This is a genomic window from Aeromicrobium sp. Leaf350 (genome assembly GCF_916858655.1).
GTDB lineage: Bacteria > Actinomycetota > Actinomycetes > Propionibacteriales > Nocardioidaceae > Aeromicrobium.
Genome location: NZ_CAKASL010000002.1, coordinates 897,042 through 953,178, shown reverse-complemented (window position 1 = coordinate 953,178; position 56,137 = coordinate 897,042). Strand labels below are relative to the sequence as shown.

Here is a 56,137-nt window from a genome sequence, read left to right as displayed (position 1 = left end):
GGCTGGGCATCGTCGTGCTCGCGACGGTCACGTCCATCGGCGGCGGGACGATCCGCGACCTCCTGATCGGCGACGGCGTCGGCTGGGTCACCGAGCCCTGGCCGATCTGGGGCGCCCTGGCGACCGCGGTGCTCGTGATAGCCGTGGCGCACTGGAGCCCTCGCCACGAGCCGGACAGTCTCCGGCTGGTGCTCGTGGCCGACGCGGCGGGCCTCGCCGTGTTCACCGTGCTCGGCACCACGCTGGCGCTCTCGGCGGGCCTCGAGCGGGAGGTCGCCGTGATGCTCGGCGTCGTGTCCGGCGTCGGGGGAGGCGTGATCCGTGACGTACTCGCGGGCCAGCGTCCGCTCGTGCTGGTGGGTCAGGTCTACGCCCTCACGGCGATCGCGGGCGCGACCCTGTTCGTGGCGCTCGACGCGGGTGACCTCGACCGCGACGTGGCTCGGTGGTCGGCTGTCGCGGTCACGTTCGTGCTGCGCGTGCTGGCCATCCGGTACGACTGGACGCTGCCGCGGCCGGGGGACCGACGGCCGGCCTGACGGCGCGTCGGGACGCGGCCAAGGGGGTGCCGATCGACGGTCGAGCGCTGGTAGGCTGACGCCCGAAAGACGACATCCTTTAACGGCCGTCCCGTGAGGCGGAGAAGGAGGTCAGCATGGTCACGCCTGACGACGGACCCGATGCTGCCGCGCGCCCCGATCCTGAGCGATCCGACCCCGTGCCGCCGGCCCTCGCACGCACCGTCCTCGACAGCGGCGAGATCTCCCGCGCGTTGACCCGCATCACGCACGAGATCCTCGAGCGCAACCACGGCTCGGCCGAGGTCGTCCTGCTCGGCATCCCGAAGCGTGGGGTCCCGCTCGCCCGCCGCATCGCCCGCCGCATGGGCGAGGTCGAGGGCCGCGCCATCTCCGCCGGTGCCCTCGACGTCACGATGTACCGCGACGACCTGCGGCTCAAGCCGGCTCGTGCGCTCGAGCACACCGAGATGCCCGACGACGTCGACGACAAGATCGTCGTGCTCGTCGACGACGTGCTGATGAGCGGCCGCACGATCCGTGCCGCGCTCGACGCGCTTGGCGACCTCGGCCGGCCGCGGGCCGTGCAGCTCGCCGTGCTGATCGACCGCGGGCACCGCGAGCTGCCCATCCGGGCCGACTTCGTGGGCAAGAACCTGCCCACGGCGCTGACCGAGAAGGTGCGCGTCCGGCTCGCCGAGGTCGACGAGGTCGAGGACTCCGTCGGCATCGTCGGCTCGGCACCGAACGGGGGTGCGGCGTGAAGAAGCACCTGCTGAGCGCCGGCGACCTCACCCGCGAGGACGCCATCCGCGTGCTCGACACCGCGGCCGAGCTCCTGGGCGTGGCCCAGCGGCCGATCAAGAAGCTCCCCACCCTGCGTGGACGCACCGTGGTCAACCTGTTCTTCGAGGACTCGACCCGCACCCGCATCTCGTTCGAGGCCGCCGCCAAGCGCCTCAGCGCCGACGTCATCAACTTCTCGGCCAAGGGCTCGAGCGTCTCCAAGGGGGAGAGCCTCAAGGACACGGCCCTGACCCTGCAGGCGATGGGTGCCGACGCCGTCGTCATCCGGCACCACTTCTCCGGTGCGCCGCACCGGCTCGCGGCCGCCGGATGGACCAACGGCGCCGTCGTGAACGCCGGCGACGGCACGCACGAGCATCCCACCCAGGCGCTGCTCGACGCCTTCACGATGAGGTCCCACCTGATGCCGGGCGGCGGCGTGGGGGCCGATCTGGAGGGCAAGAACGTCACGATCGTCGGTGACGTCCTGCACAGCCGGGTTGCGCGCTCCAACGCGCTGCTGCTGCACACGCTCGGCGCGAACGTGACGCTCGTGGCGCCGCCCACGCTGCTGCCGGTCGGGGTCGACACCTGGCCGGTCGAGACGTCCTACGACCTGGACGAGTCGCTCGAGAAGGCCGACGCGATCATGATGCTGCGGGTCCAGCGCGAGCGCATGAACGCCTCCTACTTCCCGACCGAGCGCGAGTACAGCCGCCGGTACGGGCTCGACACCACCCGCATGAACCGCCTGCCCGACCACGCGATCGTCCTGCACCCCGGTCCGATGAACCGCGGCATGGAGATCACGGCCGACGTCGCCGACTCCGGCCGCTCGGTCATCGTCGAGCAGGTCACCAACGGAGTGGCGGTCCGCATGGCCGTGCTCTACCTGCTGGTCGGCGGGGCCACGAACGAGGAAGAAGGCTCATGAGCGAGCAGTACCTGATCCGGAACGCACGGATCCTCGGCGGAGAGCCGACCGACATCGCGATCGCGGACGGCGTGATCACCGCGATCGGCGCGGACCTCGACCTGAACGGGGCGATCGAGGTGGACGCGACGGGCCTCGTCGCGCTGCCCGGCCTGGTCGACCTCCACACGCACCTGCGCGAGCCGGGTCGTGAGGACGCCGAGACGGTGCTGACCGGCACCCAGGCGGCCGCGCGCGGCGGCTTCACGTGCGTGCACGCGATGGCCAACACCGATCCGGTCGCCGACACGGCGGGCGTCGTCGAGCAGGTCTGGCGCCTCGGCCGCGAGGCCGGGTTCTGTGACGTCCAGCCGATCGGCGCGGTCACGGTGGGTCTCGGGGGCACGCAGCTCGCCGAGCTCGGCGCGATGGCCGACTCCGCGGCCGACGTCCGCGTGTTCTCCGACGACGGCAAGTGCGTGTCCGACGCGGTGCTGATGCGCCGGGCCCTGGAGTACGTCAAGGCGTTCGACGGCGTCGTGGCCCAGCACGCGCAGGAGCCGCGGCTCACCGAGGGCGCTCAGATGAACGAGGGGCTCGTGTCCGGCGAGCTCGGCCTGACCGGTTGGCCGGCCGCCGCCGAGGAGGCCATCGTCGCCCGCGACTGCGTGCTCGCGGCGCACGTCGGCTCCCGCCTGCACGTCTGCCACCTCTCGACCCGAGGCTCGGTCGAGATCGTGCGCTGGGCCAAGAGCAAGGGGTGGGACGTCACGGCCGAGGTCACGCCGCACCACCTGCTGCTGACCGACGACCTCGTGCGGGGCTACGACCCGATCTACAAGGTCAACCCGCCCCTGCGCACCGCCGACGACGTCGAGGCGGTCCGCGAGGGCCTGGCCGACGGCACGATCGACATCGTGGCGACCGACCACGCACCGCACCCGATGGAGGACAAGGAGTGCGAGTGGTCGGCGGCCGCCTTCGGGATGATCGGCCTCGAGACCGCCCTCTCCGTCGTGCAGCACACCATGGTCGACACGGGTCTGCTGACGTGGGCGCAGGTCGCCGAGCGCATGTCGGCCGCCCCGGCGCACATCAGCCGTGTCGGTGGTGGCCACGGCCGACCGATCGCGGTGGGCGAGGCGGCCCACGTCGTGCTCTACGACGACCAAGCCACCCGTACGATCACTCCGGCCGACACCGCCTCGCTGTCGCGGAACACGCCCTATGCCGGTCGGGAGCTCCCCGGTCGCGTCGTCGCCACGTTCCTGCGTGGCGTCCCCACCGTCCTCGACGGTCAACTCCAGGAGGTCCGCTCATGAGCACCGGTAGTCCGACCGAGGCGATCCTCGTCCTCGAGGACGGTCGCACCTTCCGCGGCGAGTCCTACGGTGCGGTCGGCGAGACGATCGGCGAGATCGTCTTCAACACCGGCATGACGGGCTACCAGGAGACGCTGACCGATCCGTCGTACCAGCGGCAGATCGTCGTGCAGACGGCCCCGCACATCGGCAACACCGGCGTGAACTCGACCGACAACGAGTCGAGCCGCGTGTGGGTCGCCGGCTACGTCGTGCGCGACCCCGCACGGGTCCCGTCCAGCTGGCGCAGCGAGGCCACGCTCGACGAGTTCCTGGAGCACCAGCAGGTCGTCGGCATCCAGGGCATCGACACCCGCGCGCTGACGCGCCACCTGCGCGAACGTGGCGCGATGCGCGCGGGCATCAGCTCCATCACGACGCACCCCGACCTCCTGCTCGAGCGGGTGCGCCAGGCGCCGTCGATGGCGGGCGCCGACCTGGCCGGCGAGGTGTCCACGACCGAGACCTACGTCGTGCCCGCGGTGGGGGAGAAGCTCTTCACCGTCGCGGCCGTCGACCTCGGCATCAAGGGCATGACCCCCAAGCTCATGGCTGAGCGGGGGATCGAGGTCCACGTGCTGCCGTCCGCCGCGACGCTGGACGACGTCCTGGGCGTCACGCCCGGTGGCCCCGACGGCGTGTTCTTCTCCAACGGCCCGGGCGACCCCTCGGCCGCCGAGGGTCCGGTCGAGGTGCTGCGAGGCGTGCTCGACGCGGGAGTGCCGTACTTCGGCATCTGCTTCGGCAACCAGCTCTTCGGCCGCGCGCTCGGTCTCGGCACGTACAAGCTCAAGTACGGCCACCGCGGCATCAACCAGCCGGTCAAGGACCTCACGACCGGCAAGGTCGAGGTCACGAGCCACAACCACGGCTTCGCGGTGGAGGCCCCGCTCGAGGGCGAGTTCTCCACGCCGTACGGCCCGGGTCGGGTCACGCACGTGGGCCTCAACGACGACGTCGTCGAGGGCATCGCGCTGCTCGACGCCCCGGCCTTCAGCGTGCAGTACCACCCCGAGGCGGCCGCCGGCCCGCACGACGCCTCGTACCTGTTCGACCGATTCGTCGAGCTCATGAGCCGTCCGCGTGCCGGTGCCCAGGTCGTCGAGGAGACGCCCCCGTCGACGGACCCGGACGAGGAGCTGCAGACCGAGGACTCGGCCGACGACTCCCAGACCGACCACGAGCCGATCGACGCCCCTGAGCCCGTCGACGCGGGGTCGATCGACGACGCGGAGTCCGTCGACGCGGAGCCCGCGGCTCCGATCGACCTCGCCGCCCTCCTGGCCGGCACGGCGTCGTCGCAGCAGCCCGCCGCAGAGCCTGAGACCGAGGCCGCCGACGAGGCCGAGCCGCAGTCGCTGGGGTGGGCCCCCGCCCCCGAGACCCTCGGCTGGACCCCGCCGGCGGAGCCCGAGCCGGACGCCGAGACGGTCGCGGAGGTCGCCCCCGAGTCGCTGGGGTGGACCCCGGTCGAGGGCGACCCGTCCTCGGACGACCTCGACCTCTCGGAGACGCCTCCGGCGCCCGAGGGCGAGACCGTGATCGCGTGGGCGAGCGAGCCGCCACCGTTCGACGTGCCGGAGCCTGACGAGGGGGGCCGGCCGACCGCCGGGCCGCCCACCGGTCCGCCGATCCGCACCGACCGACCCACGACCCCCAGCAACGACACCGACGAGGAGGCCTGATGCCGAAGCGTGACGACATCTCGTCGGTCCTGGTGATCGGCTCCGGCCCGATCGTCATCGGACAGGCGTGCGAGTTCGACTACTCCGGCACCCAGGCGTGCCGCGTGCTGCGCGAGGAGGGCCTGCGGGTCATCCTCGTCAACTCCAACCCCGCCACGATCATGACCGACCCGGAGTTCGCCGACGCGACGTACGTCGAGCCGATCACGCCGGAGTTCGTCGAGAAGGTCATCGCCAAGGAGCGCCCCGACGCGGTCCTGGCCACCCTCGGTGGTCAGACCGCCCTCAACTGCGCGATGCAGCTCGACGAGCGCGGCGTGCTCGAGAAGTACGGCGTCGAGCTGATCGGTGCCTCGATCGAGGCGATCAACAAGGGCGAGAACCGCGAGATCTTCAAGAAGATCGTCGAGGACCTGCCCGCCCACTGGGGCGCGGAGGTCGCCCAGTCGGCGATCTGCCACACGATGGACGAGTGCCTGGCCGCGGTCGAGCAGCTCGGCTACCCGGTCGTCGTGCGCCCGTCGTTCACGATGGGCGGCAGCGGGTCGGGCCTGGCGTACGACGAGGCCGACCTGCACCGCATCGCCGGCTCGGGTCTCGCACTCAGCCCCACCACCGAGGTGCTCCTGGAGGAGTCGATCCTCGGCTGGAAGGAGTACGAGCTCGAGGTCATGCGCGACCGCGCCGACAACGTCGTGATCGTCTGCTCGATCGAGAACTTCGACCCGGTCGGCGTCCACACCGGCGACTCCATCACGGTCGCGCCGGCCATGACCCTGACCGACGTCGAGTACCAGCGTCTGCGCAACATCTCGATCGGCGTGATCCGCGAGGTCGGCGTCGACACCGGCGGCTGCAACATCCAGTTCGCGATCAACCCGGCCGACGGCCGCATCGTCGTGATCGAGATGAACCCGCGCGTCTCACGCTCGAGCGCGCTGGCGTCGAAGGCGACCGGCTTCCCGATCGCCAAGATCGCGGCCAAGGTCGCGATCGGCTACACGCTCGACGAGATCCCGAACGACATCACGTCGACGCCGGGCGGCTACGGCACCCCGGCAAGCTTCGAGCCGACGCTCGACTACGTCGTGGTGAAGGTCCCGCGGTTCGCGTTCGAGAAGTTCCCGGCCGCCGACGACACCCTGACGACCCACATGAAGTCGGTCGGCGAGGCGATGTCGATCGGTCGCAGCTTCAGCGAGGCCCTCGGTAAGGCGCTCCGCTCGCTCGAGCGCGCCGGCGCCCAGTTCACCTGGCCCTCGCAGCCGGGCGACCGGGCGGCGCTGCTGGCCGAGATCGCCCGTCCGCACGACGGTCGCCTGCAGAAGGTCATGCACGCGCTGCACGCGGGCGCGACGGCGCAGGAGGTCCAGGAGGCCACCGGCATCGACCCGTGGTTCGTCGACCAGCTCGTGCTGATCGACGAGGTCGCGACCGAGGTCCGCGACGCCGTCGAGCTGCGTCCCGAGATCCTGCGTCGCGCCAAGCGGCACGGGTTCTCCGACGCCCAGCTGGCCGAGATCCGCGGCGTCCGCGAGGACGTCATGCGCGGTGTGCGCCACGCGCTGGGCGTGCGGCCGATCTACAAGACCGTCGACACGTGCGCCGCCGAGTTCGCGGCCAAGACGCCGTACCACTACTCGTCGTACGACGAGGAGACCGAGGTCGCACCGCGCGAGAAGCCGGCCGTGATCATCCTCGGCAGCGGTCCGAACCGCATCGGTCAGGGCATCGAGTTCGACTACTCGTGCGTGCACGCGGCCCTCTCGCTGTCCGAGGCCGGCTACGAGACCGTCATGGTCAACTGCAACCCCGAGACGGTCTCGACCGACTACGACACCTCCGACCGCCTGTACTTCGAGCCGCTGACGCTCGAGGACGTGCTGGAGGTCTACCACGCGGAGCGCGTCGCCGGCCCGGTCGCGGGCGTCATCGTGCAGCTCGGCGGCCAGACGCCGCTGGGCCTTGCGAAGGGCCTGGAGGAGGCCGGCGTCCCGATCGTGGGCACCAGCCCGTCGGCGATCGACCTGGCCGAGGACCGGGGCCTGTTCGGCCGGGTGCTGGCCGAGGCCGGTCTGCCCGCGCCGAAGCACGGCCTCGCCACGACCTTCGAGGGCGCCAAGGAGATCGCCGACGAGATCGGCTATCCCGTGCTGGTCCGTCCGTCGTACGTGCTCGGCGGACGCGGCATGGAGATCGTGTACGACGAGGCGACGCTCGCCGACTACATCCAGCGCGCGACCGAGATCTCGCCGGAGCACCCGGTGCTGGTCGACCGGTTCCTCGACGACGCGATCGAGATCGACGTCGACGCGCTGTACGACGGCACCGAGCTGTTCCTCGGCGGGGTCATGGAGCACATCGAGGAGGCCGGGGTCCACTCGGGCGACTCGGCGTGCACGCTGCCGCCCATCACGCTGGGCGCCCTGGAGATCGACCGCATCCGCAGCTCGACGGAGGCCATCGCGGCCGGCGTCGGCGTGCGCGGCCTGATCAACATCCAGTTCGCCCTCGCGTCCGACACGCTGTTCGTGCTGGAGGCCAACCCGCGGGCGTCGCGGACCGTGCCGTTCGTCTCGAAGGCCACCAACACGCCGCTCGCCAAGGCGGCGTCGCGCCTCATGCTCGGCGAGTCGATCGCCGAGCTGCGGGCCGCCGGCGTCCTGCCGGCCACGGGCGACGGCGGCATCATCCACGAGGACTCGCCGATCGCGGTCAAGGAGGCGGTGATGCCGTTCAACCGGTTCCGCACCTACGACGGCACCTACGTCGACACGGTGCTCGGTCCGGAGATGCGGTCCACGGGTGAGGTCATGGGCTTCGACGCCGGCTTCGGTCCCGCGTTCGCCAAGAGCCAGGCGGGAGCGCAGAACGGTCTGCCGACGTCCGGCAAGGTGTTCGTGTCGGTCGCGAACCGCGACAAGCGCAACGTGATCTTCCCGGTCAAGCGTCTCGCCGACCTGGGCTTCGAGATCCTCGCGACGAAGGGCACCGCCCAGGTGCTGCGTCGTCACGGCGTGCAGACCTCGGAGGTGCGTAAGCTCGCCGAGGAGCCGCTCGCGGGCGAGACCCGCTCGACGATCGTCGAGAAGATCCACGCCCAGGACGTGCAGCTGATCATCAACACGCCGCACGGCGTCTCGTCGGGCGCCAACGCCCGCATCGACGGCAACGAGATCCGCACGGCGGCGATCGCCGAGGGCATCCCGTGCATCACGACGGTGCAGGGTCTGGCTGCCGCGGTGCAGGGCATCGAGGCGCTGATCGACGGCGGTCTCGAGGTCCGCTCGCTGCAGGACTGGGCGGCCGTGGGGGAGTCGAGGCAGGCGATCGACGCCGGAGCCCACGCATGAGCTTTGGTCGACGGCTGCAGGCGGCGCGGCAGGCCTACGGGCCACTGTGTGTCGGCATCGACCCCCACGCCTCGCTGCTCGAGGAGTGGGGCGTCGGTGACTCGGTCGAGGGGCTGGAGCGCTTCGCGGAGGTGTGCGTGGAGGCGTTCGCCGGACAGGTCGGCCTCGTCAAGCCGCAGTCGGCGTTCTTCGAGCGCTTCGGCTCGCGGGGCGTGGCGGTGCTGGAGTGGCTGCTGCAGGCGTTCCGGCACACCGGCACCCTCACGGTGCTGGACGTCAAGCGTGGCGACATCGGCAGCACCGCGGCCGCGTACGCCGCGGCCTACCTCGACGACGACGCGCCGATGGCCGCCGACGCGGTCACGGTGAGCCCGTTCCTCGGGTTCGGCTCGCTCGAGCCGTTCTTCGCCGAGGCCGAGCGCAACGACGCCGGCGTGTTCGTGCTGGCCCTGACCTCCAACCCGGAGGGACCGGAGTTCCAGCACGCGGCTGCGGCCGACGGCCGCACGGTCGCCGGCTCGGTGCTGGCGCAGCTGGCGGCCCTCAACGCCGACACCGCACCCCTGGGGTCCTTCGGCGCGGTCGTCGGCGCGACGATCGGCGAGACGACCGAGGACCTGGCCATCGACGGACCTCTGCTGGTGCCCGGCTTCGGCGCGCAGGGGGGCACGGTCGAGGACCTGCACCGACTCTTCGGAGCCGTGTGGGACCAGGTGCTGCCGTCCTCCTCGCGCGGCGTGCTGCGGGCCGGGCCCGATCCCGAGGCCCTCCGCGCGTCGGCCCGGAAGGTCAACGCTCAGCTCGTATCCTCGTGAGCGTGCGCGTCGCCTCCCGTCTGTCCTCCTGCGTGGCCGTCGTGGCCACGGCGACCCTGCTGACGTCCTGCGGCACCAGCGCCTACTGCACGACCGTGGAGGAGCAGCGGGGCGCCCTCGACGACGTCGCGATGACGACGGCGTCGCTCACGGCGCTGGGGGAGGCCCTGCGCGCGATCGAGAAGCAGGCTCCCACCCACGTGCAGGACGACTACGCCGCGGTCGCGGAGTCCGTCGAGGCCCTGCTGGCCGCCGAGTCGGTGGCCGGCGTGCCCGTCGAGGAGCTCACCCACGGCGACGTCGTCGACCTGTCCGAGGGCGACACCACGGAGCTGCGCAACGCCTACCAGGCGTTCAACGACACGGCCACCCAGCGGCGCGCGATCGCGGACGACGTGACCGACGACTGCGACATCACGTTGAAGACTCCCGGTGCGTAGAGCGCACCGGTCGGTGACAGTAGGATCGTCGCCACCGACGGACCTAGACGAGGTGACAGCGTGGCTCTTCCGAAGTTGACCGCCGAGCAGCGACAGGCTGCGCTGGAGAAGGCCGCCGCCGCGCGCCAGCTCCGGGCCGAGATCAAGCACCGACTCAAGACGTCGGGTGCCTCGATCGCCGACGTCATCGCGGAGGCGCGGGCCAACGAGGTCGTGGCGAAGCTGCGGGTCGTCGACCTGCTGCAGTCGATGCCGGGTGTCGGCAAGGTCAAGGCGCAGGAGATCATGCGGCGCATCGGCATCGCCGACAGCCGCCGCCTCCGTGGTCTGGGTGCGAACCAGATCCAGGCGCTGCTGCGCGAGTTCGGGCACCGTGACTGAAGCCGCACCTGCCGCTTCCTCCCGTCTCGTCGTGCTCGCCGGACCCACCGCGGTCGGCAAGGGCACCGTCACGACCTGTGTGCGTCGCGACCACCCCGACATCTGGGTCTCGGTCTCGGCCACGACCCGTGCCCCACGGCCCGGTGAGGTCGACGGGGAGCACTACCACTTCCTCGACGACGCCGAGTTCGACCGGCTCGTCGAGACCGGCGGCCTGCTGGAGTGGGCCGTGGTGCACAAGGCAGCCCGGTACGGCACTCCGCGGGCCGCCGTCGAGGCCCAGCTGCGCACCGGTTCCCCCGCCCTCCTCGAGATCGACCTCCAGGGTGCGCGCCAGGTGCGCGCGGCCATGCCCGACGCCCTGCTGGTCTTCCTGGCCCCTCCGTCGTTCGAGGAGCTGGAGCGCCGGCTCGTCGGCCGCGGCACCGAGTCGCCCGAGGAGCGCGCCCGTCGGCTCGAGACCGCGCGCGAGGAGCTGGCCGCCGAGGGGGAGTTCGACGTGACGATCGTGAACACCGATGTCGAGTCGGCGTGCGAAGAGTTGGTAGAGTTGCTCCGATCGGCCCCTGACGCGGGCTGACCCCGTTCTGCAGGTCGACCTGCGCCCGGCAGGTGCACCCAGCACCTGCACCCCGACTCCGACCACTGTGAGGTCCTTGTGTCCACCACGCGTTCCGTCGCCCACGGCATCACCAACCCGCCCATCGACGACCTGCTCGAGAAGACCGACTCGAAGTACAAGCTGGTGCTCTACAGCGCCAAGCGCGCCCGTCAGATCAACGCGTACTACGCGCAGCTCGGCGAGGGCCTGCTGGAGTACGTCGGCCCGCTGGTCGACACGCACGTGCAGGAGAAGCCGCTGTCGATCGCGATGCGCGAGATCAACGCGGACCTGCTGACGGTCGAGGACATCGACCCCGAGGCCGTCGACGCGGCCGCCAAGCCCAAGGCCTGATCCACTCCGCACGAAGGTGACGCGATGAGCGAGATCGTCCTCGGCGTGAGCGGGGGAGTCGCCGCGTACAAGGCGGCGCTCCTCGTACGGCTGTTCACCGAGCACGGTCACGGCGTCACCGTCGTGCCGACCGAGCCCGCCCTCGAGTTCGTGGGCCGGGCGACGTGGGAGGCCCTCTCGGGCCGCCCCGTCCAGACGGGCGTGTTCGAGAACGTCCACGAGGTGCCGCACGTGCGCCTCGGCCAGCACGCCGACCTGGTCGTCGTCGCGCCCGCCACGGCCAACACCGTGGCGAAGGCCGCGGCCGGCATGGCCGACGACCTCCTCACCAACACCCTCCTGACCGCACGGTGTCCCGTGCTGGTCGCGCCGGCGATGCACACCGAGATGTGGGAGCACGCCGCGACGCAGGCGAACGTCGCCACCTTGCGCAGCCGCGGCGTGGTCGTCCTGGACCCGGCCGTCGGGCGTCTGACGGGCGCCGACACGGGCGCCGGGCGTCTCCCCGAGCCTGAGCAGATCTACGCCGCCGCTGTCGCGCTGCTGGCCGGGCATCCACGTGACCTCACGGGGCGCCACGTGGTCGTCACGGCCGGAGGCACGCGCGAGTACCTCGACCCCGTCCGCTTCCTGGGCAACCGTTCGTCCGGCCTCCAGGGCGTCGCGCTCGCCGAGGCCGCGGTCGCCCGAGGGGCGTCGGTCACGCTCGTGGCCGCGAACCTGTCCGTGCCGCCGCCGGCCGGTGTCGAGCTCGTCGAGGTCGTCTCGACCGAGGACCTCCGCCAGGCCACGCTGAAGCACGCCGCGTCGGCCGACGCGGTCGTCATGGCGGCGGCGCCCGCCGACTTCCGGCCCACGTCGTTCGCCGACGCCAAGATCAAGAAGCGCCCCGACGGCCAGGCGCCCACGATCGAGCTGGTCGAGAACCCCGACGTCCTGGTCGAGGTGGTCCAGCAGCGTGCCGCGGCGAGCAGTCCCGTCGTGGTCGGCTTCGCCGCCGAGACCGGCGACGCCAACGGCAGCGTCATCGACCACGCCCGCGCCAAGCTGGCCCGCAAGGGCTGCGACCTGCTCGTCGTCAACGACGTCAGTGGGGGCAAGGTGTTCGGGCAAGCCGACAGCGAGGCGGTCATCCTGTCGGCCGACGGCAGCTCGCGCCCCGTGCCGTTCGGGCACAAGTCGGCACTTGCCCACGAGATCTGGCACGAGGTCGCGCAGCAGCTGTCCTCGTGACGCCCCGCCTGGGACGGCCGCACGGGCGTCTCACGTGAGGGACACCTCGTCCCAGGTGATGGGATAACGCACCGTCACATGAGACGTTGTCTAGACTGTGCGAGGCCTCGGCGTCGTACGCGAGCGCCTCGTGCCACGGGGTGCGCCCCCACACATGCCGTGCCTCAACCAGATCAGGAGCATTGTGAGCCGACTTTTCACGTCCGAGTCCGTGACCGAGGGTCACCCGGACAAGATCGCCGACCAGATCAGCGACAGCGTCCTCGACGCCCTGCTGGCGCAGGACCCGAAGAGCCGCGTCGCTGCCGAGACCTTCATCACCACGGGCCTGATCGTGGTGGGTGGCGAGGTCACGACCGAGGCCTACGCCGACATCGCGCGCATCGCGCGTGACCGCGTCCTCGAGATCGGCTACGACTCCTCCGTCAAGGGCTTCGACGGCGAGACCTGCGGTGTGCAGATCACGCTCGACGCGCAGTCGCCCGACATCGCGCAGGGCGTCGACACCGCCGAGGAGGGCCGCGTCGGCGGTGCCACCGACCCGCTCGACCTGCAGGGCGCCGGCGACCAGGGCCTGATGTTCGGCTTCGCGGTCGACGAGACCCCCGAGCTGATGCCGCTGCCGATCACGATCGCGCACCGTCTGGCCGAGCAGCTCACGGCGGTCCGCAAGGACGGCACGCTGCCGTACCTGCGTCCTGACGGCAAGACCCAGGTCACCATCGAGTACGACGACGACGACAAGCCGGTCCGCGTCGAGGCCGTCGTGGTCTCGACCCAGCACGAGGACGGCGTCGACCTGGAGAACCAGCTCCCGAACGACATCAAGAAGCACGTCATCGACACGGTCCTGGCGCAGTACGACATCGACTCCAGCGACTACAAGCTGCACATCAACCCCACCGGGCGCTTCGTCATCGGTGGCCCGATGGGCGACGTGGGCCTGACCGGCCGCAAGATCATCGTCGACACCTACGGCGGCTACGCCCGCCACGGCGGCGGCGCGTTCTCGGGCAAGGATCCGTCGAAGGTCGACCGCTCGGCCGCCTACGCCATGCGCTGGGTCGCCAAGAACGTCGTCGCGTCCGGCCTGGCCACCAAGGTCGAGGTGCAGGTCGCCTACGCGATCGGCGTGTCCAAGCCGGTCGGCTTCTACGTCGACACCTACGGCACCGAGACGGTCCCGGTGGAGACGATCCGCGCCGCCGTGCTCGAGGTCTTCGACCTGCGTCCCGGCGCGATCGTGCGCGACCTCGACCTCCTGCGTCCGATCTACGCGCAGACCGCCGCGTACGGCCACTTCGGCCGTCCGGGCCTGCCGTGGGAGAACACGGACCGCGCGGACGCGCTCCGCAAGGCCGCCGGCGCCTGACCTGCCGCACGCAACGGCCCCCGTCCCCTCGTGGGACGGGGGCCGTTCGCATCCGTACCCCTCGCGAGAGACTTTGTTACCCCTCGCGAGAGACCTTGTTGGTGCACACGAGGAACAGAAGTCTCTCCTGTGCACCAACAAAGTCTCTCGCGAGCGGTCAGGTCGGTGGGGGCTGGTAGAACAGCCGGGTGACTGACGACGGGCAGCTGGATCTGGGGGTGCTGCCGGACTCCGTGGCCGCTCCCGCGCCAAAGCCCGTCGCCGATGCGCGGAAGGCACCGCCGGAGCCCGCGCCCGAGCTCTCGGTCGCGCGGGTGCAGGTCGACACCGGCCTGGCCCACCTCGACCGCCCCTTCGACTACCTGGTGCCCGCCACGCTGCACGAGACCGCCGTGCCCGGATGCCGGGTCAAGGTCCGCTTCGCCGGTCGTCAGACCGACGGCTACCTGCTCGAGCGCGTCGCGGCGTCCGACCACGAGGGAGTGCTCGCACCGCTCGCCAAGGTCCTCTCGTCCGAGCCCGTCCTCGCCCCCGAGGTCCTCGGCCTCGCGCGATCGGTCGTCGACCGCTGGGCGGGCACCGTCGGCGACGTCCTGCGACTCGCGATCCCGCCCCGTCACGCCCGCGCGGAGGCCGCGAGCCGGCCGGTACCGCCGACCGACGACCTCCCGCAGGTCGACGCCGGCCGATGGGCCGTCGTGCCCGGTGCCGCGTCCTACCTCGGTGCACTCCGCGACGGCCGTCCGGCGCGCGCCGTGCGTAGCGTGCTGCCGACGGAGGATCCCGCGCACGTGGTCGCCCAGGCCGTCCTGGCCACGCTGCACGCGGGACGCGGATCGATCGTGTGCGTGCCCGACGCCGCCGACCTCGCCCGGTGGGACGCGACGTTCACCGAGGTCCTGGGGCCGGGCCGCCACGTCGTCCTCGCGGCCGGGCAGGGCCCTTCGCCGCGGTACCGCGCGTTCCTCGGCGCCCGGCGCGGTGACGTGCAGGTCGTGCTCGGCACCCGGGCCGCCGCCTGGGCTCCGGTGCACCACCTCGGCCTCGTCGCGACGTGGGACGACGGCGACGACCTCTTCGCCGAGCCTCGCGCACCGTACGCGCACACCCGCGAGGTCCTGCTCACCCGCGCGCACGAGCAGGACGCCGGCGTCCTGCTCGCCGCCCACGCCCGCAGCGCCGAGGCGCAGGCGCTGGTCGACTCCGGCTGGTGCGTCGAGCTCGAGATCGACGACGCGGTGCGGCGCTCCGCCTGGACCCGACCGGTCGTCACCGACGGCTCGACCCACGGGTCCGCCCCGGCGCGACTGCCGTCAGAGGTCTTCGGGGCGATCCGCGAGGCCGAGGGGCCGGTCCTGGTGCAGGTGCCCCGGCGTGGCTATCGGGCCTCGCTCTCGTGCCAGGGCTGTCGGGAGCCCGCGCGGTGCTCGGCGTGTGCAGGGCCGCTCGCCCAGCTCGCGTCGAAGGCCCAGCTCGTCTGCCGGTGGTGCGCCACGCCGGCGCCCGACTGGTCGTGCCCGCACTGTGGCTCTCGGCGTCTGCGGGCGCCCGTCGTCGGTCAGCTGCGCACGGCCGAGGAGTACACGCGGGCCTTTCCCGACCACGAGGTCGTCACGTCCGGTGGCGAGACCGTCCTGGCCGACGTCGAGCCCGGCCGCCGCATCGTCCTGGCGACGCCGGGCGCGGAGCCGCACGTGGCCGGCGGGTACGACGTCGTGGTGCTGATGGACACCTGGCTAGCCCTCGGTCGCGACGACGTGCGCGTGGTCGAGGAGGCCCACCGTCGGTGGTTCAACGCCCTCGCGCTCGCGGCACCCGGCGGGCGGGCGATCGCGGTCGGCGACCCGGGCGCCCTGCAGGCGCTCGTGCGCGCCGACCCGGTGGGTCTGGCCCGTCGCGAGCTCGAGCAGCGTCGTGAGACCCACCTGCCTCCGTTCGGACGTCTCGCGACCCTCGAGGCCTCGCCTGACGTGCTCGGTCCGCTCGCCGACCGCACCTGGACCCCGCACACCGAGGTGCTCGGTCCGGTGCCCGCCGATCCCCGCGACCCCTCGGTCGTCCGCCTGGTGCTGCGTGCCCCGCGGTCCGAGGGTCCGGCTCTCTCGGATGCGCTGCGCCAGGTCAGTGCCGAGCGCAGCGCCGCCAAGGCCACGCCGGTGCGGGTGCAGGTCGACCCGCTGGCCTTCTGAGCCCGTCAGTCGAGGCCGGGGAAGGCGGCGGGGGAGCCACCCCAGGCCAGGCGCGCCGCCTCGGCCACCACGAGCTGGTCGATCGCCTCGGTGCGGTCCGACCCGGTCGTGGAGCCGATGACGGCGCTCCAGGCGGCCGCGAGGCGGGCCTCCACGTCCTGGGCGCGCAGGCGCGCGGCAGCCTCGTCGGCGATCGTCGCCGGCGCGTAGGCGACCTGCGGCGGAAGCGCGTCCTCCACGACCGCCAGCAGACGGTCGCGCTCGGTGCGGTGCGCCGCGAACGAGGCCTCGGCCTGGTCGCGCAGCGGGGCGAACCCGCCACCGATGAGTCCGTACGTCCACACCGCCTCGTGCTCCAGGGCGAGCACCTGCTCGAGCTGGCCGGTCACGCGACGACTCCCGAACCCATGAGCGACAGCGCGGCGGCGATCGAGCCGAGTGTGCGGGCCAGGTCGGGCGACACCGCCGCCTCGGACTGGTCGCGGCGCACGCTCGCGGCCGCGGCGAGCGTGGCGCGCGCGCTGGCCAGGTCCGGCGCCGGAGCCACCGTGGAGGTCGCCGCGCCGCCGAGCGCGTCCAGGTGCTCCTCCAGCAGGGGCACGAGCGTGGCGGAGAGGGAGCCGACGACCGCGACGAGTCGAGCCTGGTCCTCGGCGGCCTCCGACAGCAGGGCGGTGTCACCCTCGGCGGGTTGGGGCACCGGGTCGAGACCCAGCTCGCGGGCCACGTCGTCCAGTCGTCCGGTCGCGGCGACGCCACCGACCGCGACGACACCGACCGCCGCGGCACCGCCCAGCAGCAGGGTTCGTCGGCGCGTCACGGTGGCAGGTTAGCCGACCGGGAAACGGTAGGGTGGTCGAGACACCTGCTCGCAGGTGCCGACAATCGAACCCCACAATCGGATCTCGGCACCGCGACCACCCCGTGACCCATCTGGGCGAGGAGAAGACGCGATGGACGACCGGATCACCGATGTCGTGCGCGACGTGGTCGGGGCTCACGGCCTCGATCTCGACGACGTGACGCTGGGCGGCGGCCAGCGCCGCATGCTGCGGATCGTGGTCGACGCCGAGGGTGGCGTGGACCTGGACGCGCTCGGCCCGCTGACCCGCGAGATCTCGCTCGCGCTCGACGAGGACCCCGCCGCCCAGAAGGCCGTCGGCTCCGGGGCGTACACGCTCGAGATCACCTCGCGCGGAACCGATCGACCGCTCACGCTGCCGCGTCACTGGCAGCGCAACCGTGGCCGCCTCGTCGCGATCACGCCCATCGACGGCGACCGGTTCACCGGACGCATCCGTGAGGCCGACGACGACGCCGCGACCGTGACGGTCGCCCAGGTGGACCGCCAGGTGCACTACTCCGAGATCCGCACCGCCGTGGTGCAGGTCGAGCTGAACCGAAAGGACGGCTGAGATGGACATCGACATGACAGCCCTGCGCGCCCTCGAGCGCGAGAAGGACATCTCCTTCGACGTCGTCGTGGACGCGATCGAGCAGGCCCTGCTCTCGGCCTACCACAAGGTGCCCGGTGCACTGCCGCAGTCGAGGGTCGTCCTCGACCGACGGACGGGCCACGTCGCCGTCATGGCGCGCGAGCGCCTCGAGACGCCCCCGGCCGAGCCGGCCGATCCCGACTCCGACTCCGCCGGCGAGCCCGCGGCCCCGCCCGCGCCGCGGTTCAGCGAGGAGTTCGACCACACGCCCGACGACTTCGGTCGCACAGCCGCGTCGATCGCGCGCCAGGTCATCATGCAGCGCCTGCGCGAGGCCGAGGACGACCGCACGTTCGGCGAGTTCTCGGGCAAGGTCGGCGACATCGTGTCGGGGATCATCCAGCAGGGACGTGTGCCCGGCGACGTCCTGATCGACCTCGGCCGGGTCGAGGCCCTGCTGCCCGCCACCGAGCGGGTCGCCGACGAGAAGTACGCCCACGGCGAGCGCATCAAGGCGTACGTCTACGACGTCGAGAAGGGCACCCGCGGCCCCAAGGTCAAGGTCTCGCGCACCCACCCGAACCTCGTGCGGCTGCTGTTCGCGCTCGAGGTGCCGGAGATCGCCGACGGATCGGTCGAGATCATGGCGATCGCCCGCGAGGCCGGCCACCGGACCAAGATCGCGGTGCGGGCGGCCATCCCCGGGGTCAACGCCAAGGGCGCCTGCATCGGCCCGATGGGCTCGCGCGTGCGCAACGTGATGCACGAGCTGCACGGCGAGAAGATCGACATCGTCGACCACTCCGAGGACCCGGCGGAGTTCATCGGCTACGCCCTGTCCCCGTCGCGCGTCACGAGCGTCACCGTCGTCGACGAGTCGGCCCGCGCCGCCCGGGTGGTCGTGCCCGACTTCCAGCTCTCGCTCGCGATCGGCAAGGAGGGCCAGAACGCCCGCCTGGCCGCCAAGCTGACGGGCTGGCGCATCGACATCCGTTCGGACACGGCACCAGTGGAGTGAGCCCGACCGCGGACGAGGTAGACTCGAGAGCGGTCTGGCGCACGTGCATCGGTTGTCGAGAGCGGGCGCCCCAGACCGCACTGGTCCGCATCGTCGCGGTCCGGGCCGACGCCACCACGGTGGTCACGCCTGATCCGCGGCGGTCGATGCCGGGACGCGGGGCGCATCTGCACCCTGATCCCAGGTGTCTGGACCTGGCACGGCGTCGCAAGGCGTTCGGGCGGGCCCTCCGCGTGAAGGGGCAGCTCGACCTCCGCCTGATCGACGACCTGGCAGGCCCAGAAACCGGCACCGGGACCACCAGAACCTGACCAAGAGGGGCCCAGCCCCCCGACCGGAAGCGGAGCACTCTGCTCATGAGCACTCGATGAGTTCGTTCCGATGAATTTGCACGTCAACCTGGTCTGATCTGCCCTTCGGGGGCCGGTCAGGCCCCATGAAGGAGAACAGTGGCTGTCAGAGTCCACGAGCTCGCACGTGAGCTCGGAGTCGAGAGCAAGATCATCCTGTCCACGTTGAAGGACATGGGTGAGTACGTGAAGTCGGCGTCCTCGAGCGTCGAGGCCCCCGTCGTGCGCCGCCTGAAGGAGGAGCACGGCGACTCGCTGCGCGCCCAGGGCAGCAAGAAGAAGGCCTCCGCGCCGAAGACCGAGCCCGCCGCGGCCCCCACCGAGACGGTGGAGTCCGGAGCAGGCCAGGCGACCGTGCCCACCGAGCCCGTCGCGACCACGCCGGCCCCGGCTGCCGAGGCACCCGCGACGCCGCGTCCGTCCGGACCCCGTCCGGGTCCGGCGCGCACGCCCGAGCCGACCCCCGAGCCGGAGGCGGCCCAGCCGGCCCCCGAGCCCGTGGCCGAGCCGGCCGCCGAGGCTCCTGCCGCTGCGGCCGACACGTCGGCGTCGCCCACCCCCGGCCCGCGTCCCGGACCCCGGCCCCCGGCCGCTCCGGCAGGCGGCCCCGCGGGAGCGACCCCGCGTCCCGGTGGCCCCCGTCCGACGGCGCGACCGGGCAACAACCCGTTCTCGTCCAAGCAGGGCATGGCGCAGGACCGCCCGCCGCGGCCCCCGGCCGCGCGTGAGGGTGGCGCCGCGCCTCGTCCCGGCATGCCTCGCCCTAACCCGGCGATGATGCCCAAGCAGTCCGGTCTGACCCCGGCACGCCCCGGACCCGGCGGCGGTCGCCCCGGTCCCGGTGGACGTACCGGCGGCCCCGGTGGTCGTCCCGGCGGTGCCGGTGGCGGCGCAGGCCGTCCCGGTGGCGGTGGCGGCGGCGGCTTCGCCGGTCGTCCCGGCGGTGGCGGCGGAGCCCCCGGTGGCTTCGGCGGTCGTCCCGGTGGCGGTCCCGGAGGTCCGGGTCGCGCCGGCCGTGGTGGCACCCAGGGTGCCTTCGGTCGCGCCGGTGGTCCGGTCCGTCGTGGTCGCAAGAGCAAGCGCGCGAAGCGTCAGGAATTCGACCAGATGCAGGCGCCGGCGATCGGTGGCGTGCGTGTCCGCAAGGGCGGCGGCGAGATCGTCCGCCTGGCGCGTGGCGCCTCGCTGACCGACTTCGCCGACAAGGTCGGCGTCGACGCGGCATCGCTCGTCCAGGTCCTGTTCCACATGGGCGAGATGGTCACCGCGACGCAGTCGGTCAACGACGAGACGCTGCAGCTCCTCGGCACCGAGCTGGACTACGACGTCCAGATCGTCTCGCCCGAGGACGAGGACCGCGAGCTGCTCGAGTCCTTCTCGCTGGAGTTCGGCGAGGACGAGGGCGACGACAGCAACCTGGAGGCCCGTCCTCCGGTCGTCACCGTCATGGGTCACGTCGACCACGGCAAGACGAAGCTCCTCGACGCGCTGCGCAACTCCAACGTGGTCGCGAAGGAGGCCGGTGGCATCACGCAGTCCATCGGCGCCTACCAGGTCACCACGGAGCTCGACGGCGTCGAGCGCGCCATCACCCTGATCGACACCCCGGGTCACGAGGCGTTCACCGCCATGCGAGCCCGTGGTGCGCAGGCGACCGACATCGCGATCCTCGTGGTCGCGGCCGACGACGGCGTCATGCCGCAGACGGTCGAGGCGCTCAACCACGCCAAGGCCGCCGGTGTGCCGATCGTCGTGGCGGTGAACAAGATCGACAAGCCCGACGCGGATCCGTCGAAGGCGCGTGGCCAGCTCACCGAGTACGGTCTCGTGCCCGAGGAGTACGGCGGCGACACGATGTTCGTCGACGTCTCGGCCAAGGCGGGCACCGGTCTGGAGGACCTCACGGCGGCGGTCGTGCTGACCGCCGACGCGTCGCTGGACCTGCGGGCCAACCCCGACCAGAACGCCGAGGGCCTCGCGATCGAGGCGCACCTCGACCGTGGTCGTGGCCCGGTGGCCACGGTGCTCGTCCAGCGCGGCACGCTGCGCGTCGGCGACACCCTGGTGGCCGGCTCGGCCTTCGGTCGTGTCCGCGCGATGCTCGACGAGTTCGGCGACCCGATCGACGAGGCCACGCCCTCGCGTCCGGCCCTCGTGCTCGGTCTGACGTCGGTGCCCGGCGCCGGTGACAACTTCATGGTCGTCACCGACGACCGGATCGCGCGGCAGATCGCCGAGAAGCGTGAGGCGCGCGAGCGCAACGCGCTGCTCGCGAAGCGCACCGGTCGCCGGACCCTCGAGGACTTCATGTCCTCGATGGAGAAGGGCGAGACCGACGAGCTGCTGCTGATCCTCAAGGGTGACGGCTCGGGCTCGGTCGAGGCGCTGGAGGACTCGCTGGCGAACATCGACATCGGCGAGGAGGTGGCGCTGCGCGTCATCGACCGCGGTGTCGGTGCCATCACCGAGACCGACGTCAACCTCGCTGCCGCGTCGAACGCCGTGATCATCGGCTTCAACGTCCGTCCGCAGGGCAAGGCCACCGAGCTCGCCGATCGGGAGGGTGTCGAGATCAAGTACTACTCGGTCATCTACCAGGCGATCGAGGAGATCGAGTCCGCGCTCAAGGGCATGCTCAAGCCGGAGTTCGAGGAGTTCCAGCTCGGCACGGCCGAGATCCGCGAGATCTTCCGCTCCTCCAAGATCGGCAACATCGCCGGTTGCATGGTCACGAGCGGCACGATCAAGCGCAACGCCAAGGTCCGACTGCTGCGTGACGGCACCGTCGTCGCCGACAACCTGGACCTGTCGAGCCTCAAGCGCGAGAAGGACGACGCCAGCGAGGTCCGCGAGGGCTTCGAGTGCGGCCTCGTCATCAAGGGCTACGGCGACATCAAGACCGGTGACGTCGTGGAGGCGTTCGAGCTCCGCGAGAAGCCGCGCGCCTGATCCGCGCCCACGTCGGCGACGGTGTGAGGCCGTTCGCGGCCGAGCCTCGAAGCCTGTCCATCCGGGCAGGCTTCGAGGCTCCTCCTTCGTCGTCGCACCTCAGCCAGCGTGGCTGACGAACCAGAAAGAGGCACATCATGGCCGGAGCACGCCAGCACCAGATCGCCGACCGCATCAAGGTCATCGTGGCCGAGCTGCTCGAGCGTCGGGTCAAGGACCCGCGCCTGGGGTTCGTGACGATCACGGACGTCCGGGTCACGGGCGACCACCAGCACGCCTCGGTCTTCTACACCGTGCTCGGTGACGCCGAGGCCATCGAGGGCAGCGGCGCCGCCCTGCGCAGCGCCACCGGCATGCTGCGCTCCGAGGTCGCGAAGCGGCTCGGTCTGCGTCTGGCCCCCAGCCTGGAGTTCTTCCTCGACGCGGTGCCGGACTCGGCCCGCCACATCGACGAGCTCCTCGCGAAGGCACGCAGCTCCGATGCCGAGGTCGCGTCGCGGGCCGAGGGTGCCCAGTACGCCGGCGACGCCGACCCGTACAAGCGCCCGGCCGACGAGGCCGACGACGCGTCCGACGACGACGCCCAGCAGTGAGCAACCCCTCGACGTCCGAGGAGGCCGTGCCGGGGCTCGTCGTGGTCGACAAGCCCTCCGGCTGGACCTCCCACGACGTCGTCGGTCGTGGCCGCAAGCTCGCCGGCACCCGCAAGGTGGGGCACGCGGGCACGCTCGACCCGATGGCGACGGGCGTGCTCCTGCTCGGCATCGGTCGTGCGACGCGCCTGCTCGGTCAGCTGCAGCTGACCGACAAGGAGTACGTCGCGACCATCCGTCTGGGTCGCTCGACCGTCACCGACGACGCCGAGGGCGAGGTGCTCGAGGACGTCGCGGCGGGCCACGTCACGCGTGAGCAGGTCGAGGCGGCGATGGTGCCGTTGCGGGGCACGATCCAGCAGGTCCCGTCGGCGGTCTCGGCGATCAAGGTCGACGGCCAGCGGTCCTACGCCCGCGTGCGGGCGGGGGAGCAGGTCGCGCTGGAGTCCCGTGAGGTCACGGTCGACGACCTCTCGATCACCGACCTGCGCGTCGAGGGCGAGGTCGTCGACGTCGACGTGCACGTCGCCTGCACCAGCGGCACCTACGTGCGGGCGCTCGCGCGCGACCTCGGCGCCGCTCTCGGCGTCGGTGGACACCTGACGATGCTCCGTCGCACCCGGGTCGGCCCGTTCACCCTCGACCATGCGGCGACGATCGACGAGCTGGCCGAGCAGTGGCGCGTCATCAGTCTCGACGACGCCACCCGCATCGCGTTCGACTCCTACGACCTCTCCGAGGCCGAGGCCGCCGACGTGATGTTCGGTCGCACGCTCACGGGCATCGACCTCGGGGCTCCGGGCACGGTCGCGGTCTTCGACCCGACCGGCCGCTTCCTCGCGCTCTACGAGCAGCGCGGCGGCACCGCGAGGCCGGTCGCGGTCTTCGTCTGACGCCTGCGGGCACGCACTAGGGTGACGGACATGTGGTCGAGGATGCCGTCTCCCCGTCGGGTCGCCTGGGAGGTCGCCAGGACGTGGTTCCTCTCGGTGGTCGCCGTCGTCGCCGGCATCATGAGCACGACCAAGGTCCGCAAGGTGCTGCGTGGCAAGCGCGCGCACGGGTTCCCGATCACGCCCCCGGCGACCATCCGCACGCCTCGGGGTGACGCCACCGTCTACACGTACGGCGACCACCTGTTCGAGGACATGGTCGCGGCGATCGAGGCGGCCGAGCACCGGGTCTTCTTCGAGTCGTTCATCGTCAAGGGCGACGCGGAGGGCCAGCGTTTCAAGTCCGTCCTGCAGGCGGCTGCCGCTCGCGGCGTCGAGGTGTTCGTCGTGTTCGACTCGTTCGCGAACCTCGTCGTCCCTCGCCGCTTCTTCGACTTCGGTCCGGCGATCCAGGTGGTGCGCTACCCGGTCTACACGGCGGGCCTGAAGCCGCTCAGCCCGCGCCGCTGGGGTCGTGACCACCGCAAGATCCTCGTGGTCGACGAGACCGTGGGCTTCGTCGGTGGGTACAACATCGGCTCCCTCTACGCGACGGAGTGGCGCGACACGCACCTGCGGGTGACGGGCTCGGCGGTGTGGGACCTCGCGAACGCGTTCATCGACTTCTGGAACATGCTGCGCCCGGAGGCGCCGATCATGGGGACCGGCTCCGACGACTGGGACCCGCGGGTGCGCATCCACCGCAACGTGCCCCGCCAGCTGGTCTTCCCGATCCGGAACATGTACCTCGAGGCGATCGACCGGGCCACGCGGCACATCCACATCACGGCGGCCTACTTCATCCCCGACCACGACATCCTCGAGGCGCTCCTGCAGGCGCGGGACCGCGGGGTCGCGGTCGACATCATCGTTCCCGAGATCTCCAACCACGTCGTGACGGACTGGTTGTCCCGCGGCTTCTACGGCCGGCTGCTCGGCGCCGGGGTGCGCATCCACCGGTACCGCGACCACATGGTGCACGCCAAGACCTGCACGATCGACGGCAGCTGGAGCACGATCGGCACGGCCAACATCGACCGACTGAGCCTGAGCGGCAACTACGAGATCAACGTCGAGGTCGTGGACCCGGCGCTCGCGGCGCACCTCGAGGACATCTTCGCGCGCGACCTCACCAACTGCACCGAGCTGACCCGCGGCGAGTGGGAGCGGCGCTGGATCGTCTCGCGGGCCTGTGAGCTGCTCCTGCGGCCGCTGCGGCCGCTCCTGTAGGCCGGCCGTGGACGGTCCACTGCCCGACGTGCCAGTGCTCCAGGGCACGGTGGTGGGGCTGCGTCCGTTCCGCACGTCGGACGTCGATGCGGTGCTCGAGGCCTCGAGCGACCCGTACATCCCGCTCGTGACGTCAGTGCCGAGCCAGCCGGACCCGGCGCTCGCGGCCGCCTTCGTGCAGCGGCAGCGAGATCGGGCGCGCGCGGGCGAGGGGTGGTCCTGGGCGATCGAGGTCGCGGACGGTCGGTGTGTCGGCCAGATCGGGTTGTGGCCGCGCGAACGCGCGCAGGGCCGCGCGAGCCTCGGGTACTGGGTGCGGCCCTCGGCACGGCGACAGGGGTGCGCGAGCGATGCGCTGGCGACCGCGGTCGCCTGGGCCTGGACCCTTCGCGACCTGCACCGACTGGAGCTCCACGTCGAGCCCGCGAACCTCGGCTCGGCCCGCGCGGCCGAGCGCGTCGGGTTCGAGCGCGAGGGTCTCCTGAGGTCGTGGTTGCCCGTGGGCGACGAGCGGCGTGACGTGGTGGTGATGGCGCTCCTGCGTTCGTGAGAGGCCTCTCATGTCGGCCTCACGCAGGCCTCACCCCTGATCGCGATGGTGGAACCACCGACCACCACCGATCAAGGAGATCACCATGGACACCATCCTCAAGGCCGGCCTCGGCACCCTCGCCGCGGTCGCCGTCCTCGGCGCCGGCGGCATCGCGATGGCTTCGGCCGACACCGAGCCGCCCACGATCTCGCCCGTCGTGCAGACACCGAGCACCGACGACGACGCCGACGACGGCGGCACGCAGGTCCCGAACCCGGTGCCCGCCCCGGCCCCGGTCCCGGCACCCGCTCCGGCCCCCGCTCCGGCGCCCGCCCCCGCCAGCGGCTGGGACGACGACGATGACGACGACCGCTACGACGACGACCAGGACGACGACCGCTACGACGACGACCAGGACGACGACCACTACGACGACGACCAGGACGACGACGGGGACGACGACGGCGACGACGACTGACGTCCGCCGAGCAGGGCTGAGGGCCGGGACCGCGAGGTCCCGGCCCTCAGCCGCGTCCCCCGAGCAAGCGTCAGTCGATGCGGTAGCCGATGCCGCGCACCGTGCGCACGAGGTCGGCGCCCAGCTTCTTGCGGAGGTAGCCGACATAGACGTCGACGACGTTGGAGCCCGGGTCGAAGTCGTAGCCCCAGACGTGCGACAGCAGCTGCTCGCGGGAGAGCACCTGCCCCCGGTTGCGCAGGAGCACCTCGGCGAGCGAGAGCTCGCGAGCCGAGAGCTCGACCTCGCGTCCGCCCACGGTCGCGACCCGACGACGCAGGTCCAGGCTGACGTCGCCGACCTCGATGACGTCGCTCTCGACGCCCCCGGTCCTCCGCAGCCGGAGGCGGACCCGGGCGAGAAGCTCGTCGAACCGGAACGGCTTGGCCATGTAGTCGGCCGCGCCGCCCTCGAGCGCTGCCACGGTGTCCTGCACGGAGTCACGCGCCGTCAGCACGATGACGGGCAGGTCGGGCCGGTCGGCGGTGAGGCGCTCGAGCACCGTGAAGCCGTCCAGCCCGGGGAGACCGATGTCGAGCACCACGAGGTCGAACTCGCCGCTCACGGCGTAGTCGAGGCCGGTGACGCCGTCACGGACGACGGTCGGGGTGAACCCGTGGGCCTTCAGCCCCTTGGCCACGAACGAGGAGATCCGATCCTCGTCCTCGACGATCAGGATGCGCACGAGCCCTACCTTGTCAGACGCCTGTGAAGGCCACGCCGGGCTGGAGCGGCAGCACGAGCGTCAGTCGGGCCCCGACCTGCACCGGGTCGACGCGGACCGTTCCGCCGTGGGCGAGGACGATCGCCTGGACGATGGAGAGCCCGAGGCCGAAACCCTCGTCGTCGCTGCCGGCGCGGGCGAACCGGTCGAACAGGACGTCGGCGACGGCCGGGTCGATCCCGGTGCCGGTGTCGCGGACCCACAGCTCGAGGTGCTCGCCGACGACCGCGGAGCCGATCGCGACGACGTCGCCGACCGAGGTGTGGCGGTGGGCGTTGTCGGCGAGCTGGAGGAGGGCCTGCGTGAGCCGCTGGCCGTCGAGGTCGGCGTGGACGGCAGCCGTTCCGTCGAGCCTCCAGTCGCGATCGCCCAGGCCGCGCGCCCGCTCGAGCACCCCGACCGTGAGGGCCGCAGCGTCCGTGGGCGTCCGACGCACGAAGTCGGGACGGACCGACCGCGCCAGCATCAGCAGGTCCCCGACGAGTCGACCCATGCGGTCGACCTCGTCGGTGACCAGGGCTCGCGTCGCCGCGACGTCCTCCAGGTCGTCGGGGTCGAGCACGTCGAGGTGCCCCCGGATGACGGTGAGCGGGGTCCGCAGCTCGTGCGCGGCGTCGTCGAGCAGGCGACGCTGCGCGGCGAACGCCTCCTCGACCCGGTCGAGCATCGCGTTGAAGGTGCGCTGCAGCTCGGCGACGTCGTCGTGGCCGACGACCTCGAGCCGGGTCCGCAGGTCCTGGGCCGAGACCGAGGACCCGGTGATGGCCTGTGCGGTCTCGCGCAGGTCGGTCAGGGGTCGCAGCAGGCGCCCTGCCAGGGCCGCGGCGACGGCGGTGACCGCGGCGAGCACGACCAGCGCGACGACGGCGTAGGTCGTGAGGAGGGAGCGCAGCTCGCTGCGGGCTGCTGACACGTCCTGCACCACGACGAACGCCGCGGTCGAGGATCCGTCGGTGACCGGTTGCACCACGAGGCGGTACTCCGTGCCGTCGACGTCGATCGTGCTGGCCCCGCCGGACGCGCGCAGCTGCTCCACCGTGCCGGCGAAGCGGTCCGACCCCTGCAGCTCGACGTCGACGTCGCCCGTGAACTGGGGGGTCCCGGCACTGGGGAACGCCCAGAGGGACTCCCGGGCGTCAGGTGCGTTGCGCTCGAGGAACGCCAGGACGACGGCGTCCGGTCCCGTGATCCCGGCGGACGGGGCGCGCTCGGCGAAGCCGGAGAACTCCTCCAGCTCCTGCAGCAGCGCCCGCTCGACCGTGCGGTCGATCCGGCGTGACTCCACGGCGTACAGGGCGAGACTCACCAGCACGAGACCGACGATCGTGAGGGCGGCCACCCCGGCGGTGATGCGGGTCCGGACGGTGGCTCGCCGCCACGGCGCGCGCAGGACTCGCGGCGACTCAGTCGTCATCGTCGTCCCCGTCGTCATCGCCGCCACCGTCGTCGTCATCGTCGTCGTCACCGGCCGGCTGGGGGACCGGCGCGACCGGCTGCGGGGCGGGGGCGGGCTCGGGTGCCACGTCGGGCGGAGGAGGGGTGGTGGCCGCCGGCGGCACCTGCACCGGCTCGATGTCCAGGTCGCCCGGCGTCGCCGTGACGAGGCGGAAGGCCACGACCGCCACGATCACCGCAGCCACCACCAGCAGGGCGGCGGGCAGGCGGGACCGGGACGACACGGACCCACTCTGCCGCACACGGTGCCTGCCTTCGTGAGGGGCGCATGAGAGTCCTCTCATGCGCGACGCGAGGGACGCCCGGGCACTCTCACGGCACCTTCATCGGGGCTTCATGGAAGGTCGCGACGATGGGACCACCAGAGCACGAGGCGACGAGTTCGTGTCAGCCTCGCCGGCTGACCTCTGACCACGGCCGGACCTCCCACCGGCCGGCCCCTGCTCCCGGGGGCGCCCGAGGGCCCGAGAACCTACCCCCAGGTCTCGGGCCCTCGGTGTGTGTCTCGCCGCCCAGCGCCCGGCACCCCTGCCGACGGGACTGCTCAGGCGCGGTAGCCGATGCCGCGGACGGTCGTGACGACGTCCGCCCCGAGCTTGCGCCGCAACGAGGCGACGTGGACGTCGACGACGTTCGACCCTCCGGACTCGTCCTCGCCCCACGCCTGACGCCGCAGCTGGTCGCGGGAGAGCGCTCGGCCGGCGTGCCGGGCGAAGGCCACGGCGAGGTCGAACTCCCGAGGCGACAGCTCCACGACCGTCCCGGCGCGCCGGCAGATGCGCGCGGCGAGGTCGAGGTGCACGTCGCCCAGGGTCAGCTCGGAGTCGTCGACGTCGTCCTGGGGCCGCGCCCCCAGGCGCAGACGGATGCGCGCGACCAGCTCGTCGAACCGGAACGGCTTGGTGACGTAGTCGACGGCGCCGCCCTCCAGGGCGGCGATCGTGTCGCGCGCGCTCGTGCGCGCCGTGAGCACCACGACGGGGACGCCCGGGTGGTGCTGGCGGAGGTGGGCCAGGAGGTCGTGCCCGTCGACGTCGGGCAGGCCCAGGTCCAGCAGCACGAGGTCCGGTGACGACGCGACCAGGTCGGCCACTGCGTCGCCGCCCGTGCCCACGACGGTCGGCACGAAGCCCGCGGCCCTGAGGCCGCGGGTCAGGAAGGACGCGATCCGGGGCTCGTCCTCGATCACGAGGATGCTCGTCACGACGCCCCCACCGGAAGGGTGATGCGGAACGCCGCGCCGGGACGCCCCGGCTCGGCGTCGAGGAGCACCAGGTCGCCACCGTGGGACTCGACGATCGCGGTCACGATCGCGAGGCCCAGGCCGTGCCCGGGAGCGCCCGAACGGTCGGCCCGCCCGCGTCCGAAGCGCCGGAAGATCAGCTCCCGGTCGCTGGGGTCCACGCCCGTGCCCCCGTCCCGCACCGTGATCGTCACGCTCTCGTGATCGGCGGCTCCGGTGATGGCGACGGGATCACCGGGCTCCGTGTGGCTGACCGCGTTCTCCACGAGCTGGAGCACGGCCTGGGTGATGCGCTCGGCGTCGATCTCGACGACCCGGCTGGAGGTCACCTCGTGCGACCACGACCGGTCGCCGAGGACGGCGCTCTTCTGGGCGATCCGCTCGACCAGGTCGGCCAGGTCCGTGTGGCGACGCCGCACGAAGTCGGGGCGACGCGCATCGGCGAGCACTCCCAGGTCCCCGACGAGCCGGGTCGTGCGCTCGATCTCCTCCACCACGATCTCGTGGATCTCGGCGACCGTCCGGGCGTCCGCACCCTCGGCCGTCTCGAGGTGGCCGCGCATGACGGTCAGCGGGGTGCGCAGCTCGTGGCTGACGTCGTCGAGCAGGTCGCGCTGGGTCGCGAAGGCGACCTCGAGCCGGTCGAGCATCGAGTTCACGGTCTCCTGGAGGCGGCTCATGTCGTCGCGGCCCGTCACCGTGACGCGTCGGTCCAGGTCGCCCGCCGTGATCGACGCGGCCGTGCGGTGGAGACGACGGAGCGGGCTGAGGATCCGACCCGCGGTCCACCAGGCCGACAACGCCGTGACGATCAGGACGAGCAGGCAGATCAGCGCGTACGTCACCATCAGGTCGTCGAGGCTGTCCATCGCCTTGTCGACGTCGTTGAGCACCACGAGGTGCGCCGCCCCGGCCTCGCCTCGCACCTCGAGCACCGACACGCTGAGCGACTGCCCGCCCTCGCGCAGCATCGTCGAGCCGCCGTCGGGGAGCGAGGCGGCTGAGCTCTCGGCCAGCACCAGCCGGTCCGCCGGTGTGCCGGCGCCGCTCGTGGCCTCGCCGTCGACCACCGCGACGGCCGACACGTCCGGACCGAGAACGGCGTCACGCGCGAACGTCTCGACCAGGTCGGTGGCCGCCGTCTCCGGCTGCTCCTCGAGCACGTCGCGGAAGGCCGTGATGGTGCGCTGGGTGGTGTCGGTCGCGTCGGACAGGACGCGGTGGTCGGCGACCCGGTCGAGCGCCAGCCCGGTGACGGTCAGGGCGATCGTCGTCCACGCCGTCACCGCGAGGGTGAGGCGAGCACGGACCGAGAGGCGGTCGAGCAGGCGGGGAGCCACGCGTCAGCGGTGGCCGCCGTCGTGACGGGAGCCGCCGTCCCGGTCACGGTCGCCCGAGCAGCGGTCGCCGTCGCGCGAGTCGTCGTGGTCGCGGTCGCCGTCCGGCTGCCATCCCTGGCGGGAGTACTGCCCATCGGAGGTGTCGTCGGGGGTGTCCTCCGGGATCGCGGACGCCGGCGGACCCGACGACGCGCCGGAGGACGGGGCGGTGGTCTGACCGCCGCTGCTCGCGGGCGTCGAGCTCGCGGTCGGAGCCGTGGTCGCGCTGCTGGGCGCGGCGGGAGCGGCGACCGGTGCCGCGGAGACGGCCAGCACGGTGCCGGCGTCAGGGTCCGGCTCGGGCGCGGGCGCGGGCGACGGCGACGCCGGGGGAGGCGCCGGGGTCTGCGGCACCGGGGTCTGGGGCCCTGGGGTCTGGGGCACTGGGGTCTGAGGCACTGGGGGAGCGACGTCGTCCGGTGCGGTGGTGCGGTGGTCGGAGCCGGACGTGTCGGGGCTGCCGACCGGCGGGAGGACGAGACGCGACGCGATGACGAGGGACAGGACGACCACGGCCGCCAGTCCCACGAGCGTGACCCATCTCGTCGACCGCATGTCCCCATTGTGTGCCGGGACGCCAACGGGGGCTAGGGGGCCCGGACCATGTCCTTCGGTGTGGCACAGTTCTGCCGTGGCGATCTGGCGTGAGGTGAAGGGTGCGGGCACGGCCCCGTCGACCTCGGCGACCGTCGTCACGATCGGCACGTTCGACGGCGTGCACCTCGGGCACCAGACGTTGCTCGCGCAGGCCCGCGCCGTCGCGGACGCCTCCGGCGAGAAGGTCGTCGCCGTCACCTTCGACCCGCACCCCGTCTCGGTGTTCGCCCCGGACCGCGCCCCTCGCCTGCTCACGGGCATCGAGCGCCGGGTCGAGCTGCTCCTCGCGGGCGGTGCCGACGAGGTGCGCGTGCTGGCCTTCGACCGCGCGATGGCCGCCTGGTCGCCGGACGAGTTCGCCCAGCGGGTGCTCGTCGACGACCTCCGGGCCTCGCACGTCGTGGTGGGCGAGAACTTCACCTACGGCAGCAAGGCGGCCGGCGACGTCGCGTGTCTGGCCGACTTCGGCACGGGGCACGGCTTCGCGGTCGAGGCCGTCGAGCTGGCCGGTGGTTCGGAGGAGTACTCCTCGAGCCTCGTCCGGCGCCTGGTCGACGAGGGCGACGTGGCGGGCGCCGCGGCCGTGCTCGGACGTCCGGCCGAGGTGACCGGCGTGGTGGTCCGCGGCGACCAGCGCGGCCGCGAGCTCGGCTACCCGACCGCCAACGTCCCCGTGCCCTCGGACGTCGCCGTCCCGAGCGACGGCGTGTACGCCGCATGGGTCACCGACCTCGAGCCGGGCGGCGGCGAGCGCTGGGCCGCCGCGATCTCCGTCGGCGACAACCCGACCTTCCAGGGGACCGAGCGGCGCGTCGAGTCCTACGTCATCGATCGCACGGGTCTGGACCTCTACGGACACCGCATCCGAGTCGAGCTCGTGGGTCGACTGCGCGGCATGGACACCTTCGACTCGCTCGAGGCCTTGGTCGAGCAGATGGCCGACGACGTCGAGCGAGCGCGCCAGATCCTGCGCTGACGGGCGGATTCGACCCATCGGGGCCTGCGCTGATAGTCTGAGAGACGCCGTGTACCGGCCGCGGATTCCAGTGCCCCGATGAACATGCCCGGGTGCGCCGCGCTACGAACCCCAGGAGAAGAATGTCGAAGAAGACTGCTGCGCCCACCGTGGCCGAGCTGTCCCGTCCCGAGATCATCGAGCAGTACGCGACGCACGAGGGCGACACCGGCTCTCCTGAGGTCCAGATCGCGCTGCTGACGCAGCGCATCTCGCACCTGACCGGCCACCTGCAGGAGCACAAGCACGACCACCACAGCCGTCGTGGCCTGCTGCTGCTCGTCGGTCAGCGTCGCCGCCTGCTCAACTACGTGCAGAACACCGACATCGAGCGCTACCGCGGCCTCATCGAGCGCCTCGGCCTGCGCCGCTGACACGCCACGGGCGGTCGTCCCACCGGGACGGCCGCCCGCGGTCCATCATGTGAACGACCACAACTGAATTCCACAACTGCATCCAGCACATCCACGGACGAGGAACAGGCCAGCCGTTCGGTCCTCGGTAGTGGTTCTCGGAACGTCGGTCTCACGACCGGTTCCGCGGGCCTCGATCGAAGACCGGAAATTCCCCCACGAAGGGGGAGGGCCATCCCGGCCGCACCGCACGCGAGCATCGCGTCGGCGGCGCCCGCCTGTGCCTCGTCCTCACCAGTGGGCTCTGCCCACGGAAGGGACATCCATGACGGATTCCATCCACACCGTCGAAGCCGTGATCGACAACGGTCGCTTCGGCACCCGCACGGTCCGCTTCGAGACCGGCCAGCTCGCCCAGCAGGCCGCTGGCGCCGTGTCGGCGTTCCTCGACGACGACACGATGCTCCTGTCGGCCACCACGGCCGGCAAGCACCCCAAGGACCACTTCGACTTCTTCCCCCTGACGATCGACGTCGAGGAGCGGATGTACGCCGCGGGTCGCATCCCGGGCTCGTTCTTCCGCCGCGAGGGTCGCCCCTCCGAGGACGCGATCCTCACGTGCCGCCTGATCGACCGCCCGCTGCGCCCGACCTTCAAGAAGGGTCTGCGCAACGAGGTCCAGGTCGTCATCACGGTCCTGGCCCTCAACCCCGACACGCCGTACGACGTGCTCGCGATCAACGCCGCCTCGGCGTCCACGCAGATCTCCGGCCTGCCGTTCACCGGCCCGGTCGGCGCCACCCGCGTCGCGCTCGTCGACGGCCAGTGGGTCGCCTTCCCGACGCACAGCCAGCTCGAGGAGGCCGTGTTCGACATGGTCGTCGCGGGCCGCATCGCCGGTGACGACGTCGCGATCATGATGGTCGAGGCCGAGTCCACCGAGGTCACCTGGGAGCTCGTCCAGTCGGGCGTCCAGGCCCCCACCGAGGAGATCGTGGCCGAGGGCCTCGACGCCGCCAAGGCCGTCATCAAGCAGCTGTGCGAGGCGCAGGCGCAGCTCGCGTCGACCGCCGCCAAGCCGGTCCGCGACTTCCCGGTCTTCCTCGACTACGAGGACGACGCCTACGAGGCCGTCGAGGCCATCGCCAAGGCCCCGCTGGCCGAGGCCGCCCAGATCGCCTTCAAGGCCGACCGCGAGGAGCGCGAGGCCGAGATCAAGGCCGACGTCCTCGAGCAGCTCGGCGAGCGCTTCGAGGGTCGCGAGAAGGAGCTCGGCGCCGCCGTCCGCTCCGTCCTCAAGTCGGTCATCCGCGAGCGCGTGCTGCGCGACAAGGTCCGCATCGACGGTCGTGGCCTCGCCGACATCCGTGAGCTGTCGGCCGAGGTCGGCGTCATCCCGCGCGTCCACGGCTCGGCGCTGTTCCAGCGCGGCGAGACCCAGATCCTGGGTGTCACCACGCTGAACATGCTCGACCTCGAGCAGAAGCTCGACACGCTGAGCCCCGAGACCAAGCGTCGCTACATGCACAACTACAACTTCCCGCCGTTCTCGACCGGTGAGACCGGTCGCGTGGGCTCGCCCAAGCGCCGCGAGATCGGTCACGGCGCCCTCGCCGGCCGTGCGCTGCTGCCGGTGCTGCCGTCGCGCGAGGAGTTCCCGTACGCGATCCGTCAGGTCTCCGAGGCGTTGAGCTCCAACGGCTCCACGTCGATGGGTTCGGTCTGCGCCTCGACGCTGGGCCTGCTCAACGCCGGTGTGCCGCTGCGCGCGCCGGTCGCCGGCATCGCGATGGGCCTCATCTCCGGTGAGGTCGACGGCAAGACCGAGTACGTCACGCTGACCGACATCCTGGGAGCCGAGGACGCCTTCGGCGACATGGACTTCAAGGTCGCCGGCACGCGCCAGTTCGTCACGGCGCTGCAGCTCGACACCAAGCTCGACGGCATCCCGGCCGAGGTCCTGGCCGGCGCGCTGACGCAGGCACGCGACGCGCGCTTCGCGATCCTGGACGTCATGGCCGAGGCCATCGACGAGCCGGACGAGATGAGCCCGTACGCGCCGCGCATCATCACGATCAAGATCCCCGTCGACAAGATCGGTGAGGTCATCGGCCCCAAGGGCAAGATGATCAACCAGATCCAGGACGACACCGGCGCGAAGATCTCGATCGACGACGACGGCACGGTCTTCGTGGGTGCCGACAACGGCGACGCCGCCGAGGCCGCGCGGTCGGCGATCAACTCGATCGCCAACCCGACGATGCCCGAGGTCGGCGAGCGCTACCTCGGTACCGTCGTCAAGACGGTCGACTTCGGCGCGTTCATCTCGCTGCTCCCGGGCAAGGACGGACTGCTGCACATCAGCAAGCTCCGCGACCTCAACGGCGGCCAGCGCGTGAACAACGTCGAGGACGTCGTCAGCGTCGGACAGAAGATCCAGGTCGAGATCGCCGAGATCGGCGACCGCGGCAAGCTGTCGCTGATCCCGGTCGTCGACAAGTCCGAGTCCAACGACGAGCCGTGGGCCGACGCCGCCCCGGCCGCCGAGGAGTCGGCTGACGCCTGATCGGTCGATCTGCACACCGGACCCCGGTTCCCCTCGTGGGAGCCGGGGTCCGGTGCGTCCGGTGTGGGACGATCGGCCGATCATGAGCCCCCTCGATCCCGACCTCCGCGAGCGTGCTGCCGCGCTCGACGCCGCCGATCCGCTGGCACGGTGGCGCGAGGAGTTCGTGCTCGACCCCGACGTCGTGGCCTACCTCGACGGCAACTCCCTGGGGCGACTGCCGCGTCGGACGCAGGAGCGCCTCGCGTCGTTCGTGCGCGAGGAGTGGGGCGGACGCCTGATCCGCGGATGGTCCGAGGGATGGGTCGACCTCCCCGTGGTGGTCGGCGACGCGGTGGGCACGCTCGTGGGCGCGGCTCCGGGTCAGACGATCGTGGCCGACTCGACGTCGGTGTGCCTGGCGAAGGCCCTGCACGCCGCCGTCGGCCTGGTGCCGGAGCGCAGCACCCTCGTGGTCAACGCGGCCGACTTCCCGACCGACCGGTACCTCGCCCGCCGCGTGGCAGCCGACCGGAGGCTCGAGGTCGTCGAGGTGCATCCGTCCGACCCCTCCGGCCTCAGTGCGGACGACGTCGGGGCCGTGCTCGACGACCGGACCGCCGTGGTGCTCCTCAGCCTCGTGGACTACCGCATCGGCTCGCTGCTGGACCTCGCTGACGTCACGGCGCGCGTGCACGCCGCCGGTGCCGTGGTCGTCTGGGACCTGTGCCACTCGGTCGGCGTCGTGCCCACCGACCTGGACGCCGCAGGCGCCGACCTCGCCGTGGGATGCACCTACAAGTACCTCAACGGGGGTCCTGGCGCCCCGGCCTTCCTCTACGCCGCCTCCCGGCACCACCCGCACCTGGACCAGCCGCTGCCGGGGTGGTGGAGCGCCGACGACCTCTTCGCGATGGCCGACGAGCACCGGCCCGCCGCCGGCATCCGGCGCATGCTGACCGGCACACCGCCGGTCCCGGGGATCGTCGCGGTCCAGGAAGGTGTCGCGCTGGCGACGGAGGTGGGTGTCGCCGCGGCGAGGGCGAAGTCGGAGCTGCTCACGGCGTTCGCGATCGAGGCGCTGGACGGCATGGGCCTGGAAGTCGTCACACCGCGCGACCCGGCACGGCGGGGGAGCCACGTCACGGTGCGGCTTCCCGACGCCCGCCGCGCCACCGTGCAGCTGACGGCGCGGGGCGTCGTCCCCGACTTCCGGGAACCCGACCTCCTCCGTCTCGGTCTGGCTCCGCTCACGACCAGCTTCCGTGAGCTGCTGGCGGGTCTCGAGGTCCTCGCGGACGTGGCGGGTTCGTGATGGACCAGGTGGGGAGCAGGCATTCTCTGAAGAGGCGGATGCGGAGATTCGAGCGATGTTTGATGCAGACGTCCAGCTGGAGCCCGACGCGCCGACGGCGTGAACTCGCTCCACGGCGGGACGCGTTGGCCGAGGAGCGGTTCGAGAACTCGAATCACTAGGCTGACGTCCATGACGCGAGTGGCCGTGATCGGCGCGAACGGACGAATGGGATCGACCTCGGCGCAGGCGATCGAGGCCAGTGCCGACCTGGAGGTCGTGGCTCGAGTCGACGTCGGCGACGACCTCGCGGCGATCACCGAGGCCGGCGCGCACGCTGCGCTCGTGTTCTCGACGCCAGACGTCGCCCTCGACCACGTGCGCTGGTGCGTCGAGCACGGCGTGCACGCCGTCGTCGGCACGTCCGGCTTCGACGACTCACGGGTCGCGGCGGTGCGCGAGATCGCCACGGAGCATCCCGGCATCGGCGTGCTCGTGGTGCCCAACTTCTCGATCGGCGCCGTGCTGATGATGAAGTTCGCCGCCGTGGCCGCACCGTTCTTCGAGTCGGTCGAGGTCATCGAGATGCACCACCCGGACAAGGTCGACGCCCCCTCCGGCACCGCGACCCGCACGGCCGAGCTCATCGCGGCCGCTCGCGAGGCCGCCGGCTCCGCCCCGCTCCCGGACGCCACGACCGACGACCCCGACGGCGCCCGCGGCGCGAAGGTCGCCGGCGTCCCCGTGCACGCCGTGCGGGCGCGCGGCTTCATCGCCTCGCAGGAGGTCGTCCTGGGAGACACGGGCGAGATCCTGAGCCTGCGCCACGACTCCTCCACCCGCGAGTCCTTCATGCCGGGCGTGCTCACCGCCCTCCGCTGGGTGCCGGAGCACCCCGGCGTGACCGTCGGCCTCGACGTCGCCCTCGACCTCTAGGTCACCAGGCGGGTGAGGGCGGTCGCGGCGGCGGCGAGGACCAGCATCGGCAGGAACGGGATCCTCGCGAGCAGGCAGGCCACCGCGACGCCGACGCCGACCAGCCGGGCGTCGAGCACGACCTCACGGTCGCCCGCTGCGGTCTGCACGGCCACCAGGGCGGCCAGCAGGCCCACCGGGATCAGCGCCGTCGCCCGCACCGTCAGCCGGTGCTCGAGGATCACGGGCGGCACGGACAACCCGGCCAGCTTGAGCGCGTAGCAGCCGACGCAGACGGTGAGCACGCCCCACCAGAGGTCACCCACGAGCGCGCCCTCCCCACACCAGGCCGAGGACCACGGCCGACAGGCCGCCGAGGATGATCGGCACCCCTGGCGCGGTGATCGGCACGAGGAGCAGGGCCAGCACGACGCCCACCACCGCGACGGCCCGGGTGAGTGCCGAGTCCAGCCGTGGCCACAGCAGCCCCAGGAACGCGGCGGCCACCGCCCCGTCGAGCCCGATCGCCTCAGGATCGCCGATGGCCTCGCCCGCGATCGCGCCGATCGCGGTCGTCAGGTTCCAGAACAGGAAGATCGTGATCCCGGTCCAGTAGAAGCCCAGACGCGCCTGGCGGGACGTGGGTCGGGTCACGCCCATCGCGGTCGACTCGTCGATCACGAGATGCGCCGCCGCCCATCGCCGCCAGCCCCGCACCTGCAGGTGCGGGGCCATGCTGATGCCGTAGAAGACGTTGCGCCCACCGAGCAGGACCGAGGTGAGCGCGCCGGCCAGGGGCGAGCCGCCGGACGCCACGACGCCCACGAAGGCGAACTGCGACGCACCCGTGAAGGCGAGCAGCGACAGGGCGCAGGTCTGCCACACGCTCAGACCCGCAGCCGGACCGAGAGCCCCGAAGGTCACGCCGTAGAGGCCGACGCCGACGCCCACCCCGAGGGAGTCCCGGATGACCGACCGGTCGCCGGCGGGGTCGTGCGCTGGATCGTGCCCAGGGTCGTCCGCAGGGTCGTGCCCTGGGTCGTGATCAGGGCTCATGCGACGGCGGTGTGCAGGCGCACCTGCTTGATCCGACGCCCGTCGGGTGCCTCGAGCTCGCGGAACGCGCCGTCGGACGCCCAGCCGCCGGAGGTCAGGAGGAGGCGGGCGCCGTCGTCGCTCCCCGCCACCCACGTGCGCAGGATCGAGAAGCGATCTGCCGCAGCCGTGTCGGCGGCGGCCTGAACCAGCCGGGTGCCGTGACCGTCGCGGCGGGCACCCGGCACGACGGCCAGGTCGCCCAGCTCGGCGTCGCGCACCGGGTCCGCGTCCGGATCGGATCCGGGGTGCAGCACGCCGTAGCCGACGACCACGTCGTCGTGGGTCGCCACGAGGACGCGGAACCGAGCCTCGGGGGAGTGCGTGAGGGTGCTGCGCCAGCGTTCGGCGTGCTCATCGAGGTCGCCGAAGGCCTCCGTCAGGCCGGCCTCGTCGACCACCCCGAACAGCCCGTCTGACAACCACACCTGCCGCTGCACGGTCGCGAGCGTGGAGGCGTCGTCGGGCCACGCGAGCCGGACGGTGTCGCCCGATCCGGAGGCGGAGGCCCCGGTCACACGAAGGAGTCGATGAGGTCCGACTGCGCGCCGCCGGCGTTGAGCATCGTCTCGGTCATCGACACGTTGCGCAGCGACGGCCAGATCTCGAACGACATGACGATCAGGCCCGGCAGGCCGGCGATCGCGATGGGCCAGCCGCCGGTGTCGGTCACGAAGGCCACGATCACCGCGAGGATCATGGGTGCCTCGCACAGCAGGAGCTTGCGGACCGTCTGGGCGGCGAAGACGCCGACCGCGATGGTGCGGTTCTCCTCCTCGTCGAGGGCCGGGTCGAGCGGCTCGGCCGACAGCCAGACGCGGTCGGCCAGGAAGCCTCCGACCGCGACCGCGGCGAGGAGCCCGACCCACACGGCCCAGTGCGGCCGGTCGGCGTCGGTGCCACCCAGCATCCAGAAGAGGACGGCGAGGAATCCTGCCGTCAGCACGATCTGCAGGAGGGCGAAGTTGCGCAGCTCCCGCGGAGTGGCGTCGTACTCGTTCTGGGCCATGTCGAGATCTTCCCACAGTGGTCCCGTGTCGCCCACCGATCCGGTAGTAACCTCGCACCATGCAGGCGTACCTGGACCTCGTGCAGCGCATCCTCGACGACGGCGTCGAGAAGGGGGACCGCACCGGAACCGGCACGCGCAGCGTCTTCGGGCACCAGATGAGGTTCGACCTCCGTGAGGGCTTCCCGCTCGTCACGACCAAGAAGATCCACCTCAAGTCGGTCGTCGGCGAGCTGCTGTGGTTCGTCTCCGGCGAGACCAACGTGAAGTGGCTGCAGGAGAACGGCATCTCGATCTGGGACGAGTGGGCCGACGAGCACGGCGAGCTCGGCCCGGTCTACGGCCACCAGTGGCGGTCGTGGCCGACGCCGGACGGCCAGACGATCGACCAGCTGCGTGGCGTCATCGCGGCGCTGAAGTCCGACCCGAACTCGCGTCGGCACATCGTCAGCGCCTGGAACGTGGCCGACCTCGACGCGATGGCGCTCATGCCTTGCCACGCGTTCTTCCAGTTCTACGTGACCCCGCAGGACGACGGACCCGGACGCCTGAGCTGCCAGATGTACCAGCGCTCGGCCGACGTCTTCCTCGGCGTGCCGTTCAACATCGCGTCGTACGCGCTGCTCACCCACATGGTGGCGCAGGTCGCGGGCCTCGAGGTCGGCGACTTCGTGCACACCCTCGGCGACGCCCACCTGTACCTCAACCACCTCGACCAGGCGCGTGAGCAGCTCACCCGTGAGCCGCGTGCGCTGCCGCAGCTGCGGCTCGATCCCGCTGTCACCGACATCGACGGCTTCGGCTTCGACTCGATCGAGGTCGTGGGCTACGACCCGCACCCGCTCATCAAGGCGCCCATCGCCGTATGACGGTCACGCTGGTGGTGGCCATGGGCGCGAACCGCGTCATCGGGGTCGACGGGGGGCTGCCGTGGCGACTGCCCGAGGACCTCGCGCACTTCAAGCGCATCACGCTCGGTCACCCGATGGTCATGGGGCGCGCGACGTACGACTCGATCGGCCGCCCCTTGCCGGGTCGCACGACGATCGTCGTGACGCGCCAGGCCGACTGGTCCGCCGACGGCGTCGAGGTCGCCCACTCGCTCGACGACGCCCTGGTGCGGGCCCGCGAGCTCGACGAGGAGGTGTTCCTCGTCGGTGGCGCGCAGGTCTACGCGGAGGCGCTCGAGCGCGACCTCGTCGACGTCCTCGTGGTCACCCGGGTCGCGCAGTCACCCGAGGGCGACGCGGTCTTCCCCGCGATCGACTGGGAGCGCTGGAGCGAGGCGGGCACGGTGCCGCACGACGGCTTCGAGATCGTCACCTACGAGCGCGCCTGACCCGCGCGGCCTCAGCTCAGCAGCGCGAGCTGGCGACTCGTCGCGACGAGCCGACCCTCGGTGTCCCACAGGCGCACGTCCTCGTCGTGGAAGCCGTCGACGATGCGACGCGTCACGACCTCCATCAGCACCCACTCGGAGGTGAAGCGGCGCCAGAAGTGCACCGTGAGCTGGATCGTGGCCGATCCGATCTCGCCGACCTCGGTCGTGACCGGGGGATAGGCGTCGACGATGGCACCGGCGGCGAAGGCGTCGATCGGCCGCTGGTCGGCGGGGCGGATCCAGAACGCCGCCTCCGGGTCACCCGAGGGCGTGCCGGTCATCCACGGGGGCACCGCGGCGTGCCGGGCCGTGTAGCGGTCGGCGATCGGGATCGTGCCGGGCGGCCACTCGGCCATCGGGTCGATGCCGTCCGCGGGCAGCGGGATGCTCGGTGCGACGTCGCCGTCGTGCTGCTGGTCGCCCGCGAGCTCGGCGTCGTGCAGGCTCACGACGGCGTGGGTGATCAGGCTGCCGGCCTGGCTGAGCGTCACGGTGTACGTCGAGACGCGCCTCCCGAGGCGCACGGGGGAGACCGTGAGATCGGCCGGACCAGGCTTCGTGGGCTTGAGGTACGTGACGGCGACCGACAGCGGGTCGGGCTTGTCGGACTCCTCCAGAGCCGCTCGAAGGAGGATGGCGAGGAGGTAGCCGCCGTTGGCGGTTCCCGCCGGGGTGTTCCAGTCGGACGTCAGCTCGACGGAGCGCGTGCCGGGGCCGGTCGGGACGGAGTTCGTCGCCGCATCGAGCTCGTAGGTCATGGTCACATCCTGCCCGGCGCGGCTGGCGACCGTCGCGGGGGCGCCTCGCGATAACCTCGAGTCATGACGTCTCCGCTCGCCTCGACCGGTGCGCCCTTCGGGCGTGTGCTCACCGCGATGGTCACGCCGTTCACGAAGGACGGCGCCCTCGACCTCGACGGCGCGCAGAAGCTCGCCAGCCACCTGGTCGACGCGGGCAACGACGGTCTCGTCGTCTCCGGCACCACAGGCGAGTCGCCCACCACGACCGGCGCCGAGGACGGCCGGCTCCTGGCCGCCGTGCTCGAGGCCGTCGGCGACCGCGCCACGATCGTGGCCGGTGTCGGCACCAACGACACGCGTCACTCCGTCGAGCTCGCCGAGGCGGCGGCGTCGATCGGCGCGCACGGGCTCCTGCTCGTCACGCCGTACTACTCCAAGCCGCCGCAGGCGGGCATCATCGGCCACGTCGACGCCGTGGTGGCGGCCGGCGGTGACGTGCCGGTCATGCTGTACGACATCCCGGGCCGCACCGGCACCGAGCTGGCGCGCGAGACCTACCTCGCGATGAACGACCGCCCGACGGTCGTCGCGGTGAAGGACGCCGTGGGCGACCTGCACCGCGGCGCCTGGATCATGGAGAACACCGACCTCGCCCTCTACTCCGGCGACGACGTGCTCAACCTGGGCTGGCTGGCCGTCGGAGCCGCCGGTGTCGTCAGCGTGGTGGGTCACGTCGCCGGATCGCACTACAAGGCCATGGTCGAGGCGGTCGACGCCGGTGACCTGGCCACCGCCCGTCGCATCGACCGCGACCTCATCGGCCTCGTCGCCGCGCTCATGGGTCAGACCCAGGGCGCCATCGCGGCCAAGGTCGCGGTCCACGAGCTGGGCCTCATCGATTCACCCCGGGTGCGTCTGCCGTTGTCGCAGGCCACCGACGAGCAGGTCGCGAACATCCGCGCCGCTATCCAGAAAGCCACTACGTGAGCCACTTGCACCTCGACCTGACCACCCCACCGCCGCTGCCGGAAGGCGCTCTGCGCGTCTTCGCGCTCGGCGGGCTCGGGGAGGTCGGTCGCAACATGACCGTGTTCGAGTACGGCGGCAAGCTGCTGATCGTCGACTGCGGCGTGCTGTTCCCCGACGAGCACCACCCTGGCGTCGACCTGATCCTGCCCGACTTCGAGCCGATCCGTCACCGCCTGCAGGACATCGTCGCGATCGTCCTGACCCACGGCCACGAGGACCACATCGGCGCCGTGCCGTACCTGCTGCGCGAGCGGGGTGACATCCCCGTCGTCGGGTCGCAGCTCACCCTGGCCCTGGTGGGTCCGAAGCTCAAGGAGCACCGCCTCAAGGAGGTGCCGCGGCACATCGTCAAGGAGGGCGACACCCTGCAGTTCGGTCCCTTCGGCACCGAGTTCGTGGCGGTCAACCACTCGATCCCCGACGCCCTGGCCGTCGCGATCACCACTCCGGCCGGCGTCGCGCTGCACACGGGCGACTTCAAGATGGACCAGCTGCCGCTGGACGGCCGCATCACCGACCTCCGGGCGTTCGCGCGTCTCGGCGAGGCCGGGGTCGACCTGTTCCTGACCGACTCGACCAACGCCGAGGTGCCGGGCTTCACGACCTCGGAGCGCAACATCACCCCCGCGATCGACGCGGTCTTCGCGAGCAGCCAGAAGCGCATCATCGTCGCCTCGTTCGCCTCGCACGTGCACCGCGTGCAGCAGGTGCTCGACGCCGCCGCCAAGCACGGTCGCAAGGTCGCCTACGTGGGTCGCTCGATGGTCCGCAACATGCAGATCGCCCGCGACCTCGGCTACCTGCACGTGCCCGACGGCGTGGTCGTCGACAAGATCGACGCCGCCCCGCCGGAGAAGATGGTGCTGATGTCGACCGGCTCGCAGGGCGAGCCGATGGCGGCCCTGTCGCGCATGGCCAACAAGAGCCACCAGCAGGTCGAGCTGGAGCCGGGCGACACCGTCCTGATGGCGTCGTCGGTCATCCCCGGCAACGAGAACTCGATCTCCCGCGTCATCGACGGCCTCACGAAGCTCGGCGCGAACGTCGTCCACAAGGGCAACGCCCTGGTGCACGTGTCGGGTCACGCCTCTGCCGGCGAGCTGCTCTACTGCTACAACATCGTCCAGCCCACCAACGTGATGCCGGTGCACGGCGAGATCCGGCACCTTCACGCCAACGGTGCGCTGGCGCGCAAGACCGGTGTGCCCAACGTCCTGCTGGCCGAGGACGGCTACGTCATCGACCTGGTCGACGGGCACGCGTCCATCACGGGCGCGTTCGACTGCGGCTACGTGTACGTCGACGGCTCCTCGATCGGCGACATCTCCGACTCCGACCTCAAGGACCGCCGCGTCCTCGGCGAGGAGGGCTTCATCTCGGTCGTCGTCGTGGTCGACTCCACGACGGGCAAGATCGTGACGGGTCCGGAGATCCACGCGCGCGGCATCGCCGAGGACGACAGCGTCTTCGACGGCGTCACGCCCAAGATCGTCCGCGCGCTCGAGGACGCGCTGTCCGAGGGCACGCGCGACTCCCGCCAGCTGCAGCAGGTCATCCGCCGCACGCTCGGCTCGTACGCCGGTCGCACGCTGCGGCGTCGTCCGATGATCGTGCCGATCGTCATCGAGACCTGAGTCGTCCGCCACCTCGGTTCACGCCCGGGGTGGCGATTGTCACGACCTCGACCTCGTCGGGAAACGGGAGCGAAACACGCCGCCCGCACGCTGAACCGGTGGACGCGGGCAGCAGGGTGCGACGACTCGGGGGAGCCGCATCGCCCGCGCGGACGGGGGAGCGGACGTGGTGAGTCGCGTGCTGATCGTCGGCTCGGCCGGGACTCACAGCGCCGAGGGGCGCGCGAACGTGTCCCGGCTGATCAACGCGGTGCGGCGTGAGGCGCACGGACTCGACGTGGCCGACGGCTACGTCGACCAGCAGTCGCCCGCGCTGGCCGAGGTCGTCCGCACCACGGCCGGACCGCGGGCGATCGTGCCGCTCCTGCTGACGCGCGACCCGCTGCCGCTGCGCGCGATGGTGGCGGCGGCCCGGCTCGACCCGTCGGTGTCGGTCACCGCGCCGATCGGACCGGACTGGGTCCTGGCCGAGATCGGTGTGCAGCGCCTCATGGAGGCGGGCGCCCGGCCCGAGGACACGATCGTCCTGGCCGCGGACGCCGTGACCGACGAGGCCGCGCTCGAGGACGTCAGCAAGGCGGCCCGTCTGCTCAGCGCCGTGTGGGGCGGCCGGGTGCACGTCGGCACCCTCGGCGGGCTCGACGCCGACCTCGGTGACGCGATCGACGTGGCCCGTGCGTACGGCAAGCGGGTCGTCGTCAGCTCCTACGTGCTGACCTCCGGATCCGCCCACGACCAGATGCAGCTCAGCGGCGCCGACGTCGTCACGTCGCCCCTCGTGCCCCCGGGGGCGCCCGACCAGCGCCTCGTCGGCCTCGTGCTGGCGCGCGCCCGGTCGCGCTCCGGGTGGATCACCGCCGACGACGGCGAGCACCGCGCCGCCCACGGCTGACCCGGATGTGCTGGCGGACGCCACGCGGGGGTTCGGGGGCTCAATCCTGAGAAAGTCTCGAGTTCTCCTTTAGGCTAGGAACATGGCGACCCGCACGTCTTCCCCGCCGCGCAAGCGGCCGTCCGGATCCCAGGCCCGCAGCCGTGCGAACGGCGGTCGGAGCCCGGCCCGCAAACCTGCCAACCGACGACCCGCCCCGAAGAAGTCGGGCGGGTCTTCCGGTGGTGCCTCCGGAGGCGGCCTCGCCGCGCTCGTGAGCGGGATCGGTCGGATGCTCCGGGCGATCTGGCTCGGCATCGCCACGGCCGTCGGCGCGATCGCGCGCTCGATCGGCAGCAGCGCGCGCGACCTCGACCCCGCGCTGCGGCGCGACGGCGTCGGCCTCGCCGTGCTGGGCGTCGCGATCGTCGCGGCTGCCTCCACCTGGTGGCAGATCCCTGGCCCCGTGGGCCGTGGCGTCCGCCAGATCTGCGAGGGCAGCGTCGGCGTGCTCGCCGGCGCGGTCCCGATCCTGTTCGGCGTGATCGCCTGGCGCACGCTGCGCCACCCGGAGGCCCAGGGCCCCGCCGGCCGCCAGCTCATCGCCTGGACCGCGGTCGTCGGTGGCGTGCTCGGACTCGTGCACCTCGCGAACGGCGTCCCGCGGCCGAACGACATGGCTGCCGTGCGCGACGCCGGCGGCGCGATCGGCTACCTCTTCTCGGCCGTGCCGGTCGACCTGCTGAAGACGCCCTTCGTCGTCGCACCCCTCCTGGTGCTCGTCGTCGCGTTCGGGATCCTGATCCTCAGCAACACCCCCGTCCACGCCGTCCCTGCCCGCTTCCAAGCGGCACGCGACCGCGTGCTGGGCCGCAAGACCGACCCGGAGGCCGAGACCGAGGCCACGGAGCCGCGGCGTCACCCGCGCACGATCGTGCCCGAGGACGAGCCGTACGAGGACCCGATCGTCCCGGACCCCGAGCTCACGGACGAGCCGGCCGCGCCCAAGGGCTCGCGTCGTCCGCGGCCCGAGCCGGTCGAGGACGTCGTGGACGACGAGCCCGTCGAGGTGCCGCCCATGGAGCCCCTGCCGGCGCGCGCCGAGCAGCTCGAGCTCGCGGGCGACATCGTCTACTCCCTGCCCGACAGCACCGTGCTGCGCGAGGGAACGCCCCACAAGGCCCGCAGCAAGGCCTCCGACGACGTCGTGGGCCGCCTCACCGAGGTGCTCGAGCAGTTCAAGATCGATGCCACCGTCACGGGATACACCCGTGGCCCGACCGTCACGCGCTACGAGGTCGAGCTCGGGCCGGCCGTCAAGGTCGAGAAGGTCACGGCGCTGAGCAAGAACATCGCCTACGCCGTCGCCTCCAACGAGGTCCGCATCCTCAGCCCGATCCCGGGCAAGTCCGCGATCGGCGTCGAGATCCCGAACGCCGACAAGGAGATGGTCAGCCTCGGCGACGTCCTGCGCTCCGCGAAGGCGCGGGGCGACCACCACCCGATGGTCGTGGGTCTCGGCAAGGACGTCGAGGGCGGCTACGTCGTGGCGAACCTCGCCAAGATGCCGCACCTCCTGGTCGCCGGCGCGACCGGCTCGGGCAAGTCCAGCTTCGTGAACTCGATGATCTCCTCGATCCTCATGCGCACGACGCCCGACGAGGTCCGCATGATCCTGGTCGACCCGAAGCGGGTCGAGCTGACGGCGTACGAGGGCATCCCGCACCTCATCACGCCGATCATCACCAACCCGAAGAAGGCCGCCGAGGCGCTGCAGTGGGTCGTGCGCGAGATGGACCTGCGCTACGACGACCTGTCCGCCTACGGGTTCCGCCACGTCGACGACTTCAACAAGGCCGTCCGCTCGGGTGCGGTCAAGCCGCTGCCGGGCAGCGAGCGCGTGCTGGCGCCGTACCCGTACCTGCTCGTCGTGGTCGACGAGCTCGCGGACCTGATGATGGTCGCCCCGCGCGACGTCGAGGACTCGATCGTCCGCATCACGCAGCTCGCCCGTGCCGCCGGCATCCACCTGGTGCTCGCGACGCAGCGGCCGTCGGTCGACGTGGTCACCGGCCTCATCAAGGCCAACGTGCCCAGCCGTCTCGCGTTCGCCACGAGCTCGCTGGCCGACAGCCGGGTCATCCTCGACCAGCCCGGTGCCGAGAAGCTCGTGGGCCAGGGCGACGGGCTGTTCCTGCCGATGGGTCACAGCAAGGCGATGCGCATGCAGGGCGCCTGGATCACCGAGGCCGAGATCGTGTCCGTCGTCGAGCACTGCAAGACGCAGCTCGAGCCCTCGTACCGCGAGGACGTGACGGTCGCGCAGCAGAGCAAGCGCGAGCTGGACGACGACATCGGTGACGACCTCGACCTCGTGATGCAGGCCGTCGAGCTCGTCGTGAACACGCAGTTCGGCTCGACCTCGATGCTGCAGCGCAAGCTGCGCGTCGGCTTCGCGAAGGCCGGCCGGTTGATGGACATCATGGAGAGCCGCGGCATCGTGGGCCCGAGCGAGGGCTCGAAGGCCCGCGACGTGCTCATCAAGCCGGAGGAGCTCGACCAGGTGCTCGCCACCATCGGTGCGGAGTGAGCGCGCGCGCATGAACGAGCCCTTCGAGATCCACCGACGCGTCGGCCTGTACGCCGGAGTGGCGACCCTGTGCCTCCTCGTGGCCGCGGGGCTGGGCTACGTCGCCTACGCCCGTCCGGAGCCGTACCTCTGGATCGGCACGGGCGTCCTCGCACTGCTCGCCTTCGTGCTCCTGCGGGGCACCGTCGACGCGCGCACACCCCTGTTCGTCGCCGACGACCACGGCGTGCGCCTGCAGACCGACGACGGCTGGATCGGCCTGCTCTGGGACGAGATGGGCGAGATCCGCGTGGAGCCCCGCTACGGCATCCGCGACGACGCCCGGGTCAAGGTCATCAGCCTCGACGGCCGCAAGGTCTACTCGACGCCCGTGGGCTTCGCGACGACGGTCGGACCCGACCAGGCGATCGCCGAGTTGGCGCGTCGCCGCGGCCCTGCCGCATACTGAGGCGTCCAGCCCCCGCCTGAGAGGCCTTCATGCCTGAGCCGACGTCCGGCCCCGACAGCACCACGCCCCCGAGCAACCTCAACATCGCGAACGCCCTGACCGTCCTGCGCATCGCCGGTGTCCCGCTGTACGGGTGGCTGCTGCTCGTCGACGGCGGCAGCGACATCGAGACCCGGGTGTGGTCGTTCGTGGCGTTCTCGCTGCTCATGATCACCGACCGGATCGACGGCGACCTTGCGCGCAGCCGCGGCCTCGTCACCGACTTCGGCAAGCTCGCCGACCCGATCGCCGACAAGGCGCTCACGGGGATGGCCTTCATCGGTCTGGCGATCATCTTCGACCACTGGCTGTTCTGGGTCGTCGCGATCCTGACGCTGATCCGCGAGTGGGGCATCACCGTGATGCGCCTGTTCATCGCGAAGTACGGCGTGATGCCGGCCAGCCAGGGCGGGCGCATCAAGACGACGGTGCAGGCCGGCGCGCTGGCCCTGTACTCGCTGCCGCTGGAGCTGTGGGACACCACGGCCAGCGACGTCACCACCTGGGTCGCCCACGTGTTCCTCGCCGTCGCCTTCGTCATCACGATGGTCACGGGCGTGCAGTACGTGATCGACGCGCGCAAGCTGCGCGCCGACTGGCTCGCGAGCCAGGACGCCTGATCCCGTGAGCGGCGCGCCCGAGCTCGTCGCGCTGCTCACGGCGCGAGGTCTCACCGTGGCGACCGCCGAGTCGCTGACGGGCGGGGCGGTCTGCAGCGAGCTCGTGTCCGTCCCCGGCGCGTCGCTGGTCGTGCGCGGCGGTGTCGTCGCGTACGCCGCGGACGTCAAGCGCGCGGTCCTCGGGGTGCCTCAGGACCTGATCGACGCCGTGGGCACGGTCGACGCGCGCGTGGCGCGGGCCATGGCCGAGGGCGTGCGCTCGCGACTCGGGGCGGACGTCGGTCTGGCCACCACGGGCAACGCCGGCCCCGACCCGTCCGAGGGCAAGCCGGTCGGTCGCGTGCACGTCGCGACGGCCATGGCCGACGGCACGACGGACTGGGTCCTCGACCTCGTCGGTGACCGGGCGGCCATCCGTCGTGGCACCGTGGACGCCTTGCTGTCGCAGGCGGTCGCTAGGCTGACGACATCGGCAGACAGTTGACGGAAGAACTTCGGGTCGTCCGGCGTTGTCCTCGGTACCACCGCAGCGATGTCGGTACGGTGGAGCAGTCCGAAGATCCAGTGGAGGTGCGGCGATGGCCACGATGCGACAGCTCGTCGGCGAGGTCCTCCGTGCGCACCGCGCGGAGCAGGGCCTGACCCTGCGAGCCCTCTCCGGTCGTGCCCGGGTCAGCCTGGGTTACATCTCCGAGATCGAGCGCGGCCAGAAGGAGCCCAGCTCCGAGCTGCTGGCCGCCCTGGCTGACGCGCTCGAGGTGCCCCTGTCCTCGGTGCTGCGCGACGTCGCCGACCAGATGGAGCTGCACGAGGTCGCCTCGCAGGAGGTGGCGCTCGCGCCGCTGGCCAGCGTGTCGTCCATCGCGGGCGACGGCGTCCGCGCCTCCGCCGCCTGACCAAGACCCGGGCGCGGTTGGCCCGATCTCGACCTTGCTGAGTGCGATGCTGCCGACCTAGCGTCGAACGCAGGAGCAGGCCCGGGCTGACGTCCGGGCAACCATCCGGAGTGTCTGGGTGGGGCTGGTTCATCGGAGATCTCATGAGAGCCACGAAGCGAACGCTGCTCGCGGGAATGATCGCGGTCGCACTTCTCGGCACCGGCTCTATGCCAAGTGCGTCGGCCGTCGTTGATCCGAACCCCGGCGTCGTCGATCCGGGATTGGAAGAACGACTGCTGGCGCTTCCACAGGGATCGAGCATCGAGAGTGTTGTCGCGGCGATGTACCCCGACAACGACCTAGCGCAAGCTGATCTTTTGGAAGTCATCGACCTGCCGGAAAGCGGTCAGTCACGGTCGTCGACCCCCGACCACATGTCCGTGGCCCCGAGGAGTGGGATCGGCAAAGCTTGGAAGATCGCCAAGTGCGTCGCTGCTGTCGGAGTCTTCATCGCCGGGAACGCGCTCCTCATCACCAAGGCATCCAAGTTCGGCGGCGTCGCGAAGGGCGCGAAGCTCATCGTCGAAGCCGGAAATCGACAGGAGCGGTTGAAGCTGCTCATCGCGATCTTCGGCGAAGTGAGTGGCCTGAGCGCCGTTGCCTCGAAGTGCGGCTGAGGGAGGTGAGTCACGTGCTTGAACAGTTCTTCCGTGCTTCCTTCGTCGTCGCGACTGCCCTGCAAGTCGTGGTGGTTGCCGTCCTGTGCGTCCAGGTGGCGCGCGCCGTGCGCTCGCGATCGAGCGACGTGAGCACCGTCATCACGACAGGCGACACCGTGACCGGTGTGCTGATGTTCGCCGGGCCTGCGGTCCTGGTGAGCACTGTTCTCCATGGATGGTTAGCCGTCGACGGCACCGATGTCCTCACGTACGCCAGTGCCTTCGGCATCGTCTCTGCGGCCGTCATCGAATGGGGGCGAGCGCACGACCGGCCTGCGGCTCGGCTGGTGATTCTGCTTCCGCTCGCAATGGGCGTCGTCGCAGGTGCCGTCACTGCGTGAACGCATCGCTCTTCGCGGACGCGGCGCGACCTGTACTGCGGCGACCGGCTTCGCCGCACATGTCATGCTGACGGGGTGCGACACAGCGAGTTCTGGGAGCGGATGGACCTGCACCTGGGGGAGTCCTACGCCCGCGTCTGGGCCGACACCCAGGTCATCGGCGACCTCGACCACCGCACGCCCACCGAGGCGCTCGACGCCGGGGTCGCGCCCAAGCAGGTCTGGCGCGCCGTGCACTCGCGCCTGCAGCTGCCACCCAGCGACCGCTGACGCGACACGCCGGCGTGTCGCGCGCCGCATGCACGTCTTCGAACACCTGTTCCCGTACTGTCGTCCCCAGGTAGACGCACCGAGAGTGTTGTCCACAGACGGGTCGATGAGGCCCACAAAATGTCCGTGGTCTCTCCTAGCGTCGTAGATGCCGCGCCACCCACGACAGAACGGACAACCCATGCCTCCCAGGACCGCAACCGCCCCCGTCACCCGACTGACCGGTGAGGGCAACGGCTCGTCGGACGAGCGCGCCAAGGCCATCGACAACGCCATCGCCCAGATCGACCGCGCCCACGGCAAGGGTGCCGTCATGCGTCTGGGCGAGCGGGGGCGCACCAAGATCGACATCATCCCCACGGGAGCCACCGCCCTCGACATCGCGCTCGGCATCGGTGGTCTCCCGCGCGGTCGTGTCGTCGAGATCTACGGCCCGGAGTCCTCCGGCAAGACGACGGTCGCCCTGCACGCGGTGGCCAACGCACAGAAGGCCGGCGGAGTCGCCGCCTTCATCGACGCCGAGCACGCGCTCGACCCGGAATACGCCCGCAACCTGGGCGTCGACACCGATGCGCTCCTGGTCTCGCAGCCCGACTCGGGTGAGCAGGCGCTCGAGATCGCCGACATGCTGATCCGCTCCGGCGCCCTCGACATCATCGTCATCGACTCCGTGGCGGCCCTCGTGCCCCGCGCGGAGATTGACGGCGAGATGGGCGACAGCCACGTCGGCCTCCAGGCCCGCCTCATGAGCCAGGCGCTGCGCAAGATGACCGGTGCCATCAACGGCTCCGGCACCACGGCCATCTTCATCAACCAGCTGCGCGAGAAGATCGGCGTCATGTTCGGCTCGCCCGAAACCACGACGGGCGGCAAGGCGCTGAAGTTCTACGCCTCGGTCCGTCTCGACGTGCGCCGCATCGAGACGCTCAAGGACGGCACCGACATGGTCGGAAACCGCACCAAGGTCAAGGTCGTCAAGAACAAGCTCGCACCACCGTTCAAGGTCGCCGAGTTCGACATCATGTACGGCAAGGGCATCAGCCGCGAGGGCTCGCTGATCGACGTGGGTGTCGACGCAGGCATCGTCCGCAAGGCCGGCGCCTGGTACACCTACGAGGGCGACCAGCTCGGGCAGGGCAAGGAGAACGCCCGCCAGTTCCTGGCCGACAACCCCGACCTGGCCGTCGAGATCGAGCGCCGGGTCAAGGAGCACCTCGGGGTGGGTGTCGAGGCCGCGGTCGAGGAGACCGAGGACGACGACTCCACCGTCACCGAGGTCGACTTCTGAGCCTCGCCATGACGACGCACTCGGGCGACGAGCCCGCGCGCGAACCGGCGGAGGACTACGCCCTCGCCAAGCAGGTCCTGTACGACCGGCTGGCCGAGCGTCCTCGCAGCCGCGCCGACCTCGAGCAGGCACTCGCGAAGAAGCGGGTGTCTGCCGAGGTGGCGGCCGCGGTCCTCGACCGGTTCGAGAGCGCGGGACTCATCGACGACGCCGCCTTCGCCCGCTCCTGGGTCGAGGGTCGCCAGCGCGGCAAGGGGCTCGCGGCGCGAGCCCTGGCGATGGAGCTGCGCCAGAAGGGCATCGCCGACGACATCGCGCGCGACGCGCTCGCCGAGATCGACCCGGACGCCGAGCGGCAGGCAGCGCACCGGTTGGTGCAGACCAAGATGCGCTCGATGGCGGGGCTCGACCCCCAGGTGCAGACGCGTCGGCTGGTCGGGATGCTGGCCCGCAAGGGGTATCCGCCGGGCCTGGCCTTCGAGGTCGTTCGCACCGAGCTGGGAGCCGAGGCCGAGCCGCTGGAATCGATGTAGGCGGCGTTCGCCGTCAGGACTCCAGCTCGCGCAGCACTGCCGGGTCAGAGCATCCGGCGCCCCAGGCTTCGATCCGGGCTCGGATCTCGCGCCCGAGCAGCCACTGGCCGATCGGCTCGGCGATGCGGCGGAGCCAGGCTGGGCGCACGGCATAGGTGTACTTCCACGTGGCCAGGCAGCCTTCGATGCCGTCGCGCGACTCGGGCACGAAGCGCCAGCCACCGCCGAACGACTCGAAGAACCACGGCCCGTCCACCATCGTCATCCCGACCGACGTCGGAGGGCGGTACGAGACGTACTCGCTCACCATCGACGGCCCCACCCGGGCTCGGGTGAAGGTGCGCACGCCCTTGCCCGGCTTCGTGGCGTGGATGAGGTGCTGGTGCCGGATGAACCGATCCCAGCGGCGACGCGTGTCGCCAGTCGTCTGGGACACCGCGAACGCGATCTCGGGGGAGACGGGCACCCATGTCTTCGCGACGACCTGTGGCATGGCCCTCACGGTAGCCGTGCTACCAGCGAGTAACATTCAGGCATGGCCTCCACGTATGACCTGTACCGCAAGTTCACTGCCCTGCCGCAGGGCAAGCGGCTGTTCTCGATCGCCTTCAGCCAGAAGGCGCCGTACTTCGCGTCGATCCACTTGAAGATCGACGAGATGTCTCCACACTTCGCCCAGATCACGATCCCGAAGCGTCGGTCGGTGCAGAACCACATCGGCACCGTTCACGCGATCGCCGTCTGCAACGGCCTCGAGGCCGCCATGGGGTTGCTCGCCGAGGCCACGTGCCCGAAGGATGCGCGGTGGCTGCCCAAGGGCATGGAGGTCGAGTACCTCGCCAAGTCCACGAGCGACCTGGTCTGCACTGCGGAGTCGACGGCCGAGGACTGGGCGAACGGCCCCGACGTGCCGATCACCGTCAAGGCCACCCGCGACGACGGCACCGTCGTCGTCGCCGGCACCATCAAGCTCTGGGTGACCCCGAAGAAGTAGCCCGCCTCAGGACGCGTAGCTGTAGTCGTCCTCGACGGAGTAGACGGGATAGTCAGGATCGAGTGCGAGCACCCGCACAGGGACCTCGCACCCGATGGGAGCGCCCCACGACATGCGGTAGGCGAGGTCGTCGTCGCTCATGAGGTCGAGCTCGACCGGCTCGCCGGCGGCGAATCCCACCTGCGCCTCGGTCAGCATCGTGGCGAGGGTCTCGACGTCGTCCCTCCACTGCTCGGAGTCGTCGTCGAGGTTGCCGACGGAATCGATCGCCACGAGCAGGGCCGCTACGGCGTCGACGACGCCGGCCAGTCCGGCCGCCGCGTCGGACTGCGGCGCGTAGAAGCTGAGCTCCGACGCCGCGGAGTGGAGCTCGTCGCAGGCGTCCTCCGTCGCGTCGAGGACGTCCTCGTCCTCGACGAAGTACTCCGAGCCGTCGTACTCGTACCCGAACTCGTCGAGCTCGTAGCCGGGATCGAGCTCGGTCAGGTCGCGAAGGACGTCGGCCACGTCGTCGCCGGAGTCGTCCGAGTCCTGCGAGACCGCGACGATCGACACCGTCGTGGCTCCGACGACGGCCAGCACGGCGACGGCGAGGGCGACCCACAGTCCGGGAGACGTGCGTGACCGCGCCGCGGACTGCTGGGGGAGCTGCAGTGGCACCTGCGACGGCGGCGGTGGCACGGGCGGAAGACTCATGGGCACATCTTCGAGCACGCTGGGTTCAGGCGTGACCGGTTCGCCGAATCTGTGGCGCAGTGGGGGCGCACCGTCCTACGTTGACCTCGGAGGAGGGTGCCATGACCACGACGATCGAGATCTCCCGCGAGTCCTGGGATGCCGCTCGGGAGGACGTGGTCGCCGCGGCGCAGCGAACCCGTGACGGTGGGCGGTCCGTGGGGATCACGACCGGGCTGCTCGTCGGCGCAGCCGCGATCGTGGTCGGTCTGGCGCGCGGGCAGGAGCAGGTGGCGTTGTCAGGCGGTGTCGCCCTGGGAGTGACAGCAGGGGCACTGGCGTGGTGGGCCGCTCGGACGTGGATCGGTCACCGCGAGGACCGCGCCACGCTCGAGCCGATCGTCTCAGCACTGGCGGCCGCGGATCTCAGAGTGCGCCCCGACCAGGCCGGCTACCTGCTCAGGGCGGAGTGCTGCTGGTTGATCGATCACCGTTACCTGCGCGCCGACACGTCGGCGCCGGGGCCGGTGGTGCTGCGCGTCGACGAGGTCCCGGTGGTGTCGCTGCGGGACGCGTCTGGCCGGGGCGGAGGTGATCCGAGCGTCGGAGGGGTGGGTGGCTCGAGCTACGACGGACCCTGCGGGCCCGGTGGAGGCGGCGACGGCGGCGGTGGGGGTGACGGCGGCGGAAGCGGCGGTTGACGCCGCGTATCCTTGACGGGTCATGACGAAGACCTACGAGGTGCGCACCTACGGGTGCCAGATGAACGCGCACGACTCCGAGCGGATCAGCGGACTGCTGGAGACGGCCGGGTACACCGCCGCCGAGAAGGCGGGCGGTGCGACACCCGACCTCGTCGTGTTCAACACCTGCGCCGTGCGGGAGAACGCCGACAACAAGCTCTACGGCAACCTCGGCCACGTCGCACAGCTCAAGGCCAAGAACCCCGGCATGCAGATCGCGGTCGGCGGCTGCCTCGCGCAGAAGGACCGCGCGACGATCACCGACCGGGCGCCCTGGGTCGACGTGGTCTTCGGCACGCACAACGTCGGCTCGCTCCCGGTGCTGCTCGAGCGTGCGCGCGTGCAGGAGGAGGCACAGGTCGAGGTCCTCGAGGCGCTCGAGACCTTCCCGTCGTCGCTGCCCACCAAGCGCGACTCGGTCTTCGCGGCCTGGGTCTCGATCAGCGTGGGCTGCAACAACACCTGCACGTTCTGCATCGTCCCGAGCCTGCGCGGCAAGGAGAAGGACCGCCGCCCCGGGGACGTCCTGGCCGAGGTCGAGGCGCTCGTCGCCGACGGCGTCGTCGAGGTGACGCTGCTGGGGCAGAACGTGAACTCCTACGGCGTCGAGTTCGGGGACCGTCAGGCGTTCGGCAAGCTCCTGCGCGCCTGCGGTCAGATCGAGGGCCTCGAGCGGGTCCGGTTCACGAGTCCGCATCCCAAGGACTTCACCGACGACGTCATCGCCGCCATGGCCGAGACGCCCAACGTGATGCCGCAGCTGCACATGCCGCTGCAGTCAGGCTCGGACGACGTGCTCAAGCGGATGCGCCGGTCGTACCGCCGCGAGAAGTACCTCGGGATCATCGACCGCGTCCGGGCTGCCATGCCGGAGGCCGCCATCACGACCGACATCATCGTCGGCTTCCCGGGCGAGACGGACGCCGACTTCGAGCAGACGCTCGAGGTCGTGCGGCAGGCGCGCTTCAGCAGCGCGTTCACCTTCCAGTACTCACCCCGACCTGGCACACCTGCGGCCGACCTCGACGACCAGATCGCGCCCGAGGTCGTGAAGGAGCGCTACCTGCGCCTCGCGGCCGAGGTCGACGACATCGCCTGGGCCGAGAACCGGGCCATCGTGGGCCGTCGGGTCGAGCTGCTCGTCGCCGACACGAGCGGGAAG

General features: G+C 71.4%; 60 protein-coding genes and 1 pseudogene (2 of these 61 only partly in view). 46 read left to right on the top strand and 15 right to left on the bottom strand.

Annotated elements, in window-relative coordinates:
• From LO931_RS13640 to LO931_RS13575, 14 genes and pseudogenes are all read left to right on the top strand, one after another.
• A protein-coding gene (locus LO931_RS13640) for a trimeric intracellular cation channel family protein (RefSeq protein WP_229054266.1) crosses the window boundary here: on the top strand, window positions 1-539 show its 3' portion. 97 nt of this gene lie to the left of the window's left edge; 539 of the gene's 636 nt are visible here — the last part of the coding sequence; the start codon falls outside the window, past its left edge; the stop codon is at window positions 537-539.
• Between the two features lie 116 nt (window positions 540-655).
• The gene (gene pyrR, locus LO931_RS13635; protein ID WP_229054265.1) at window positions 656-1,282 is read left to right on the top strand and encodes a bifunctional pyr operon transcriptional regulator/uracil phosphoribosyltransferase PyrR; all 627 of its coding nucleotides are present in this window, start codon (window positions 656-658) and stop codon (window positions 1,280-1,282) included.
• Entirely contained in the window at window positions 1,279-2,238 is a 960-nt protein-coding gene (locus LO931_RS13630) for an aspartate carbamoyltransferase catalytic subunit (RefSeq protein ID WP_229054264.1), read from the top strand. The genes pyrR and LO931_RS13630 overlap by 4 nt, the downstream gene beginning before the upstream one ends.
• Window positions 2,235-3,539 (top strand): dihydroorotase, encoded by a 1,305-nt coding sequence (locus tag LO931_RS13625; protein ID WP_229054263.1) that lies wholly within the window; start codon window positions 2,235-2,237, stop codon window positions 3,537-3,539. Before LO931_RS13630 ends, LO931_RS13625 begins: the two co-directional genes overlap by 4 nt.
• A pseudogene (gene carA / locus LO931_RS13620) lies at window positions 3,536-4,657 on the top strand (glutamine-hydrolyzing carbamoyl-phosphate synthase small subunit); the annotation flags it as partial. The gene LO931_RS13625 and the pseudogene carA, both read left to right, overlap by 4 nt.
• Before the next feature lie 605 nt (window positions 4,658-5,262).
• The gene (gene carB / locus LO931_RS13615; RefSeq protein ID WP_229054262.1) at window positions 5,263-8,616 is read left to right on the top strand and encodes a carbamoyl-phosphate synthase large subunit; all 3,354 of its coding nucleotides are present in this window, start codon (window positions 5,263-5,265) and stop codon (window positions 8,614-8,616) included.
• The gene (pyrF, locus tag LO931_RS13610; protein ID WP_229054261.1) at window positions 8,613-9,431 is read left to right on the top strand and encodes an orotidine-5'-phosphate decarboxylase; all 819 of its coding nucleotides are present in this window, start codon (window positions 8,613-8,615) and stop codon (window positions 9,429-9,431) included. Before carB ends, pyrF begins: the two co-directional genes overlap by 4 nt.
• Before the next feature lie 2 nt (window positions 9,432-9,433).
• Window positions 9,434-9,871, top strand: a complete 438-nt coding sequence (locus tag LO931_RS13605) for a hypothetical protein (RefSeq protein WP_229054260.1) — start codon at window positions 9,434-9,436, stop codon at window positions 9,869-9,871.
• 60 nt (window positions 9,872-9,931) lie between these two features.
• Window positions 9,932-10,252: an integration host factor, actinobacterial type gene (gene mihF / locus LO931_RS13600; RefSeq protein ID WP_229054259.1), complete on the top strand. Its 321-nt coding sequence runs from the start codon at window positions 9,932-9,934 to the stop codon at window positions 10,250-10,252.
• Entirely contained in the window at window positions 10,245-10,832 is a 588-nt protein-coding gene (gene gmk, locus LO931_RS13595) for a guanylate kinase (RefSeq protein WP_229054258.1), read from the top strand. Before mihF ends, gmk begins: the two co-directional genes overlap by 8 nt.
• A gap of 78 nt (window positions 10,833-10,910) precedes the next feature.
• Entirely contained in the window at window positions 10,911-11,207 is a 297-nt protein-coding gene (gene rpoZ, locus LO931_RS13590) for a DNA-directed RNA polymerase subunit omega (protein ID WP_229054257.1), read from the top strand.
• Window positions 11,208-11,231: 24 nt separating this feature from the next.
• Window positions 11,232-12,440: a bifunctional phosphopantothenoylcysteine decarboxylase/phosphopantothenate--cysteine ligase CoaBC gene (coaBC, locus tag LO931_RS13585; protein WP_229054256.1), complete on the top strand. Its 1,209-nt coding sequence runs from the start codon at window positions 11,232-11,234 to the stop codon at window positions 12,438-12,440.
• A gap of 181 nt (window positions 12,441-12,621) precedes the next feature.
• Window positions 12,622-13,812 carry a methionine adenosyltransferase gene (metK, locus tag LO931_RS13580; protein WP_229054301.1) on the top strand — a complete coding sequence of 397 codons (1,191 nt, stop codon included), beginning with the start codon at window positions 12,622-12,624 and terminating at the stop codon, window positions 13,810-13,812.
• A gap of 188 nt (window positions 13,813-14,000) precedes the next feature.
• Entirely contained in the window at window positions 14,001-16,001 is a 2,001-nt protein-coding gene (locus tag LO931_RS13575; RefSeq protein WP_229054255.1) for a primosome assembly protein PriA, read from the top strand.
• Window positions 16,002-16,006: 5 nt separating this feature from the next.
• Here LO931_RS13575 and LO931_RS13570 read toward each other — a convergent pair whose 3' ends face one another.
• Window positions 16,007-16,390, bottom strand: a complete 384-nt coding sequence (locus LO931_RS13570; protein ID WP_229054254.1) for a DUF4439 domain-containing protein — start codon at window positions 16,388-16,390, stop codon at window positions 16,007-16,009.
• Entirely contained in the window at window positions 16,387-16,821 is a 435-nt protein-coding gene (locus LO931_RS13565) for a hypothetical protein (RefSeq protein ID WP_229054253.1), read from the bottom strand. The genes LO931_RS13570 and LO931_RS13565 overlap by 4 nt, the downstream gene beginning before the upstream one ends.
• Window positions 16,822-16,954: 133 nt before the next feature.
• On the opposite strand from LO931_RS13565, the gene rimP reads away from it, so the two are divergent.
• The 9 genes from rimP (at window position 16,955) to LO931_RS13520 (ending at window position 25,519) form a co-directional block, all read left to right on the top strand.
• Window positions 16,955-17,416 (top strand): ribosome maturation factor RimP, encoded by a 462-nt coding sequence (gene rimP, locus LO931_RS13560; protein WP_229054252.1) that lies wholly within the window; start codon window positions 16,955-16,957, stop codon window positions 17,414-17,416.
• 1 nt (window position 17,417) lies between these two features.
• Window positions 17,418-18,455 (top strand): transcription termination factor NusA, encoded by a 1,038-nt coding sequence (gene nusA / locus LO931_RS13555; protein WP_229054251.1) that lies wholly within the window; start codon window positions 17,418-17,420, stop codon window positions 18,453-18,455.
• On the top strand, window positions 18,452-18,766 hold the full coding sequence (locus LO931_RS13550; protein WP_229054250.1) for a YlxR family protein: 315 nt from the start codon (window positions 18,452-18,454) through the stop codon (window positions 18,764-18,766). Before nusA ends, LO931_RS13550 begins: the two co-directional genes overlap by 4 nt.
• Window positions 18,767-18,904: 138 nt before the next feature.
• Complete coding sequence (infB, locus tag LO931_RS13545) at window positions 18,905-21,754, top strand: translation initiation factor IF-2 (protein ID WP_229054249.1); 2,850 nt, start codon at window positions 18,905-18,907, stop codon at window positions 21,752-21,754.
• Between the two features lie 137 nt (window positions 21,755-21,891).
• Window positions 21,892-22,347, top strand: a complete 456-nt coding sequence (gene rbfA, locus LO931_RS13540; RefSeq protein WP_229054248.1) for a 30S ribosome-binding factor RbfA — start codon at window positions 21,892-21,894, stop codon at window positions 22,345-22,347.
• Window positions 22,344-23,240, top strand: a complete 897-nt coding sequence (truB, locus tag LO931_RS13535) for a tRNA pseudouridine(55) synthase TruB (RefSeq protein ID WP_229054247.1) — start codon at window positions 22,344-22,346, stop codon at window positions 23,238-23,240. Before rbfA ends, truB begins: the two co-directional genes overlap by 4 nt.
• 42 nt (window positions 23,241-23,282) lie before the next feature.
• Entirely contained in the window at window positions 23,283-24,509 is a 1,227-nt protein-coding gene (locus LO931_RS13530) for a phosphatidylserine/phosphatidylglycerophosphate/cardiolipin synthase family protein (protein WP_229054246.1), read from the top strand.
• 28 nt (window positions 24,510-24,537) lie between these two features.
• Complete coding sequence (locus tag LO931_RS13525) at window positions 24,538-25,059, top strand: GNAT family N-acetyltransferase (protein ID WP_229054245.1); 522 nt, start codon at window positions 24,538-24,540, stop codon at window positions 25,057-25,059.
• A gap of 85 nt (window positions 25,060-25,144) precedes the next feature.
• On the top strand, window positions 25,145-25,519 hold the full coding sequence (locus LO931_RS13520) for a hypothetical protein (protein ID WP_229054244.1): 375 nt from the start codon (window positions 25,145-25,147) through the stop codon (window positions 25,517-25,519).
• Between the two features lie 70 nt (window positions 25,520-25,589).
• Here the strand turns inward: LO931_RS13520 and LO931_RS13515 are convergent, their stop codons facing one another.
• From LO931_RS13515 to LO931_RS17590, 6 genes are all read right to left on the bottom strand, one after another.
• The gene (locus LO931_RS13515) at window positions 25,590-26,243 is read right to left on the bottom strand and encodes a response regulator transcription factor (protein ID WP_229054243.1); all 654 of its coding nucleotides are present in this window, start codon (window positions 26,241-26,243) and stop codon (window positions 25,590-25,592) included.
• A gap of 13 nt (window positions 26,244-26,256) precedes the next feature.
• Window positions 26,257-27,696, bottom strand: a complete 1,440-nt coding sequence (locus LO931_RS13510; protein WP_229054242.1) for a cell wall metabolism sensor histidine kinase WalK — start codon at window positions 27,694-27,696, stop codon at window positions 26,257-26,259.
• The gene (locus LO931_RS13505) at window positions 27,686-27,961 is read right to left on the bottom strand and encodes a hypothetical protein (RefSeq protein WP_229054241.1); all 276 of its coding nucleotides are present in this window, start codon (window positions 27,959-27,961) and stop codon (window positions 27,686-27,688) included. Before LO931_RS13505 ends, LO931_RS13510 begins: the two co-directional genes overlap by 11 nt.
• A 320-nt stretch (window positions 27,962-28,281) precedes the next feature.
• The gene (locus tag LO931_RS13500) at window positions 28,282-28,941 is read right to left on the bottom strand and encodes a response regulator transcription factor (protein WP_229054240.1); all 660 of its coding nucleotides are present in this window, start codon (window positions 28,939-28,941) and stop codon (window positions 28,282-28,284) included.
• Window positions 28,938-30,320 (bottom strand): cell wall metabolism sensor histidine kinase WalK, encoded by a 1,383-nt coding sequence (locus LO931_RS13495; RefSeq protein WP_229054239.1) that lies wholly within the window; start codon window positions 30,318-30,320, stop codon window positions 28,938-28,940. The genes LO931_RS13500 and LO931_RS13495 overlap by 4 nt, the downstream gene beginning before the upstream one ends.
• Window positions 30,321-30,323: 3 nt before the next feature.
• Window positions 30,324-30,914: a hypothetical protein gene (locus tag LO931_RS17590; RefSeq protein WP_304523515.1), complete on the bottom strand. Its 591-nt coding sequence runs from the start codon at window positions 30,912-30,914 to the stop codon at window positions 30,324-30,326.
• Between the two features lie 76 nt (window positions 30,915-30,990).
• Between LO931_RS17590 and LO931_RS13485 the strand changes: the two genes are divergently transcribed.
• The 5 genes from LO931_RS13485 to dapB all read left to right on the top strand — a co-directional run bounded on the left by LO931_RS13485 (window position 30,991) and on the right by dapB (window position 37,099).
• Window positions 30,991-31,932 carry a bifunctional riboflavin kinase/FAD synthetase gene (locus LO931_RS13485; RefSeq protein ID WP_229054238.1) on the top strand — a complete coding sequence of 314 codons (942 nt, stop codon included), beginning with the start codon at window positions 30,991-30,993 and terminating at the stop codon, window positions 31,930-31,932.
• A gap of 122 nt (window positions 31,933-32,054) precedes the next feature.
• Complete coding sequence (gene rpsO / locus LO931_RS13480) at window positions 32,055-32,345, top strand: 30S ribosomal protein S15 (RefSeq protein ID WP_229054237.1); 291 nt, start codon at window positions 32,055-32,057, stop codon at window positions 32,343-32,345.
• 304 nt (window positions 32,346-32,649) lie between these two features.
• Window positions 32,650-34,890, top strand: coding sequence for a polyribonucleotide nucleotidyltransferase (locus tag LO931_RS13475; RefSeq protein WP_229054236.1), 2,241 nt, complete (start codon window positions 32,650-32,652; stop codon window positions 34,888-34,890).
• 82 nt (window positions 34,891-34,972) lie between these two features.
• Window positions 34,973-36,184: a kynureninase gene (locus tag LO931_RS13470; RefSeq protein ID WP_229054235.1), complete on the top strand. Its 1,212-nt coding sequence runs from the start codon at window positions 34,973-34,975 to the stop codon at window positions 36,182-36,184.
• A gap of 171 nt (window positions 36,185-36,355) precedes the next feature.
• Window positions 36,356-37,099 carry a 4-hydroxy-tetrahydrodipicolinate reductase gene (gene dapB / locus LO931_RS13465; protein ID WP_229054234.1) on the top strand — a complete coding sequence of 248 codons (744 nt, stop codon included), beginning with the start codon at window positions 36,356-36,358 and terminating at the stop codon, window positions 37,097-37,099.
• On the opposite strand, the gene LO931_RS13460 is transcribed toward dapB, so the two are convergent.
• From LO931_RS13460 to LO931_RS13445, 4 genes are read right to left on the bottom strand one after another with little or no spacing between them, the layout of a single operon-like run.
• Window positions 37,096-37,404, bottom strand: coding sequence for an AzlD domain-containing protein (locus LO931_RS13460; RefSeq protein WP_229054233.1), 309 nt, complete (start codon window positions 37,402-37,404; stop codon window positions 37,096-37,098). The two genes, dapB and LO931_RS13460, sit on opposite strands and share 4 nt — an antisense overlap.
• Window positions 37,397-38,134 (bottom strand): AzlC family ABC transporter permease, encoded by a 738-nt coding sequence (locus LO931_RS13455; protein WP_229054232.1) that lies wholly within the window; start codon window positions 38,132-38,134, stop codon window positions 37,397-37,399. The genes LO931_RS13460 and LO931_RS13455 overlap by 8 nt, the downstream gene beginning before the upstream one ends.
• Entirely contained in the window at window positions 38,131-38,691 is a 561-nt protein-coding gene (locus LO931_RS13450; protein ID WP_229054231.1) for a GNAT family N-acetyltransferase, read from the bottom strand. Before LO931_RS13450 ends, LO931_RS13455 begins: the two co-directional genes overlap by 4 nt.
• Complete coding sequence (locus tag LO931_RS13445) at window positions 38,688-39,182, bottom strand: hypothetical protein (protein ID WP_229054230.1); 495 nt, start codon at window positions 39,180-39,182, stop codon at window positions 38,688-38,690. The genes LO931_RS13450 and LO931_RS13445 overlap by 4 nt, the downstream gene beginning before the upstream one ends.
• A gap of 59 nt (window positions 39,183-39,241) precedes the next feature.
• Here LO931_RS13445 and LO931_RS13440 point away from each other — a divergent pair, with 59 nt between their 5' ends.
• Window positions 39,242-40,051: a thymidylate synthase gene (locus LO931_RS13440; RefSeq protein WP_229054229.1), complete on the top strand. Its 810-nt coding sequence runs from the start codon at window positions 39,242-39,244 to the stop codon at window positions 40,049-40,051.
• Window positions 40,048-40,521, top strand: a complete 474-nt coding sequence (locus tag LO931_RS13435) for a dihydrofolate reductase (protein ID WP_229054228.1) — start codon at window positions 40,048-40,050, stop codon at window positions 40,519-40,521. The genes LO931_RS13440 and LO931_RS13435 overlap by 4 nt, the downstream gene beginning before the upstream one ends.
• A gap of 11 nt (window positions 40,522-40,532) precedes the next feature.
• Here the strand turns inward: LO931_RS13435 and LO931_RS13430 are convergent, their stop codons facing one another.
• Complete coding sequence (locus LO931_RS13430; protein WP_229054227.1) at window positions 40,533-41,321, bottom strand: thioesterase family protein; 789 nt, start codon at window positions 41,319-41,321, stop codon at window positions 40,533-40,535.
• A gap of 63 nt (window positions 41,322-41,384) precedes the next feature.
• Here LO931_RS13430 and dapA point away from each other — a divergent pair, with 63 nt between their 5' ends.
• The 13 genes from dapA (at window position 41,385) to LO931_RS13365 (ending at window position 52,563) form a co-directional block, all read left to right on the top strand.
• Window positions 41,385-42,290 (top strand): 4-hydroxy-tetrahydrodipicolinate synthase, encoded by a 906-nt coding sequence (dapA, locus tag LO931_RS13425; protein WP_229054226.1) that lies wholly within the window; start codon window positions 41,385-41,387, stop codon window positions 42,288-42,290.
• Entirely contained in the window at window positions 42,287-43,966 is a 1,680-nt protein-coding gene (locus tag LO931_RS13420) for a ribonuclease J (protein ID WP_304523514.1), read from the top strand. The genes dapA and LO931_RS13420 overlap by 4 nt, the downstream gene beginning before the upstream one ends.
• A gap of 169 nt (window positions 43,967-44,135) precedes the next feature.
• Complete coding sequence (locus LO931_RS13415; RefSeq protein ID WP_229054225.1) at window positions 44,136-44,858, top strand: sirohydrochlorin chelatase; 723 nt, start codon at window positions 44,136-44,138, stop codon at window positions 44,856-44,858.
• A gap of 82 nt (window positions 44,859-44,940) precedes the next feature.
• A complete protein-coding gene (locus LO931_RS13410; RefSeq protein WP_229054224.1) occupies window positions 44,941-47,427 on the top strand; it encodes a DNA translocase FtsK in 2,487 nt (828 codons plus the stop codon).
• 10 nt (window positions 47,428-47,437) lie between these two features.
• Window positions 47,438-47,875, top strand: a complete 438-nt coding sequence (locus LO931_RS13405; RefSeq protein ID WP_229054223.1) for a hypothetical protein — start codon at window positions 47,438-47,440, stop codon at window positions 47,873-47,875.
• Window positions 47,876-47,904: 29 nt separating this feature from the next.
• Window positions 47,905-48,534, top strand: coding sequence for a CDP-alcohol phosphatidyltransferase family protein (locus tag LO931_RS13400; RefSeq protein ID WP_229054222.1), 630 nt, complete (start codon window positions 47,905-47,907; stop codon window positions 48,532-48,534).
• A gap of 4 nt (window positions 48,535-48,538) precedes the next feature.
• Window positions 48,539-49,018, top strand: coding sequence for a CinA family protein (locus LO931_RS13395; protein WP_229054221.1), 480 nt, complete (start codon window positions 48,539-48,541; stop codon window positions 49,016-49,018).
• A gap of 94 nt (window positions 49,019-49,112) precedes the next feature.
• A complete protein-coding gene (locus LO931_RS13390; protein WP_229054220.1) occupies window positions 49,113-49,430 on the top strand; it encodes a helix-turn-helix domain-containing protein in 318 nt (105 codons plus the stop codon).
• 143 nt (window positions 49,431-49,573) lie between these two features.
• Entirely contained in the window at window positions 49,574-50,089 is a 516-nt protein-coding gene (locus tag LO931_RS13385) for a hypothetical protein (protein WP_229054219.1), read from the top strand.
• Window positions 50,090-50,103: 14 nt separating this feature from the next.
• Window positions 50,104-50,472 carry a hypothetical protein gene (locus LO931_RS13380; protein WP_229054218.1) on the top strand — a complete coding sequence of 123 codons (369 nt, stop codon included), beginning with the start codon at window positions 50,104-50,106 and terminating at the stop codon, window positions 50,470-50,472.
• Between the two features lie 75 nt (window positions 50,473-50,547).
• A complete protein-coding gene (locus tag LO931_RS13375; RefSeq protein WP_229054217.1) occupies window positions 50,548-50,742 on the top strand; it encodes a DUF3046 domain-containing protein in 195 nt (64 codons plus the stop codon).
• Between the two features lie 181 nt (window positions 50,743-50,923).
• Window positions 50,924-52,030: a recombinase RecA gene (recA, locus tag LO931_RS13370; protein ID WP_229054216.1), complete on the top strand. Its 1,107-nt coding sequence runs from the start codon at window positions 50,924-50,926 to the stop codon at window positions 52,028-52,030.
• An 8-nt stretch (window positions 52,031-52,038) separates the two neighbouring features.
• Window positions 52,039-52,563 carry a regulatory protein RecX gene (locus LO931_RS13365; protein WP_229054215.1) on the top strand — a complete coding sequence of 175 codons (525 nt, stop codon included), beginning with the start codon at window positions 52,039-52,041 and terminating at the stop codon, window positions 52,561-52,563.
• Between the two features lie 13 nt (window positions 52,564-52,576).
• On the opposite strand, the gene LO931_RS13360 is transcribed toward LO931_RS13365, so the two are convergent.
• Window positions 52,577-53,056 carry an SRPBCC family protein gene (locus LO931_RS13360; protein ID WP_229054214.1) on the bottom strand — a complete coding sequence of 160 codons (480 nt, stop codon included), beginning with the start codon at window positions 53,054-53,056 and terminating at the stop codon, window positions 52,577-52,579.
• 42 nt (window positions 53,057-53,098) lie between these two features.
• Between LO931_RS13360 and LO931_RS13355 the strand changes: the two genes are divergently transcribed.
• Window positions 53,099-53,557 carry a hotdog fold domain-containing protein gene (locus LO931_RS13355; protein ID WP_229054213.1) on the top strand — a complete coding sequence of 153 codons (459 nt, stop codon included), beginning with the start codon at window positions 53,099-53,101 and terminating at the stop codon, window positions 53,555-53,557.
• A 6-nt stretch (window positions 53,558-53,563) separates the two neighbouring features.
• Here the strand turns inward: LO931_RS13355 and LO931_RS13350 are convergent, their stop codons facing one another.
• Window positions 53,564-54,253 carry a hypothetical protein gene (locus LO931_RS13350; protein ID WP_229054212.1) on the bottom strand — a complete coding sequence of 230 codons (690 nt, stop codon included), beginning with the start codon at window positions 54,251-54,253 and terminating at the stop codon, window positions 53,564-53,566.
• A gap of 101 nt (window positions 54,254-54,354) precedes the next feature.
• Between LO931_RS13350 and LO931_RS13345 the strand changes: the two genes are divergently transcribed.
• The gene (locus tag LO931_RS13345) at window positions 54,355-54,933 is read left to right on the top strand and encodes a hypothetical protein (protein ID WP_229054211.1); all 579 of its coding nucleotides are present in this window, start codon (window positions 54,355-54,357) and stop codon (window positions 54,931-54,933) included.
• A gap of 22 nt (window positions 54,934-54,955) precedes the next feature.
• Window positions 54,956-56,137, top strand: the 5' portion of a protein-coding gene (gene miaB / locus LO931_RS13340; RefSeq protein ID WP_229054210.1) for a tRNA (N6-isopentenyl adenosine(37)-C2)-methylthiotransferase MiaB. The gene runs 300 nt beyond the window's last position; 1,182 of the gene's 1,482 nt are visible here — the first part of the coding sequence; its start codon is at window positions 54,956-54,958; the stop codon falls past the right edge of the window.

Coding starts and splice junctions, on each gene's coding strand:
- pyrR (WP_229054265.1), top strand. CDS start 656: ATGGTCACGCCTGACGACGGACCCGATGCTGCCGCGCGCCCCGATCCT.
- LO931_RS13625 (WP_229054263.1), top strand. CDS start 2,235: ATGAGCGAGCAGTACCTGATCCGGAACGCACGGATCCTCGGCGGAGAG.
- carB (WP_229054262.1), top strand. CDS start 5,263: ATGCCGAAGCGTGACGACATCTCGTCGGTCCTGGTGATCGGCTCCGGC.
- pyrF (WP_229054261.1), top strand. CDS start 8,613: ATGAGCTTTGGTCGACGGCTGCAGGCGGCGCGGCAGGCCTACGGGCCA.
- coaBC (WP_229054256.1), top strand. CDS start 11,232: ATGAGCGAGATCGTCCTCGGCGTGAGCGGGGGAGTCGCCGCGTACAAG.
- rimP (WP_229054252.1), top strand. CDS start 16,955: ATGGACGACCGGATCACCGATGTCGTGCGCGACGTGGTCGGGGCTCAC.
- nusA (WP_229054251.1), top strand. CDS start 17,418: ATGGACATCGACATGACAGCCCTGCGCGCCCTCGAGCGCGAGAAGGAC.
- rbfA (WP_229054248.1), top strand. CDS start 21,892: ATGGCCGGAGCACGCCAGCACCAGATCGCCGACCGCATCAAGGTCATC.
- LO931_RS13530 (WP_229054246.1), top strand. CDS start 23,283: ATGCCGTCTCCCCGTCGGGTCGCCTGGGAGGTCGCCAGGACGTGGTTC.
- LO931_RS13520 (WP_229054244.1), top strand. CDS start 25,145: ATGGACACCATCCTCAAGGCCGGCCTCGGCACCCTCGCCGCGGTCGCC.
- LO931_RS13510 (WP_229054242.1), bottom strand. CDS start 27,696: ATGACGACTGAGTCGCCGCGAGTCCTGCGCGCGCCGTGGCGGCGAGCC.
- LO931_RS17590 (WP_304523515.1), bottom strand. CDS start 30,914: ATGCGGTCGACGAGATGGGTCACGCTCGTGGGACTGGCGGCCGTGGTC.
- rpsO (WP_229054237.1), top strand. CDS start 32,055: ATGTCGAAGAAGACTGCTGCGCCCACCGTGGCCGAGCTGTCCCGTCCC.
- LO931_RS13475 (WP_229054236.1), top strand. CDS start 32,650: ATGACGGATTCCATCCACACCGTCGAAGCCGTGATCGACAACGGTCGC.
- LO931_RS13470 (WP_229054235.1), top strand. CDS start 34,973: ATGAGCCCCCTCGATCCCGACCTCCGCGAGCGTGCTGCCGCGCTCGAC.
- dapB (WP_229054234.1), top strand. CDS start 36,356: ATGACGCGAGTGGCCGTGATCGGCGCGAACGGACGAATGGGATCGACC.
- LO931_RS13455 (WP_229054232.1), bottom strand. CDS start 38,134: ATGAGCCCTGATCACGACCCAGGGCACGACCCTGCGGACGACCCTGGG.
- LO931_RS13445 (WP_229054230.1), bottom strand. CDS start 39,182: ATGGCCCAGAACGAGTACGACGCCACTCCGCGGGAGCTGCGCAACTTC.
- LO931_RS13440 (WP_229054229.1), top strand. CDS start 39,242: ATGCAGGCGTACCTGGACCTCGTGCAGCGCATCCTCGACGACGGCGTC.
- LO931_RS13435 (WP_229054228.1), top strand. CDS start 40,048: ATGACGGTCACGCTGGTGGTGGCCATGGGCGCGAACCGCGTCATCGGG.
- LO931_RS13430 (WP_229054227.1), bottom strand. CDS start 41,321: ATGACCTACGAGCTCGATGCGGCGACGAACTCCGTCCCGACCGGCCCC.
- dapA (WP_229054226.1), top strand. CDS start 41,385: ATGACGTCTCCGCTCGCCTCGACCGGTGCGCCCTTCGGGCGTGTGCTC.
- LO931_RS13410 (WP_229054224.1), top strand. CDS start 44,941: ATGGCGACCCGCACGTCTTCCCCGCCGCGCAAGCGGCCGTCCGGATCC.
- LO931_RS13405 (WP_229054223.1), top strand. CDS start 47,438: ATGAACGAGCCCTTCGAGATCCACCGACGCGTCGGCCTGTACGCCGGA.
- LO931_RS13400 (WP_229054222.1), top strand. CDS start 47,905: ATGCCTGAGCCGACGTCCGGCCCCGACAGCACCACGCCCCCGAGCAAC.
- LO931_RS13390 (WP_229054220.1), top strand. CDS start 49,113: ATGGCCACGATGCGACAGCTCGTCGGCGAGGTCCTCCGTGCGCACCGC.
- LO931_RS13385 (WP_229054219.1), top strand. CDS start 49,574: ATGAGAGCCACGAAGCGAACGCTGCTCGCGGGAATGATCGCGGTCGCA.
- recA (WP_229054216.1), top strand. CDS start 50,924: ATGCCTCCCAGGACCGCAACCGCCCCCGTCACCCGACTGACCGGTGAG.
- LO931_RS13365 (WP_229054215.1), top strand. CDS start 52,039: ATGACGACGCACTCGGGCGACGAGCCCGCGCGCGAACCGGCGGAGGAC.
- LO931_RS13360 (WP_229054214.1), bottom strand. CDS start 53,056: ATGCCACAGGTCGTCGCGAAGACATGGGTGCCCGTCTCCCCCGAGATC.
- LO931_RS13355 (WP_229054213.1), top strand. CDS start 53,099: ATGGCCTCCACGTATGACCTGTACCGCAAGTTCACTGCCCTGCCGCAG.
- LO931_RS13350 (WP_229054212.1), bottom strand. CDS start 54,253: ATGAGTCTTCCGCCCGTGCCACCGCCGCCGTCGCAGGTGCCACTGCAG.
- LO931_RS13345 (WP_229054211.1), top strand. CDS start 54,355: ATGACCACGACGATCGAGATCTCCCGCGAGTCCTGGGATGCCGCTCGG.